Origin of the sequence: Gilliamella sp. (assembly GCF_024104075.1) — a bacterium.
In the GTDB taxonomy this organism is placed as follows: domain Bacteria; phylum Pseudomonadota; class Gammaproteobacteria; order Enterobacterales; family Orbaceae; genus Gilliamella; species Gilliamella bombi.
Genome location: NZ_JAGGHR010000002.1, coordinates 1 through 57,671, shown reverse-complemented (window position 1 = coordinate 57,671; position 57,671 = coordinate 1). Strand labels below are relative to the sequence as shown.

At 35.2% G+C, this 57,671-nt stretch carries 49 protein-coding genes and 5 pseudogenes (1 of these 54 running past the window's edge); 26 read left to right on the top strand and 28 right to left on the bottom strand.

Annotated elements, in window-relative coordinates:
• Window positions 1–603: the 3' portion of a cystathionine gamma-synthase gene (gene metB / locus J6569_RS01160; protein ID WP_174798671.1), read on the top strand. Its footprint begins 564 nt before the window's first position; only the last 603 of its 1,167 coding nucleotides appear in the window; its start codon lies off the left edge, out of view; its stop codon occupies window positions 601–603.
• A 77-nt stretch (window positions 604–680) separates the two neighbouring features.
• On the opposite strand, the gene citX is transcribed toward metB, so the two are convergent.
• The 7 genes and pseudogenes from citX to J6569_RS01125 form a co-directional block, all read right to left on the bottom strand.
• Complete coding sequence (citX, locus tag J6569_RS01155) at window positions 681–1,232, bottom strand: citrate lyase holo-[acyl-carrier protein] synthase (protein ID WP_065589422.1); 552 nt, start codon at window positions 1,230–1,232, stop codon at window positions 681–683.
• 76 nt (window positions 1,233–1,308) lie between these two features.
• Window positions 1,309–2,838, bottom strand: coding sequence for a citrate lyase subunit alpha (gene citF, locus J6569_RS01150; RefSeq protein ID WP_065589423.1), 1,530 nt, complete (start codon window positions 2,836–2,838; stop codon window positions 1,309–1,311).
• Between the two features lie 12 nt (window positions 2,839–2,850).
• On the bottom strand, window positions 2,851–3,738 hold the full coding sequence (citE, locus tag J6569_RS01145) for a citrate (pro-3S)-lyase subunit beta (RefSeq protein ID WP_034914409.1): 888 nt from the start codon (window positions 3,736–3,738) through the stop codon (window positions 2,851–2,853).
• A complete protein-coding gene (gene citD / locus J6569_RS01140; protein WP_065589424.1) occupies window positions 3,735–4,025 on the bottom strand; it encodes a citrate lyase acyl carrier protein in 291 nt (96 codons plus the stop codon). The genes citE and citD overlap by 4 nt, the downstream gene beginning before the upstream one ends.
• A 21-nt stretch (window positions 4,026–4,046) precedes the next feature.
• Window positions 4,047–5,081, bottom strand: a complete 1,035-nt coding sequence (gene citC, locus J6569_RS01135) for a [citrate (pro-3S)-lyase] ligase (RefSeq protein WP_065589425.1) — start codon at window positions 5,079–5,081, stop codon at window positions 4,047–4,049.
• A gap of 10 nt (window positions 5,082–5,091) precedes the next feature.
• On the bottom strand, window positions 5,092–5,931 hold the full coding sequence (locus J6569_RS01130) for a fumarylacetoacetate hydrolase family protein (protein ID WP_065589426.1): 840 nt from the start codon (window positions 5,929–5,931) through the stop codon (window positions 5,092–5,094).
• Between the two features lie 94 nt (window positions 5,932–6,025).
• Window positions 6,026–7,312, bottom strand: a pseudogene (locus J6569_RS01125) (2-hydroxycarboxylate transporter family protein); the annotation flags it as partial.
• A gap of 277 nt (window positions 7,313–7,589) precedes the next feature.
• Between J6569_RS01125 and J6569_RS01120 the strand changes: the two are divergent.
• From J6569_RS01120 to J6569_RS01100, 5 genes are all read left to right on the top strand, one after another.
• A complete protein-coding gene (locus J6569_RS01120) occupies window positions 7,590–9,179 on the top strand; it encodes a sensor histidine kinase (protein WP_174798669.1) in 1,590 nt (529 codons plus the stop codon).
• Between the two features lie 15 nt (window positions 9,180–9,194).
• Window positions 9,195–9,896, top strand: coding sequence for a response regulator (locus J6569_RS01115; RefSeq protein ID WP_034914423.1), 702 nt, complete (start codon window positions 9,195–9,197; stop codon window positions 9,894–9,896).
• A gap of 859 nt (window positions 9,897–10,755) precedes the next feature.
• Window positions 10,756–12,147, top strand: a complete 1,392-nt coding sequence (locus tag J6569_RS01110; RefSeq protein WP_296317235.1) for a hypothetical protein — start codon at window positions 10,756–10,758, stop codon at window positions 12,145–12,147.
• An 813-nt stretch (window positions 12,148–12,960) separates the two neighbouring features.
• Complete coding sequence (locus J6569_RS01105) at window positions 12,961–13,824, top strand: RNA ligase family protein (RefSeq protein ID WP_296317233.1); 864 nt, start codon at window positions 12,961–12,963, stop codon at window positions 13,822–13,824.
• On the top strand, window positions 13,821–14,963 hold the full coding sequence (locus tag J6569_RS01100) for an AAA family ATPase (RefSeq protein ID WP_296302533.1): 1,143 nt from the start codon (window positions 13,821–13,823) through the stop codon (window positions 14,961–14,963). The genes J6569_RS01105 and J6569_RS01100 overlap by 4 nt, the downstream gene beginning before the upstream one ends.
• 139 nt (window positions 14,964–15,102) lie before the next feature.
• On the opposite strand, the gene citG is transcribed toward J6569_RS01100, so the two are convergent.
• The 16 genes and pseudogenes from citG to J6569_RS01020 all read right to left on the bottom strand — a co-directional run bounded on the left by citG (window position 15,103) and on the right by J6569_RS01020 (window position 30,185).
• The gene (gene citG, locus J6569_RS01095) at window positions 15,103–15,996 is read right to left on the bottom strand and encodes a triphosphoribosyl-dephospho-CoA synthase CitG (RefSeq protein ID WP_296302532.1); all 894 of its coding nucleotides are present in this window, start codon (window positions 15,994–15,996) and stop codon (window positions 15,103–15,105) included.
• A 99-nt stretch (window positions 15,997–16,095) separates the two neighbouring features.
• Window positions 16,096–17,640: pseudogene (locus J6569_RS01090) on the bottom strand (DNA translocase FtsK); the annotation flags it as partial.
• Between the two features lie 942 nt (window positions 17,641–18,582).
• Window positions 18,583–19,077 (bottom strand): annotated as a pseudogene (locus tag J6569_RS01085) (DNA translocase FtsK 4TM domain-containing protein); the annotation flags it as partial.
• Between the two features lie 147 nt (window positions 19,078–19,224).
• Window positions 19,225–19,746, bottom strand: a complete 522-nt coding sequence (locus tag J6569_RS01080; protein WP_174798662.1) for a gamma carbonic anhydrase family protein — start codon at window positions 19,744–19,746, stop codon at window positions 19,225–19,227.
• A 5-nt stretch (window positions 19,747–19,751) separates the two neighbouring features.
• Window positions 19,752–20,993 (bottom strand): Bcr/CflA family multidrug efflux MFS transporter, encoded by a 1,242-nt coding sequence (locus J6569_RS01075; RefSeq protein ID WP_065589432.1) that lies wholly within the window; start codon window positions 20,991–20,993, stop codon window positions 19,752–19,754.
• A 127-nt stretch (window positions 20,994–21,120) separates the two neighbouring features.
• A complete protein-coding gene (rsuA, locus tag J6569_RS01070) occupies window positions 21,121–21,810 on the bottom strand; it encodes a 16S rRNA pseudouridine(516) synthase RsuA (RefSeq protein WP_174798661.1) in 690 nt (229 codons plus the stop codon).
• A 21-nt stretch (window positions 21,811–21,831) separates the two neighbouring features.
• On the bottom strand, window positions 21,832–22,563 hold the full coding sequence (locus J6569_RS01065; RefSeq protein WP_174798660.1) for a class I SAM-dependent methyltransferase: 732 nt from the start codon (window positions 22,561–22,563) through the stop codon (window positions 21,832–21,834).
• A complete protein-coding gene (prlC, locus tag J6569_RS01060; RefSeq protein ID WP_296317228.1) occupies window positions 22,550–24,577 on the bottom strand; it encodes an oligopeptidase A in 2,028 nt (675 codons plus the stop codon). Before prlC ends, J6569_RS01065 begins: the two co-directional genes overlap by 14 nt.
• Before the next feature lie 96 nt (window positions 24,578–24,673).
• Window positions 24,674–24,931: a BolA family protein gene (locus tag J6569_RS01055; RefSeq protein WP_065560910.1), complete on the bottom strand. Its 258-nt coding sequence runs from the start codon at window positions 24,929–24,931 to the stop codon at window positions 24,674–24,676.
• A gap of 92 nt (window positions 24,932–25,023) precedes the next feature.
• Window positions 25,024–25,296 carry an STAS domain-containing protein gene (locus tag J6569_RS01050; RefSeq protein WP_065607173.1) on the bottom strand — a complete coding sequence of 91 codons (273 nt, stop codon included), beginning with the start codon at window positions 25,294–25,296 and terminating at the stop codon, window positions 25,024–25,026.
• 5 nt (window positions 25,297–25,301) lie between these two features.
• Window positions 25,302–25,946 carry a phospholipid-binding protein MlaC gene (mlaC, locus tag J6569_RS01045; RefSeq protein ID WP_174798658.1) on the bottom strand — a complete coding sequence of 215 codons (645 nt, stop codon included), beginning with the start codon at window positions 25,944–25,946 and terminating at the stop codon, window positions 25,302–25,304.
• Window positions 25,947–25,960: 14 nt separating this feature from the next.
• Window positions 25,961–26,548, bottom strand: a complete 588-nt coding sequence (gene mlaD / locus J6569_RS01040; RefSeq protein WP_085164251.1) for an outer membrane lipid asymmetry maintenance protein MlaD — start codon at window positions 26,546–26,548, stop codon at window positions 25,961–25,963.
• An 11-nt stretch (window positions 26,549–26,559) separates the two neighbouring features.
• Entirely contained in the window at window positions 26,560–27,342 is a 783-nt protein-coding gene (gene mlaE / locus J6569_RS01035) for a lipid asymmetry maintenance ABC transporter permease subunit MlaE (RefSeq protein ID WP_085164249.1), read from the bottom strand.
• On the bottom strand, window positions 27,339–28,154 hold the full coding sequence (gene mlaF, locus J6569_RS01030; RefSeq protein WP_218057153.1) for a phospholipid ABC transporter ATP-binding protein MlaF: 816 nt from the start codon (window positions 28,152–28,154) through the stop codon (window positions 27,339–27,341). Before mlaF ends, mlaE begins: the two co-directional genes overlap by 4 nt.
• 287 nt (window positions 28,155–28,441) lie before the next feature.
• Window positions 28,442–29,140: a methionine ABC transporter permease gene (locus tag J6569_RS01025; RefSeq protein WP_296317224.1), complete on the bottom strand. Its 699-nt coding sequence runs from the start codon at window positions 29,138–29,140 to the stop codon at window positions 28,442–28,444.
• Window positions 29,127–30,185, bottom strand: a complete 1,059-nt coding sequence (locus J6569_RS01020) for an ATP-binding cassette domain-containing protein (protein ID WP_296317222.1) — start codon at window positions 30,183–30,185, stop codon at window positions 29,127–29,129. Before J6569_RS01020 ends, J6569_RS01025 begins: the two co-directional genes overlap by 14 nt.
• A 269-nt stretch (window positions 30,186–30,454) precedes the next feature.
• Between J6569_RS01020 and J6569_RS01015 the strand changes: the two genes are divergently transcribed.
• A complete protein-coding gene (locus J6569_RS01015; protein WP_141671398.1) occupies window positions 30,455–31,303 on the top strand; it encodes a MetQ/NlpA family ABC transporter substrate-binding protein in 849 nt (282 codons plus the stop codon).
• A gap of 49 nt (window positions 31,304–31,352) precedes the next feature.
• On the opposite strand, the gene J6569_RS01010 is transcribed toward J6569_RS01015, so the two are convergent.
• Window positions 31,353–31,682 carry a rhodanese-like domain-containing protein gene (locus tag J6569_RS01010; protein WP_296317220.1) on the bottom strand — a complete coding sequence of 110 codons (330 nt, stop codon included), beginning with the start codon at window positions 31,680–31,682 and terminating at the stop codon, window positions 31,353–31,355.
• A 129-nt stretch (window positions 31,683–31,811) separates the two neighbouring features.
• On the bottom strand, window positions 31,812–34,445 hold the full coding sequence (gene pepN / locus J6569_RS01005; RefSeq protein ID WP_296317218.1) for an aminopeptidase N: 2,634 nt from the start codon (window positions 34,443–34,445) through the stop codon (window positions 31,812–31,814).
• Window positions 34,446–34,603: 158 nt separating this feature from the next.
• Between pepN and pncB the strand changes: the two genes are divergently transcribed.
• From pncB to J6569_RS00980, 5 genes are all read left to right on the top strand, one after another.
• The gene (gene pncB / locus J6569_RS01000; protein WP_296317216.1) at window positions 34,604–35,797 is read left to right on the top strand and encodes a nicotinate phosphoribosyltransferase; all 1,194 of its coding nucleotides are present in this window, start codon (window positions 34,604–34,606) and stop codon (window positions 35,795–35,797) included.
• 161 nt (window positions 35,798–35,958) lie between these two features.
• Window positions 35,959–37,362 carry an asparagine--tRNA ligase gene (asnS, locus tag J6569_RS00995; RefSeq protein WP_065589445.1) on the top strand — a complete coding sequence of 468 codons (1,404 nt, stop codon included), beginning with the start codon at window positions 35,959–35,961 and terminating at the stop codon, window positions 37,360–37,362.
• A gap of 284 nt (window positions 37,363–37,646) precedes the next feature.
• Window positions 37,647–38,849, top strand: a complete 1,203-nt coding sequence (locus tag J6569_RS00990) for a porin (RefSeq protein WP_296317214.1) — start codon at window positions 37,647–37,649, stop codon at window positions 38,847–38,849.
• Between the two features lie 300 nt (window positions 38,850–39,149).
• On the top strand, window positions 39,150–40,292 hold the full coding sequence (locus J6569_RS00985; protein ID WP_296317213.1) for a porin: 1,143 nt from the start codon (window positions 39,150–39,152) through the stop codon (window positions 40,290–40,292).
• 133 nt (window positions 40,293–40,425) lie between these two features.
• Entirely contained in the window at window positions 40,426–40,884 is a 459-nt protein-coding gene (locus tag J6569_RS00980) for a methylglyoxal synthase (protein ID WP_065609144.1), read from the top strand.
• Between the two features lie 219 nt (window positions 40,885–41,103).
• Here J6569_RS00980 and J6569_RS00975 read toward each other — a convergent pair whose 3' ends face one another.
• Together J6569_RS00975 and lpcA are read right to left on the bottom strand one after the other, a co-directional pair.
• Window positions 41,104–41,883: a class II glutamine amidotransferase gene (locus J6569_RS00975; RefSeq protein WP_065574402.1), complete on the bottom strand. Its 780-nt coding sequence runs from the start codon at window positions 41,881–41,883 to the stop codon at window positions 41,104–41,106.
• 1 nt (window position 41,884) lies between these two features.
• The gene (gene lpcA / locus J6569_RS00970) at window positions 41,885–42,463 is read right to left on the bottom strand and encodes a D-sedoheptulose 7-phosphate isomerase (protein WP_085164231.1); all 579 of its coding nucleotides are present in this window, start codon (window positions 42,461–42,463) and stop codon (window positions 41,885–41,887) included.
• A 400-nt stretch (window positions 42,464–42,863) separates the two neighbouring features.
• On the opposite strand from lpcA, the gene ribE reads away from it, so the two are divergent.
• The 11 genes and pseudogenes from ribE to gorA all read left to right on the top strand — a co-directional run bounded on the left by ribE (window position 42,864) and on the right by gorA (window position 52,808).
• Entirely contained in the window at window positions 42,864–43,334 is a 471-nt protein-coding gene (ribE, locus tag J6569_RS00965) for a 6,7-dimethyl-8-ribityllumazine synthase (RefSeq protein ID WP_034911536.1), read from the top strand.
• Between the two features lie 4 nt (window positions 43,335–43,338).
• Entirely contained in the window at window positions 43,339–43,758 is a 420-nt protein-coding gene (gene nusB, locus J6569_RS00960; protein ID WP_034911540.1) for a transcription antitermination factor NusB, read from the top strand.
• 21 nt (window positions 43,759–43,779) lie between these two features.
• Complete coding sequence (locus J6569_RS00955) at window positions 43,780–44,835, top strand: TrmH family RNA methyltransferase (RefSeq protein ID WP_085164227.1); 1,056 nt, start codon at window positions 43,780–43,782, stop codon at window positions 44,833–44,835.
• Window positions 44,836–44,985: 150 nt separating this feature from the next.
• On the top strand, window positions 44,986–45,921 hold the full coding sequence (nadR, locus tag J6569_RS00950; protein ID WP_167370050.1) for a multifunctional transcriptional regulator/nicotinamide-nucleotide adenylyltransferase/ribosylnicotinamide kinase NadR: 936 nt from the start codon (window positions 44,986–44,988) through the stop codon (window positions 45,919–45,921).
• A gap of 62 nt (window positions 45,922–45,983) precedes the next feature.
• A complete protein-coding gene (gene ubiE, locus J6569_RS00945; protein ID WP_034911549.1) occupies window positions 45,984–46,760 on the top strand; it encodes a bifunctional demethylmenaquinone methyltransferase/2-methoxy-6-polyprenyl-1,4-benzoquinol methylase UbiE in 777 nt (258 codons plus the stop codon).
• A 14-nt stretch (window positions 46,761–46,774) separates the two neighbouring features.
• A complete protein-coding gene (gene ubiB / locus J6569_RS00940; RefSeq protein ID WP_174798645.1) occupies window positions 46,775–48,316 on the top strand; it encodes a ubiquinone biosynthesis regulatory protein kinase UbiB in 1,542 nt (513 codons plus the stop codon).
• Window positions 48,317–48,396: 80 nt separating this feature from the next.
• Window positions 48,397–48,573 (top strand): annotated as a pseudogene (gene tatA / locus J6569_RS00935) (twin-arginine translocase TatA/TatE family subunit); the annotation flags it as partial.
• Window positions 48,574–48,639: 66 nt separating this feature from the next.
• Window positions 48,640–48,918: pseudogene (gene tatB / locus J6569_RS00930) on the top strand (Sec-independent protein translocase protein TatB); the annotation flags it as partial.
• A gap of 59 nt (window positions 48,919–48,977) precedes the next feature.
• Window positions 48,978–49,748, top strand: coding sequence for a twin-arginine translocase subunit TatC (gene tatC / locus J6569_RS00925; protein WP_174798644.1), 771 nt, complete (start codon window positions 48,978–48,980; stop codon window positions 49,746–49,748).
• Between the two features lie 46 nt (window positions 49,749–49,794).
• On the top strand, window positions 49,795–51,225 hold the full coding sequence (gene hldE / locus J6569_RS00920; RefSeq protein WP_174798643.1) for a bifunctional D-glycero-beta-D-manno-heptose-7-phosphate kinase/D-glycero-beta-D-manno-heptose 1-phosphate adenylyltransferase HldE: 1,431 nt from the start codon (window positions 49,795–49,797) through the stop codon (window positions 51,223–51,225).
• Between the two features lie 227 nt (window positions 51,226–51,452).
• A complete protein-coding gene (gene gorA, locus J6569_RS00915; RefSeq protein WP_174798642.1) occupies window positions 51,453–52,808 on the top strand; it encodes a glutathione-disulfide reductase in 1,356 nt (451 codons plus the stop codon).
• Window positions 52,809–52,942: 134 nt separating this feature from the next.
• Here the strand turns inward: gorA and J6569_RS00910 are convergent, their stop codons facing one another.
• Complete coding sequence (locus J6569_RS00910; protein ID WP_174798641.1) at window positions 52,943–54,292, bottom strand: MFS transporter; 1,350 nt, start codon at window positions 54,290–54,292, stop codon at window positions 52,943–52,945.
• 233 nt (window positions 54,293–54,525) lie between these two features.
• On the opposite strand from J6569_RS00910, the gene J6569_RS00905 reads away from it, so the two are divergent.
• From J6569_RS00905 to mnmE, 3 genes are all read left to right on the top strand, one after another.
• Window positions 54,526–55,089: a DNA-3-methyladenine glycosylase I gene (locus J6569_RS00905; RefSeq protein ID WP_174798640.1), complete on the top strand. Its 564-nt coding sequence runs from the start codon at window positions 54,526–54,528 to the stop codon at window positions 55,087–55,089.
• A 12-nt stretch (window positions 55,090–55,101) separates the two neighbouring features.
• Window positions 55,102–55,725 (top strand): YdcF family protein, encoded by a 624-nt coding sequence (locus tag J6569_RS00900; RefSeq protein ID WP_174798639.1) that lies wholly within the window; start codon window positions 55,102–55,104, stop codon window positions 55,723–55,725.
• Between the two features lie 100 nt (window positions 55,726–55,825).
• Window positions 55,826–57,187, top strand: a complete 1,362-nt coding sequence (gene mnmE, locus J6569_RS00895) for a tRNA uridine-5-carboxymethylaminomethyl(34) synthesis GTPase MnmE (protein ID WP_296317207.1) — start codon at window positions 55,826–55,828, stop codon at window positions 57,185–57,187.
• Window positions 57,188–57,671: the final 484 nt, after the last annotated feature.

The following is a 57,671-nucleotide window of genomic DNA, read 5'->3' as shown; positions in this document are numbered from 1 at the left end:
CCGTTGGAGCTTGGTGCTGATATAGTCAGCCATTCTTGTACCAAATTTTTAAATGGGCATTCGGATTTATTAGCGGGAATTTTAGTCTTCAAAGACCAACAGCTTGCTACAGATGTTTTATGGTGGGCCAACAATATTGGTACGCTTACTTCATCATTTGATAGTTATCTTTTATTGCGTGGGTTACGAACTCTTGCTGCACGTGTTAATTTGCAACAAGAAAATGCCCAAAAAGTTGTTGAGTTTCTTGTTAATCACCCAAAAATAGCAAAAGTATTTCATCCCTCTTTACCATCTAATCTTGGGCATGATATTGCTAAAGAACAACAAAAAGGGTTTGGCTCGTTACTAAGTTTTGAACTGGTTGGAAATGCCGATGTAATGCCTAAGTTTTTAAAAGCGCTTAAAATTATTACATTAGCTCAATCACTTGGTGGCGTTGAGAGTCTTGTCTGCCACCCAGCAACAATGACACATTCAGGTATTAGTGCAGAAGCACGAAAAACAGCGGGTATTTCAGATCAGCTATTACGTATTTCAGTTGGTTTAGAAGATATTACTGATTTACTAGCTGATTTACAGCAGGCACTTGAAACAATCTAATTGAATTTTTAGATTAAAAAAGGATTGATGATATAATGCTGTAATGTTATTTCATCAACCTATTATTTGCACTTTTATTAAAGTGATGTTTTATTCTTTCTGAAATTTTCTATTTTCTTTTTTATCGCGGTAAAAATTTCATCAATTGAATGCCGTTTAGCTCTACCACAAATTTTTGCCTCTTCATTGCAGACCAAACATTGTCTTGGTTGATTTTCGAATTGAGAACGTGACAGGCTATTTTGTGTAACAATGTCAATAACATCAATATCCCACAAACGCCCTAAGGGATGATTATTTTCGACTTCAATACAATATTTTTTAAGGGTTTTAGCTGAACATTTAATTGCTATGATTGCTTCTGAACCAGTAATGTAATGGAAATGATCTTCATTGATTATTGTTATATCGTTTTGTAAAAAACAGAGATGTAAAGCTTTAATTGCTTCGTCAAAAAGATAACGGGCTCCGCTACTGTTTTTTATAGGACCAGGAATAACTATGCTTAATGATATGATTGGATATTTATAGCATGTCATTGCATGCTTTTGGTTTTCAACTCGCTTTTCCTTGGCTAGTAGCATTTGCTCAAGGGTAATAGGAGTGCCATCATCAAATTTAATTTGCATTTTTTTCATCAAATAGAAAAGTAATAGCATGACACTTTTACATGTCAGGCTATTACTATATTAATAAAGATTAAAATTAATCTTTAACTTGGCGTACGACATCAATAACAGAGCCATCACGGAAATGTACGATACCAACGATTTTATCATTAAATTCGATTGGTTTTGGTTCACCAGTTAAAGACACAGCACGTTGATAAAGCTCTTCAATGCTCATAATTGGTAAATTAGCTGCTTTTAAACGTTCAGCAATTTCTGGACGATTAGGGTTAACAGCAATACCATGGTCAGTGACTAGCACATCAACGCTCTCACCAGGAGTAACTAATGTTGTTACCTTTTTAATTACTGTTGGAATACGGCTACGAATGAGTGGCGCAACAACAATTGTTAAGTTTGCACCAGCAGCTGTATCACAGTGACCACCAGAAGCACCGCGCATTACACCGTCAGAACCAGTTAATACATTAACATTGTAATCAAGGTCGATTTCTAACGCACTTAAAATAACAATATCAAGCTCATCAACACTTGCACCTTTTGAGGCAGGATTTGCATAAACATTAGTTGAAACTTCGATATGATCTTTATTTTTACCTAAAGATTGCCCCGCAGTGCCGTCAAAACTTTGAGTATCTAATAAACGTTTAACTAATCCTTTTTCGTGAAGATCAACAATACTTGCTGTAATACCACCTAAAGCAAATGATGCAGTGATATTTTTAGCACGCATGCGATTTTCAAGGAAACGAGTTGCTGCAGTTGACGATGCACCAGAACCAGTTTGGATTGAAAAACCATCTTTAAAATAACCAGAGTGTTCAATAACATCAGCTGCATAACGAGCGATCATCAGTTCGCGTGGATTGCTAGTTATACGCGCTGCGCCCACACTAATTTTAGTTGGGTCACCCACTTCATCAACTTTAACAATATAATCAACTTGATCTTGGCGAATACTTGCTGGATGGTTAGGATATCCAACAATATCCTCAGTTAATAGTACAACTTTTTTAGCAAATTGCGCATCAACCATAGCATAACCTAGAGCACCACATTGTGATTTTCCTGATACACCATTAGCGTTACCTTGTTCATCAGCGGTTGATACAGCTAAAAATGCGATATCAATGTTAATTTCACCACTTTGGATTAGTTTTACACGTCCACCATGAGAATGGATATGGACTGGGTTTTCCATTAAACCGTGAGAAATCGCATCGGCTAATTTACCACGTAAACCAGAGGTATAAATTTTAGTAATTACACCAGATTCGATATGAGGAATTAACGCTGAGTTACAGCTTAATAAAGAACTTGAAGCTAGCGTCAAATTTTTAATGCCTAAATTACTGATAGTCTCAACAACTTTGTTGATAACCTTATCGCCTTCACGAAATGCATGGTGAAAAGAGATAGTCATTCCATCACGCAATTCACATTTTTTAATTGCTTGCTCAATAGAATCACACAATTTACGCGTGTATTTAGACTCATCTTTTAAATATGGAGTTGTTGCGTTAGCATCAACAAAAGGCTTAATATTCTTGAGATCAGGGTGCTGTTTAAGCAAATCATCAATTTTTTTGTTTATAGAAGTAGTCATTTTTCAATCCTATCAAATTTCTTTACGTACACCAGAATACTTAGCCAACTCGATAACTTTTCTAGCTCGAGCAATAATCGGTGCATCAATCATTTTGCCATTTAGAGAAATAACGCCAAGGCCTTTTCTTTCTCCTTCTTCTGCTGCTTCAACTACTTTTTGAGCATGTTCAACTTCAGCTGCTGTTGGAGCATAAGCATTGTGGAGCAGGTCAATTTGTCTAGGATTAATGAGCGATTTACCGTTGTAACCTAATTTTTTGATTAAGCTGACTTCTTTCAAGAAACCTTCATCATCATTAACATTAGAGTAAACAACGTCAAAAGCATCAATTTTAGCCACACGTGCTGCATGCAATACTGCACAGCGAGCATAGAATAATTCTGTACCATCGCCACGTTCAGTTTGCATATCAACAAGATAGTCAAATGCAGCTAGCGCAATACCGATTAAACGTGGAGAAGATTTAGCGATAGAAACGGCATTAACAACACCTTGAGCAGATTCGATTGCAGCCATTAATTTAGTGCTACCAACTTCACGCCCACACTCTTTTTCGATTCTTTCAACATGAGCTTCTAACTCATGAATATCTTCAGCACAGTTAGTCATAGGTAAACGTACTACATCAACACCCGCTCGTACAACTGCTTCAAGATCTTTTAAACCAAATGGAGTATCAAGTGCGTTGATTCGTACTACTGTTTCAATCCCGTGCTCTTTATAAACAGGAAGAAGTAAAGTTTGTGCAACTAATAAACGTGCTGAATCTTTTTCCTTAATTGAAACGGCATCTTCAAGATCGAACATGATTGAATCAGGCTTATAAACAAACGAAGTTGATAACATAGCGGCGTTTGCACCTGGAAGAAATAGCATACTTCGACGTAATTTTTTCATAGTAATTTACTCCAATCTAAGTTTTCTTCTTCTGCGCCACGTAAAACTGCACATTGAACTCTAGCTTTAATAGCGCAATCAAGTGCACCTTTATCATCAATAATGATTAAACCGTCGGTTACATTAAGCTCATTTAAAGTTTGATTAACAACCGCACGGATTTGATCGCCAAATTGTTTATTAACATCACTATTAATAACAATTTCAATTCCCGTGTTTGGCATGACTTTGACTAACAAATCGCTAGATTCAAGAGTCCCCGCCATGGCTTCTTTTTGTATTTTCATTTTTTTACCTTTTAAAACGTATTAAATTTTAAATTTATCCAAATTAGCTGAAAGGTAATCCCATGTAGTAGATGGAACTAGTTTTTTTACCTCTTCATACTGCCCTGATGCCAATAATTTTCTTACTAATGAAGCTGATACAATAGTATCACCTTCGGTTATTCGTTGAACTTCAACAAAGGTAATTGCGGAGTGATTACTAACTGCTTTATCTTCAAGCCAATAAGACATCGCTTCATTATAAGCCTTCGTTACTTCGTCATAGGGTTCAGTTCCAACAAATCGATAGTTAATATTAAGCGCTGGAGCAATATAATTTCGGAATATAAGCAGATCGATACCCATATAGGCCTGATCGATTTTTGTCTTATCTTTTAGAAAATAAGTTGGAAATGTTGCTCTTGAAATAATATAAGGAGAACTTGCATGTACCGTCACATTTTGTATCTGTTTAGTACCATCTTTAACTAACTTCAAACGTGTATCAAATGAAAATAGCGATGCATTTTCATTGACAACAAAAACATGCAACCAATCACATTGACTTGCAGCATATTGAATAAGATATTGATGGCCTTTAGTGAAAGGATTAGCATTCATAACAATGCTACCAATTTTGCTCCCTTCTTTTTGTTGCGTGCTTAGTTGTTTACAATATTGCCTTATTCCAACTGGATTGTTTTCCATTAGGACAACAAGATCTGTTATTTCAACAATAGGATAAAACCCACATCCCTTAAAAAAATCTATATTTTCGGGTTTTGTATATAGAAAAAGATGAAAATAGCCGTTTTCATTGGCATATTTTATTGCATGATCCATCAAGGTTAGATTTAGTTGATTGCCACGATAATTAGGATCAATAGCAACACATTTAATAATATTGCGATCAATACCTGCACAAGCAATAATTTGTTCATTGATTTTAGCTACCATAAAAACAGTAACTTGTGAATCCAGATCAAGATCAGAGCGAGATAGCAACTGTTTAACTTCTTTATAATCTTGTTCTGCTTTAGAAATATCAACAACGGCATAATCAACTAAATCGTACATAAATTTACCTCTATTCAGCTACTACATAATTAGTTAGTCGACCAATTCCTGTAATTTCGACTTCAATTGTATCGCCATCTTTCATAAATACTGGAGGATTACGTTTTTTACCAACTCCACCTGGTGATCCAGTAAGAATAACATCACCTGGAGATAAACGTGTAAAAGTACTAATATAAGAAATTAATTCAGGCACAGTATGCACAAGATTTTTAACTGAATCATGTTGCATTTGCTCGCCATTTAAATAAGTAGTTAAAGATAATACTTTTGGATCAGGAATTTCATCGCTTGTTGTAATACATGGACCGAAAGCACCAGTGCTAGGCCAGTTTTTACCTGCGGTAAACCAAGTATATTGCCAGTCGCGAATAGAACCATCCATATAACAGCTATAGCCAGCTACATATGATAACGCATCTTCTTGCTTAATGCGAAAACCAGCTTTACCTATAATAATAGCTAATTCTCCTTCATAATCCAACTCATTAGTAATAGCTGGTTTAATAATGTTGGTTTTATGACCTGTTTGAGAATCAGGGAAACGAACAAAAAGCGTTGGTGCTGAACTGGTTTCATTAAATTCTGCTCGTTTTTCGGCATAGTTCATACCAACACACAAGATTTTATTTGGATTTGGAATAACGGGTAAATAAGTAATGTCTTGTTCATCAATGTCACTTGGGGCATTAAGGTAGGTTTTGGCAATAGATAGTCCTTCTTTATCGGCAAGTAGTGATTTTAAATCGGCATATTTATCACCTAATTTTTGCTTTAAATCAACAATACCGTTGTGAGTAAGAAGACCAAAACTTGCTCTACCAGAGACAAGATAACTGACAAGCTTCATGAAAACTCCTTAAAAGCTATTTTGTTAATTGTAAATATTAAATAAAAATGAACAACCTTAGTATAAACCAAGGTTGTTATTTAATATGTAAAATCTATACTAAGAAATTGCCGAGAATAAGTAATGATACTGATACATTAATTGCACCACCAATACGAGTTGCAATTTGTGCAAACGGCATAAGTTCCATACGTTCTGCAGCAGTTAAGATTGCCACGTCACCAGTTCCGCCTTGACCACTTTGACAACAAGAAATAACAGCAGCATCAACAGGATACATACCAAGTTTTTTAGCAACAAAGAAACCAGTAGTAACCAAACTAACAACTGTACAAACAATAACAATTAGGTTTGTGATTGTGAATGCATCTACAATTTTTTCCCAAGGAGTGATAGCAACACCCACCGCAAATAAAATTGGGTAAGTAACAGACGTTTGGAAAAATTTATAAACAACTTGTGACCCACTTAATACTTTAGGTGAAACACCAGATACTAATTTAACAAAAACTGCTGCAAATAGCATTCCTACTGGTGCTGGAATACCAGTCACTTTGTGACCAATCATACCAACCATATAAAGAATAGCTGCTAATAATACACCTGAAGCGAATGTAGTTACATCAATAATCGATTCAGTTTTAGCTGCTTTTTTATCAGCAACTTCATCATCTGCTGGTAATAGTCGACCGTTACCAGTTAAGTGCGGATAAGCTTTACCAATACGATTTAAAATACCACCACAAATAATACCAGTTAAACCACCTAACATTACGATTGGTAAAACACGACCAAGCGCATCACCTTGTTCCATACCTAAGATTGAAGCGTACCCGATTGAAAGTGGAATTGCACCTTCACCAACACCACCAGCCATAATAGGTAATACTAAGAAGAAAAATGTTTCAAATGGTGTTAAACCAAGTAAATAACCAACGCCGACACCAACAAGCATACCAACGATTTCACCACATACCATTGGGCCGAAGATTTTTAAGAATCCTTGGATAAGTGTTTTCTTATCCATATTCATAATACTACCCACGATGATACAACAGATATATAAATAAAGAATATGTGTATCTTTATAGAATTTTTTTGTTGCAACAACGACTGGTTCAGGAAGAATACCATAATAAACTAATGCAGAAGGAATAAAGGTTGCACAAATTGCGGCAGCTCCCATTTTTCCAACGATCGGCAAACGTTTACCAATTTCGCCACATAGAAAACCAAAAAAAGCACAAGTAACTACCATTACAACGATTTCGCTAGGTAATTTACCTGTTACTAACACTTCAGCGAAAATAAGAATACCTGCGATAATAAATAATGGAAGTGGGATAACACCAATTTTGTAGTTATCCATCAGACGCCACCAATTATATGGCCAACCTGTTAGATTTTCTGTAACAGTCTTACCCGTTGATTCTTTTCCATTAATGTTTTTCTCAGATGAGTTAAAATTCACCATTAATTTTTTTCTCCAAAATAAGTTGATTTATTCAAAATTATTGGCGGGTATATTTACAAAAAATTAATGAAATTTTTGTGATATAAATCATAAATTAACTGTGGTTTTTATGGTTTTAAAGGATATATGTTTTTTTATGCTGTGATACACTTATTTGAACTTAATTTGAAAAGAAAATACAAAAATGCGAAGAAAAATCCACTTATCATTTACCACAAAACTTTTTTTATCGCTTTTGTTTTTTTCGTTGATTGTTCTTGCGCTATTACAAAGCTATATTTGGAACACAACTGAAACAAATTTGTATCGAAGTTTGGGCGAAAAAGCGCAAATTCAAGCAAAAGAGTTATCTGTTTTACCAAGTTTAATTGAATATGTCAAAGATAAAGACACAAATAAAATAGCTAATTTAATCACAGATATATTTAAACAAAGTGATGCAAGCTATATTGTTATTGGCGATGCTAATGCTAACCGTTTATTTCATACAGCTAATAGCCCTTTACATTCCCCCATGGTAGGAGGGGATAATCAAGAGGTTCTTAACGGTAATAGTAGCATCACTATTAGTGAGGGTTCTCTTGGTCTAGCATTAAGGGGGAAAGCTCCAATTATTGAAAACGGTAAGATTATTGGTATAGTCTCGGTCGGTTATATGATTGATGGTATTTATGCATTGCATATAAAACAGTTTATACCGTTTATCATTTTTTGTTCCTTGTTATTCTTAGCATTATTTATCTTTTCATACTGTTTTTCAAAAGCAATTAAAAAACAGATGTTCAATTTAGAGCCTAAAGCAATCGCACTACTGGTAAAAAGCCAAAAGTCGATCATGGAATCGATTTTTGAAGGTGTTATCGCCATTGATCTTAATTATAAAATTATCAATATTAATCAATCTGCTCGCACAATGTTAGATATTAAGATAAATGATGACGAGTTACATAAACATGATTTAAGCGAATTTATCACCTCAAGTGACTTTATCTACAAAAAAGAAAATCAAACTGAAGACATACACGATCATATATGCTATTTCAATAACATGATTGTTATTGCCAGCCGAGTTCGAGTGGTTATTGATGATAAAATTCAAGGCTGGGTAATTACTTTTCGTAATTTTGATGATATTAATGTATTAAGTATGCAATTAACGCAAGTAACACAATATGTCGATAATTTACGCGCATTAAGGCATGAACATCTTAACTGGTTAGCAACGCTATCAGGTTTAATATATATGAAACGGTATGATGAAGCGCAATCATTTATTGCATTGCATTCTGCCGATAACCAAAGTAATTTAGACTTTATTACCAAACATTTTAATGTGCCGGCTATATGTGGTTTATTAATTGGCAAATATTCAAAAGCACACGAAATTGGCTTAAATCTAGTATTTGATCCAGCATGCCAATTAAATGCATTACCTTCACTTATCACCGAAATAGAATTTATGTCAATTTTAGGAAATTTGCTTGATAATGCTTTTAATGCTAGCTTAAAAAATGATCGTGGTGATAAAACCATTTATCTCTATCTAAGCGACGCAACAAATGAAGTTGTATTAGAGGTAACTGATCAAGGCTGTGGCATTGATGAAAATATTCGCGATTCAATTTTCGAACCTGGCGTCACATCGCAAGAAGGTAAAGAACACGGTATTGGTTTACACCTTGTTTCGACCTATATAAAAAAGGCCAATGGTTATATTACATTTGAAGATAATACCCCTTATGGAACAATTTTTTCTGTATTTATACCTAAATAATAAAAAGGCAATTATATGAATCAATTTCAAGAAGATAATATCAAAGTGCTTATTGTTGAAGATGAGCCAATTTTAGCAGAACTAAATGCAGAGTTTATTCAAAAAGATACAAAGGTTAAAGTAATTGGAATAGCTTCAACACTAGAAGAAGCTAAAATAATGGTAGAAAAACTAAAACCGACCTTAATATTACTCGATAATTATTTACCTGACGGCAAAGGAATAGAATTATTTGAATACATCATAAATAATCATCTAGATTGCTATGTTATTTTTATTACAGCCGCAAGTGATATGGATACTTGTAGTAAAGCGATTCGTTATGGCGCTTTTGACTACTTAATAAAGCCCGTATCTTACCAAAGGCTAAAACACTCGCTTGAGCGTTTTGAACTATTTTTATACCGACAAAGCCTACAAAAACATGTCAATCAACGAAAAATAGACGAACTTTTCAATTTGCAAACTAAAGATTTTGTTGATATGAACCGCCACTCCAAAGGGATTGAAGAAATCACGCTACAAAAAGTCAAAGACTTATTTATGCAAACCGATAAAGCACTCACTGTTGACGAAATAGTCGAAAAAGCCAATATTAGCAAAACGACCGCTAGGCGATATTTAGAATATTGTGTACAAATCAAATTATTAACAGTCGAACTTAATCATGGAAAAATTGGACGACCAGAAAGGCTATATAAACGTTTAGGGAAATAGTATTTTATCTGTTTCAGATAAAATACTAGCTTTGAAAACATACCTATTTGAGTTTTTTTTAGTTATTGGTACTAGTAACAAAGGAAAAAACAGCTTATATAACAACCAAATACCTATATCTACCTTATTTTGGCGTTAGAATACGCAGCAACTGAGTAAGGTAGTACGCCAAACAAGGATGTTTGGATCGGATGTTACCACCGATACTACTCATTTCCCCAAAAGGGAAAAATATTTAAAACCACTACTTCAAACAATACCACTGTCCTCTATAACTGTCTGATTTAATTAAAAAAATGAAATAAAAAACTTCAATAAAATCAATGCTCTACCTGAACGTTTTTAGAGCAAAAAATCTAACAATACCACAAGATTAATATACTTGCTTTACCATGGGGTTTAAATATGCCAATAGCTAACCGAGGTTATTCCACTAAATAGGGTGAGCTGGAATGTAGGTGTAGATATTAATAATTTCACCAAATCTCAAAATGACGGAAACATAACACCCTATTTTAATTATAAAATTAACCTATCTATAAAACCGAATCGTTTTCATCTTTACATTTCTTTACAAAAAAGTCCGCTAAAAAACTAGCCAACTATTTTTTAAACGGCTATACTCTTATTGCTATAGGAAAATAAGCGAATAATTATAAAAAATCCAAATAAAACAAAATATTACTTGACACGAGGAACGTAATGCAGTATCATTTTTGGCACAAGGCACAAGCACTGGCTAACCTACGTCTTAAATTTATCAAATAACCCTATTCGACGAGTTTTTGCACGAAACTCATTTATATCTTCGAAATTATCCATAAAATTATTTTCAAAAGTTCCATTGGTATTAGCGCTATTGTTGTTATTGCCATACTCTTTTGAATCGCAGGCATTATCGGCCACGACTTCTGAGCGCATTCATGGTACTGCGCCTTATTTAACTTTTGATGGCGGTGTTACTAAAGTGACTAAAACAGATGACTTATTAACTATTAAATTATCAAATGGACGAACATTCACACCGCAAAATAATCCTTCATCATCGACAGTGCCAATCGAGTTACCTAATATAGGGGATACTTTGGCTAATATCGATATGATAGTCCAGCCAGCTGATTCAGTGAGCTTAAATGATTTGGTGACACAGGGTAAATGGGGCGATGATGATGGTGATAATCAGGTAACGGCAATGGGGAATATATCGGTATCATTTACGGATAAAAATGGTAATACCGTTAGTCGTCGTGATGCATTAGATATTTGTAAGGCACCTTATAAGATAACATTAAGTAGTACGGGAGGTAGTTTAGCAACGCAGTATGGCGTGCCCAAAAGTAGTACTTTCAGTGAAGGTACTGCGGTGTATTATATCACTCCGCCGCCACAACCAGTTATTTGTTCGGTCAGGCCGAATTTGCTATATGGTGGTACGACTGGTATCGATTCTAACGACAATCCTAAATTTGCTGGCCCATCTAGCATATGGAGTACTACTAAGGGTTTTCTAACTCAATCTACAAGTTCATCATCTTACGATTTAAATTTCCCAACTACAGGTGCGCATAATTTATATTTTGATTTACTCATAAGTGGAGTAGATATAAATGAATTGACATGGGCACCTGTCACGCATGAGGGAATTACTGCAACAGTGGCAAATGTTGTACCTAATGATAGGTGGATTCCTAATTGGGATAAGGGAAAAGCCGTAGCTCGTGTTAGGCTAACAGGTCCAGAGGCAAGAAATCAATGGAACAACCCTAATCCTAATCGAATAGCTAAGCCAAGGTTACCAAAAACCTTTGAGTTAGTGGGAAAGGATCGTAGTAATAATGTAGTGGTAAGGTATGGATTTAAGTTAAAGCAGTGGTTTGTTAACCGAGGAAGTAAATACGATACAGTTCCTGTTCAAACAACATGGTGTAGTCGTTTGGGGTATCGTCTTTCGCAGGTAAGAGATTTAACCAATGCAGTCAGAACAGCTAGTGTTCCTATTTCTGGCGCCACGCCTTCTTCAGTTTGGAATGGTTACCAGCGTCGAATTGGAGCTGGATTTTTCACGGAGTGGGGCTACATGTCTCATTATGCTGATGCGGACTTCGCCTACAGCACCCACTCCCACTATGGTTACTGGATGAGTGATGCCATATCTAACAGTCAGTTTTATGTCTACTCCGACACAGGCTATATCAATAGCAATAACATGGGTGCCACCTTCGGCTATTATGCTGTTTGCACCACACCTTAGTTTTTAGCGTTTAGTCCTTAATCCTTAGGGCGAAGGGGCGATTCTGGTACAAATAGAGGTAATCTAACAAAGAATCCAGCCCCCGCTCAGTTGGACGCTGAGCAGGTATGACTGCATTAATGACTGAAAGTCAAAAAATGCTCCCGACCGACTACGCATAGGCATGGTTGGCATTAAAAGGGTAAGTTTTAAATGTAATTTGTTCGGTAATGTTTCGGATGTTGACTCTAGCGTTATTTATTTTCCCAAAGGTTAAAACGTCCGAAACTTAACCTCATCCACATAGACTTTACTTAAATACAAAATCCCCAAAAACGGACTATAATTATTTAATTCCATTAAAAAATAACCAATAAAAATTTAATAAAATCAATTTAATATCTAAGCTGTTTTATAGAAAAATATTTCGATTTTTCACAACACCTAAAGGTTAATATAGTCATTAATCTAGCATTAGAATGAGCCCAGAGCTGATAAAGGCTGTAGCAAAAATAGTCAGTTAGAGTGTTGATTTTATTTGTATTTTTTGCAAAAACAAATAATTTATAATTAGTTATTTCCATAAATGATTATTTATTATAATTAAACTTGACAAAGCATGAGCAACTGTTGATAATAGCGCCGTTTTTTTAACCTGAATTTTTTGTTATAGCGAGGTGGCAAAATGCCTGTAGTTAACACTTTATCTTAATGCCGACTTGGTATCTTCTATCATATTGTCTTTTGCTTAGTATTATCTAAGCCCTTTCGTTGCAATTCAATCTATAGATTTTTGCCTTGTCGGTTTTCCCTTATTTTTTTGGAGGAAACATTATGACAATGGAATCTTATATTCAAAATTTAGAATTAATTAAATATCCACGAACACCGCACCTAGAAAGCTCACGCCTACAGGTTGGTGATAGTGAACATGGACAACGTCCTTATAAGCAATTAGCTGGTCAATATATTGTTATTGAAGAAAAACTTGATGGAGCAAACTGTGCTATCAGTTTTTCAGCTAGTGGTGAGCTGTTGCTTCAATCTCGAGGACATTACTTAATAGGTGGTTCACGAGAACGCCAATTTAACCTTTTAAAGCATTGGGCTTGCGTGCATGAATATTGGTTACTTGAGCGTTTAGAAGATCGCTATATTCTTTATGGTGAATGGTTACACAAAAAACATGCTATTTTTTATGATGCTTTACCGCACTATTTTTGCGAGTTTGATATTTGGGATAGACAACAAAACTGTTTTTTATCTACCCTAAAGCGACATCAATTATTAGCTGGTGGTCCTGTTTTATCGGTGCCTGTGTTGTTTGCAGGGATTGCACCTTCTAAATTGAGCGATTTATTGGCGTTAGTCAAACCATCTTTGGCTAAAACCGCTAATTGGCGTACTTGCTTTGAACAAATCGTGATGCGTGAAAAGCTTGACTTAAGCAAAGCTTGGCAACAATGCGATAACTCTGACTTGATGGAAGGGTTATATCTTAAAATCGAATCGGAAGAACAAACCATTGATCGATTAAAATGGGTTAGGCAGGATTTTGTTCAGGCGATTTTAGATGCAGGGCAACATCATAGTGAACAGCCTTTTATTCCAAACCAATTGGCTCAAGGTGTTGAGTTATATACACCTCAATTAACAGTGAATTGGAATAATGGATGCCTAAACGGGGGTAAATTATGAATTACCAAGTACTAAAACAACAAATAGCAAGTACGTTGGCAACTGATGATTTTAGCCCATGGTTAACCTGTATTCCTGAGTTGAATAGTTTGATAATAACGCCACAAGATCCCTCGCATCATGGAGAGGGGAACGTTTGGGTTCATACGCAAATGGTTGTGCGTGCATTATTAACGCAAGAAGAGTTTACCAACGCAACAGAAGATGAGCAGTTTGTATTATTTATGACTGCTTTATTACATGATATCGCTAAGCCAGAAACCACCGTCATAGATGAGTTGACAGGTAAAATTACACAACCAAGGCATTCCAAAAAAGGCGAGATCCGTAGTCGTATATTATTATGGCGAATGGGGGTGCCATTTGATTTGCGGGAACAAATCTGCCGAATTATTAGTGTACATCAAGTGCCTTTTTTTGCTTTAAGTGATGGCGTAAGAAATAAATCACCCGAATATTTAATTCACCGCTTATCGTGGCAATTGCCTATTTGGATGTTGTGTTTGCAAGCTAAAGCAGATATGGAAGGTCGTATTTGTGCTGATAAACGCCGAGCGCTTGATGAAGTTGAACTCTTTAGGCAATTGGCACTTGAAGAAGGGTGTTTATATCAACCTCGCCAATTTGTTGATGATTATACTCGTATCGAATATTTTCGAGGTAGTAATGTATTACCCGATTATGCATTATATCCTCAAGAAGGATCTAAGGTGATTATGCTAGCTGGTTTACCTGCATCGGGTAAAAATAGTTGGGTGAGTAAACATTATCCAACATGGGATGTTGCTTCTTATGATGATGCTAGATCTGAGCTAAAACTAAAGCACGGTGAAAACGAAGGGCTGGTTATTCAGTTTGTGTTAGCAAAGGTTAAACAGTGGTTAAGAACAAAACAACCTTTTATTTGGAATGCGACCCACTTATCGCAAGAAATGCGTCAAAAAGCACTCGATTTGCTTTATGCTTATCATGCGAATGTGGAAATTGTCTATCTTGAACAACCAGAAAAAGAGTTGTATCGCCGTAATTCGGCACGAGATACTACGTTGCCAAATAAAGCAATTCAGCGGTTATTAAATAAATGGGAAGTTCCATTACCGACTGAAGCACATAAGGTGAGTTATTTTATTAATCAATAATTATTACTCATCTTTGGTTATATTAATTGGGGCCGATATTAAAGCCCCAAAATTAATTGGAGAATAGTGTTAAATATTAAATTCTGTTATTTTTAATTACTTTTTATATCAATAAATCTTATCTTTTTATTGTCTTGTTTTATCCATTATATTGAGACAAAAACCAAGTAATCGCAATTAAATCCGCCGATCCGCCAGGGCTTAAATTACGTTTTATTAATTCACTGTCAAGATGATATAAATTTTCTCGTACTTTGGGATTGATTACCCCACCTTGTTTGATGAGTTTTTTCGATTGTTCTTGGACAAAGGTCAAGCCATCAAGTCCACCTCGTGAAACTACATTAGTGTCTTGATTAAAAGCAAGTAAATGTAACATCGCTTGTAATAAGCAAGTTTCTTCATCATAGCCGTTCTTTTGCATTTGTTGAAAGATAGGCAGTGAGATATTTCTAACTGTTGCATAACCTGATTCTGCTTCTCCTCTTGCTCCTGTAAGGTTATGGAGTTTAAATAGCTTTTCACCAACAGAATTTGTTAGATTATTTTGTTTTAGCTCGCTTTGAACAATGCCTTGGCAAATGGATGAAACTTCGTTACAAATGCTTTGTATATTGATTGGTAAGTTTAATTGCTCTAACTTGCCAATAGCGCCGAGCAGCAAACCAAAGGCAAATATCCCGCCTTTATGAGTATTAACTTGATTGGTGGCTTTAAACATCGCTTGTTCGCAATTAATACCAATTGGTCTAATGCCAGCTAAAAAAAGTTGATTTTTATGCAAAGCTGATGTTTTACCATATTGGTAAAAACGTTCAAACCAGACACAAATAGCACTAATACTTTGAATAAAGGTCTGGAAATCCATATCACGATGTGCTCCACTATTATTCATATCAACTAATCCGGGTTTTGGTGATAAGCAAATTTCTTTGATTAATGCTTTAGTTGCTAATTGCGCAGGTAAACATCGGTTAGGGTCATTATTGAGTTGTAATTCTAATAATGCTACTTGCTGAGAATAATCACTCATTACTATTGGTTACCTATAGGGATTCGATTTAATTAATTTGCATGATGCTATGATGTAAACACCAAGCCACTCTTTTAAATGGATTGGTGTGTGATAAAACTAATAATCGTTATGTGTTGATACAGCTAGTACTTCCCGATTTCCATTATGGCTTGGGGCGCTAATAATGCCTTCTACTTCCATTTGTTCGACAATTCGGGCTGCTCGGTTGTAGCCAATTCTAAATTTTCGTTGTACGCTAGAGATAGAAGCTCTTCGTGTTTCTATGACAAAAGCAACAACTTGGTCAAATAATGGATCGAGTTCTTCATCTGACGAGTTGGAATTGCCATTTTCGCTATCATCGGTCGCAACTGTGACATTTTCAACGTATTTTGGTGTGCCACGTGCTTTCCAATCTTGCACAACGGCGTGCACTTCTTCATCACGCACAAATGCACCGTGAACACGAATTGGAATGGAGCTATTAGGGGCTAAATAAAGCATATCTCCCATACCAAGTAATGATTCTGCTCCCATTTGATCTAAAATAGTGCGAGAATCAATTTTGCTTGATACTGTAAAAGCGATACGAGTTGGTATATTCGCTTTGATTAAGCCCGTAATGACATCCACCGATGGACGTTGTGTGGCTAAGACTAGATGAATACCTGCTGCTCGCGCTTTTTGAGCAAGCCGTGCAATTAGTTCTTCGACTTTTTTACCGACAGCCATAATCAAATCAGCAAACTCATCGACCATGACCACAATATAGGGTAATTTTTCGAGTGTCGGCATATTAAGATCCATACTATCAGTTGGTTTCCAAAGTGGATCGGGAATTGGTCTGCCCATTTGTTCTGCTAGTTTTATTTTTTCGTTATAACCAGCAATATTACGCACACCTAATGCTGACATTAGACGATAGCGTCGTTCCATTTCGTTAACACACCAATTTAATGCATTAGCGGCATCTTTCATATCAGTAACCACTTGTGTTAATAAATGTGGTATTCCTTCATAAATAGATAACTCTAGCATTTTGGGGTCAATCATAATAAACCTGACATCTTCAGGTTGCGATTTATATAAAATGCTTAAAATCATCGCATTAACACCAACTGATTTACCCGAGCCAGTAGTACCAGCAACAAGTAAATGAGGCATTTTAGCAAGATCAGCAACCACTGATTGCCCAGCAATATCTTTCCCTAATACGACAGTTAACGGCGATTGAGCATCTTTAAATTGAGGGCTGTCTAAGACTTCTCTAAAATAGACTGTTTGACGATTTTTATTGGGCAATTCAATACCTACATAAGGTTTTCCCGGAATAACTTCAACTACACGAACCGATGGCATTGATAATGATCGTGCTAAGTCACGATCTAGCGTTGAAATTCGTGCCGCTTTGATACCCGGTGCAAGTTCAATTTCAAATCGAGTAATCACAGGTCCCGGTAAATAATCAACCACTTTTGCCTTCACTCGATAATCCGATAAACTTTTTTCAATCAGTTCCGACATTGCGTTTAAGGCACCATGATCGACTTCGATTCGAGCTGTTGGTGGCGCAGTTAATAAGTTCAGTGACGGTAGTGGTGTAGTCGGTTTAGGTAACGGTTTATCATTACGTCTTAATAACGGATGAATTAAGCTATCTTCGTCATTTTCATTGAAATGATTATGTTGAATATCTTCAACACGATCTTCTTCAGGATAGATATCGTCAATAATTGGATTTGCTTTTTTTAGAGCTTCAGTGTCAACATATTCTAGTTGCTCTACGTCTGCTTTCACTTCTTTTATTTCAGTTTCAGTCTTTGTATCTGTTATGTTTTGTGTATCTTCTATAGATGCAGTGTCTTTTGTACTTGTAATAACCTGTGGTTCTTGAATAAATGGTTGTTTGGTTTCAGTTGTTTCTATAGCTGAAAGGTTGATGGATGATTCAAACGGTGTTTGTTCATTAGTAAAATTAATTTTGGGTTCGTTGTGTACTGATGTAAACAGTGGTTTACTTGGTGCATCTGAAATTGTGTATTTTTCTGGTTCATCGAATGGTAGTTTTTCTTCTGATTTTTGTGTTTGTATTACCTGTTTTATTTGTTCTATTGATGAAGACAAGGTTTGCTCTTGCTCTGGAGTAGCTTTGTTTCCATTCATGTTTTGAATAATTGATTCAAGGCGAGATAAAATCTCGTTAGGATCGAGCTCTTTATTTGGTGGATTATCACTTGTTAGGGGCGCTGTTGTTGACTGCGGTACTTGAGTATCTTTGTGGGATGAATTGATTAATTCATCGGTTGTTTTTATTGAGATTGTTTTATCGTCAGCCGATATGATGGTATTTGCAGTCTGATTTTGAGTTGTTTCAACACTAGAGATAGTATTTGATGTTGGAATGATATTGATATCATCATCTGATTTTTTATCTAGTTTTGTATCAAAAGGTATTGTAAATTGAGGATCTTTTATTTCCTCATCAGTCTGCGCTATTGGTTTTTCATTTTGTGGATCTGGTTGTTTAAGTTTATTGGCTGTGCGAGGCTTAATTAACCATCTGATCGGTAGTAGTAAAATCATGACAAAAGCACCTAATTTTTCAATTAGATTCAACCATGATAATCCAGTTAATAATGTGACACAGGCCAAGCAAGTTCCAAGAAGAATTAAGGATAAAGTAATGCTATCTATAATTGGTAAAAGGCTTTCGATGACTATCGCACCTAAATAACCGCCTGCTTCAAATTGTTCAGAATCAGCAATATTTAAAGTAAAAAATCCTGTAGCACTAAATATAAATGCTAACACACCAATAATCCGAAATGAAAGACTAAAGTAGTTTATAGGATCATTAGCATGTTTATAAAAATAAACGATTGACTGTAAACAAATAAAAATAGCGATAAAAGGTAGGCTATAAGCAATAAAGCCTAAAAATTGAAACAGAACGTCACAGATGTATGCACCAACATAACCACCAAAATTACTAATAGGATAGTGCCAAGCCGTACGAGACCAACCGGGATCGGATGGATCGTAACTGAACTGCGATAGAAATAAACAAACAGATAAAACTATTATTGTTAGTAGAATCAATTGAGTGATGATCTGTTTTTTTGTAATTTTGGGCTTTTTCAAACAAGTACCTAAAAACTATTGCTATTAAAATAGCTGGCATTTTATCATAAATTGTGCTTGCTCACAGAGCCAATACTGTTTAAAACGCAATTTATTGTTGGGTTATTATGCAACAGGAAGTAGGCTAGTTTTAAATCTTATACCATTTTTTACATATCGTTGTGCATTAGTGATATTTGCTGTAATTTCAGCTTTAGTTAATTTGCGGATAATTTTTGCGGGTGATCCCATAATTAAACAACCTTCTTCATAAGGTATGGTATGTGTTACTAACGAGTTGGCGCCAACAAGGCAATTTTTTGCAATTTTGGCATTGTTTAATATAGTACTACCCATACCAATTAATACATTATCTTCAATGGTGCAACTATGTAGGATAACATTATGCCCAATAGTGACATTCTCGCCAATAATGCAAGGGATATCTGTTTCAATATGGATGGTAGTGTTATCTTGCACATTGCTATTTTTACCAATATGTATGGGAGCAATATCACCGCGTAAAACAGCGTTGAACCAAATAGAAACACCCTCTTGTAAAACGACATCACCAATGATATCAGCAGATTTTGCGATAAAACAATTTTGATGAATTTGTGGATGTAAATCACCTAGTTGATAGATCATAATTATTACCTTTTATTATTTTTGACACTCAAAAATAAGCTCACAGAAATAAAATTACATAACACCATAGAGCCAACCATTAGCCACTCTGTTGTATTATTGACCGTTATGGATTGTGCAGTTGGAGTTGATACCAATAATGATAATAATATGCCTATTGCCCCAGCGATTGCAAAACGAATTGTACCGGCAAGAGATGAGGCTGTACCTGCAATATAGGGATAAAAGTCTAAAACGATTGCCATACTATTTCCACCAATGGTTGACATACAACCAATATATCCTGCAATGCAAATAACAAGATAGGCAAATCCGAGATTAAATAATGTTACGATAGTAAGGCCTATTGCCATAACAAATTGGACCAAAAGACCGAACTGCATCATTTTAATCGAGCCAACATGTTTAACAAAACGGCTATTTAATGTATTCATAAACACCATAACTATTATATTGAATGCAAAGTAGTAGCCAAAATTAGTTGATGCAACACCGTGTAGATTCATATATACAAAAGGTCCTAAGCTTAAAAATGAAAATAATCCAGCTCCAGAAAATGCACCTAACATCATATAAGTTAATACTTGGCGATGCCTGAACAGTGTAATAAAATTACTTAAAATACGAATTAAACTAAATTTATTGCGTTTTGTTTTTGTAAGTGTTTCAGGAATAAATGCGATCACTAGACCAAAGCAAGTCAAAGCAATTAGGCTAATAGTGTAGAAATTGGCTTGCCAATTAAACCAATATAAAATAAATCCACCAATAATTGGTGCGAGTAATGGTGCTACGTTGGATATCAGCATGACAAATGACATCATTTTAGAAAATTCGTCACGATCACGATAAATATCTTTCATTAACGCATTAATGACTATTGCTGTAGCCGCTGCCGCAATGCCATGGAAAAAGCGAGCTGTAATTAATTGATTAATATTGTTGGCAATACCACAGCTTAACGCCGCAACTATAAAAATAATTAGACCCAAAATGAGAACATTACGACGCCCATAACTATCTGTGAGTGGTCCAAATAAAAGTTGTCCAACAGAAAATCCTAATAAATAGCAACTAATTGTTAGCTGTACCGTGCCATCGGTTACATTAAAGTCGCGTGCAATCGTTGGCATACTAGGTAAATACATATCTATGGATAAAGGCATCAACATAGAAAGTAATCCAAGGATAAAAATAAGCGCTTGTTTGGAAATTTTAATATCACTTAAACAATCTTGAGTTGGCACGTCATACTTCCTTCAAATTTTTTAAAATGCACCTAAAATATGTCATATAAATGAGATAAAATTATTTAAAAAATATTTATTTATCTAAATGGAAAGTTGCTATTAAGATTAATGTAAATTATATGTGTCAATTAAACGAGTCGATTTCATCTTGTGAAAGTGGTCGATATTCACCTTCAGGTATATCAAGAATTACCTTACCTATTTGTTTGCGATGCAATTCAACAACATGGTTATTGACTGCTGCAAACATGCGTTTAACTTGATGATATCGTCCTTCACTAATAGTTAATTCAGCGTGAAAGTCATCAATAATATTTAATTTCGCTGGTTTGGTAAGTGATTTCTCATTTTTTAATTGGATACCATTTTTAAATATATCAATCAGTTCAATACATAATGGCTGTTCAACCGTGACGGCATAGACTTTTTCGCAATGATGTTTGGGTGATGTAATACGGTGTGACCACTTACCATCATCAGTAAGTAGAACAAGTCCTGTAGTATCAAGATCAAGTCTACCTGCTGCATGCAATTTTTCAGGCATTGGTTCATCAATAAAATAAAGTATAGTAGGGTGGTCAGGATCATCAGTTGAACAGACATAACCTTGAGGTTTATTAAGCATAAAGTAACGATTATTGGTTACGGGTATGATTTCATAACCATCATACTCAACCACTTGCTCGGGTAATAACTGGTAAGCACCTGATTTTATAATTTCACCATCGACAGTCACTTTTTTAGCTTTGAGTTCTTTGGTTACAATAGTGCGGCTAGCGCCTAAGTGATGAGTGAGAAATTTATCTAATCGCATAATTTAAACAATATCCTTGTATTACTCTAGAGGTGTATATATATCAAAACGGTGATTTTTAGTTTTAATTTCGGCCGTTGGTTTTTGATTGGCTAAAAACGGTGCATAATCGGGCCTTTTTACAACTACACGTTTTTTGGCAAGTTGCCTTGCGGGTTCTAATAAGCTGTCAGCATCGTTGTCACTACCAACTAATAGTTGAAAAATACGCATCTCTTTTTTGACAAGCGCACTTTTTTGACGATGCGGAAACATTGGATCGAGATAAATAACATCAGGTTTTTCAGGGTAAGTGCTCAATCCCTCAATGCTTGAATGATAAATTAAACGTAAATGTTGCTCAAGCCAACTACCGATTTGGGGATCTTGGTAGGCACGCTGCAAGCCATCTTCTAGCAATGCAGCAACAACAGGATGCCTTTCAAACATAGTGACATGGCAACCGATTGATGCTAAAACAAATGCATCTCGACCAAGCCCTGCTGTGGTATCAAGAACTGTAGGTAAATACTCACCTTTGATACCTACTGCTTTAGCAATTGCTTCGCCACGTCCACCACCAAATTGGCGACGATGAGCCATTGTTCCAGAAACAAAGTTTACGCATATTGCCCCTAGTTTTGGTTCGTCAGTTTTTTGTAACTCAAGTTGATTGTTTTGGGTAACAAGAGCGAATGGAAGATCAGCATGTGTGGATAACCACTGCTCAGCTAATAATTTTAGCTGAGCAAAGTTAGAATTAGTGGATACCATAATGACGAAGTAATGCTTCAAGTTGAGGTTCACGCCCTCGGAAGTTTTTAAATAATGTCATAGGCTCATCGCTACCACCCTGTGACAAGATATTATCAAGAAATGCATTGCCTGTTTTAGCGTTGAAAATACCTTCTTCTTCAAAACGTGAAAATGCATCAGCGGATAATACTTCTGCCCATAAATAGCTATAATAACCTGCAGCATAACCACCAGCAAAGATATGGCTAAATGCGTGTGGAAATCTTCCCCATTCAACGGTAGGAACAACGGCAACTTGCTTTCTTATTTCAGCCAATGTATTTAAAATATCAGGATCTTTTTGTGTATGTAATTTAAAGTCAAAAAGACCAAATTCCAATTGGCGTAAAATAAATAGTGCTGCTTGATAGTTTTTAGCATCTAGCATCTTTTCTAACATATCAGTTGGTAACGGTTCACCAGTTTGATAATGCCCAGATATGAATGCAAGCGCTTCAGGCTGCCAACACCAGTTTTCTAAAAATTGACTTGGTAATTCAACAGCATCCCATGGCACCCCATTAATACCAGAAACTGATGAAGTATCAATTTCGGTTAACATGTGGTGTAAACCATGACCAAATTCATGGAAAAGGGTTGTGACTTCGTCGTGTGTAAATAGTGCTGGTTTATCACCAACTGGGCGATTGAAGTTACAAGTTAAATAGGCAACGGGTTTTTGTACATGACCATCAGCAAAACGCATACGACCAATACAATCATCCATCCAAGCACCGCCACGCTTATGTTCACGTGCATATAAATCAAGATAGAAACTACCTTTTAACTCACCATTTGCGGCAAATAGATCATAAAATTTAACTTCAGGATCCCAAACTTCAACGCCTTGTCGCTCTTTGGCTGTAATACCAAAAATGCGATGCACTACTTCAAATAGACCATTAATCACTCGTTGTTGAGGGAAATAAGGACGCAATTCTTCATCGTTGATAGCGTACAAATGCTGTTTTTGCTTTTCACTATAATAAGCTATATCCCATGGTTTGATGTCACTTGCGCCAAAAAACTCATAAGCATAACGTTTAAGATCTGCTAACTCTTTTTCACCTTGAGGTTTAGCTTTAGTTGCTAAATTGTTCAAAAACTCAATGACTTGAGCGGTTGAGCTTGCCATTTTTGTTGCTAATGATTTATTAGCATAATTATCGAAGCCTAGTAATAGTGCAAGCTCATTACGAAGCGTTAAGATTTGTTTGATAATTTCAGTGTTATCCCACTTACCTGCGTTTGGTCCTTGATCTGACGCACGAGTATTATAGGCTTGGTAAAGTTCAAATCGTAAATCACGATTATCACAGTAGGTCATGACGGGAAGATAACTTGGTATATCTAAGGTTAGTAACCAGCCCTCTTTATCTTTTAATTTAGCCTGTTCTTTTGCGGCAGAAAGCGCACTTTCAGGCATGCCAGATAGTTCTTTGATATCGGTAATTAATTTTGACCATCCCATGGTGGCATCGAGCACATTGTTACTATATTTTGAGGATAATTCTGATAATTTTGCAACAATTTCACCGTAACGTTTCTGTTTGTCATCGGGTAAGCCAATTCCAGATAATTCAAAATCACGTAGTGCATTATCAACCACTTTTTTCTGTGCTTTGGTTAAAGTAGCATATTGTTCGCTTTCTTTAAGTTGCTTATAAGCTTGATATAAAGGTCTATGTTGCCCAACCCATGTGCTGTACTCAGATAGTAATGGCAGACAAGCTTCATAAGCTTCACGTAATTCAGGGCTATTTTTAACTGAGTTAAGATGACTAACTGGAGACCAAGCTCGTCCAAATTTTTCGTCTGCTTCATCAATTGGTTGAATTAAGTTATCCCAAGTATATTGGCTATTTTGCTTTAATACTGCTTCAATGGTATTTCTGCAGTTTTTTAAAGTTTCTTGTATAGCAGGCAAAACATGTTCGGGTTTAATTTGTGAAAAAAGGGGTAATGGTGCATCTGTTAATAATGGATTAGTCATGTAGCGATACCTTTATACAAATGGTGTTGTCTATTGATACAACATAATATGGTGGCGAAAACAATTAATTCAAGGGATTATCATGCTAAGAAATGGTTATAATCCCATAAGTTTGCGTTCACGTTGCCATTCAGTGGGGGTATAAGTCTTTATAGAAAGCGCATGAATACGGTTATCATTAATAAATTCAGCCAAAGGGGCATAGATTGCTTGTTGTTTTTTCACTCGATTTAAATCGGCAAATAATTCTCCTACAGCAATAACTTGGAAATGGCTTCCATCATCGGTTAGGACATGTACATCATCAAGTTCAAGCGAATTTTTTAATTTGTTTATAATTTCTTGTTTATCCATTATTCATACTCATCATTAATGTAAATTATGGGGGAATGTTTTGTTAAAAAGTTTCAGGTAACTATGTGTTTCAGTATAAAACTTAACATTTTTTAAATATTAATTACAGGTTGTAGATCATACAATGTAATTAATGTTTGTAGCTGAGGATTAATACCTTTGAGCTTTACATGATATTTATTGCAAAAATAAATTAAAGTTGCGAGCCCTGAAGAATCAACCCGAGTAAGTTGCGCAACATCAATGCATTTTACACCATTTAAAATAGTATTTTGTGTTGACCACAAATCGTTTAAAGAGTGAACATCAAGTTCACCCTGTAAAGATAATATTTCTTGTTGTTTTTCTGTTTTTATTCGCGACATTATGGCTAGCCCTTTGGTTTAGCGTTTGGGTCAATATTGCGATTTGAAAGATCAGTTAATTGTTTAGTTAATGCGTCAATACCATCTTGGCGTAAAATTGTTGACCACTCATTTTGCTTGGTGGTGATCATGCTGACGCCTTCTGCAACTAAATCATAAGCTTTCCATTCGCCAGTGACAGAGTTTTTACGCCATTGGAAATCAATTCGCAATGGTTGTTGGTTTTTATTAGGTTGGTTTAATAAAACACGAATAGAGATAAGCGTTTTGCCTGTTAAATCTTTTGGCGATTCAACCTGATAAGTTTGGCCATTATACATAGATAATGCTTGAGCAAAAGTTTGTACCAAATAGTTTTCAAAAGCAGCGAAATAGGCTTTACGTTGCGCATCTGTAGCACTTTTATAATAATTACCTAAAATTAATGCGCCAGCATACTTTACTTGTACATAAGGTAATAAATCTGTTCTTACGATCTCTTTTAGTTTGTTAGGGTTTGATTTTAGTGCCGCAGATTGTGCATTCATAGTGCTAAAAAGCTTATCAGCAGAAACTTGCATTTCTTTATAAGGATCATTTTCAGCAAACGCATTAGCACTAAATATTAAAGCTAATGCAAAAAAAATAGTGTGTTTAAATTTGGTTAACATAGTAACAAAACTCCTTAATTTTCATTTATATCTTGTGTATCTTGTTTCTTATCTTTATCATCGGTCGAACCTCCAGTACTATAAAGGAATTGACCAATTAAGTCTTCAATAACCATTGCTGGTTTAGTGTTGTATATTACAAAACCATCATGAAAATAAGCTGGTTCATGATTATTTGTTGGCAAATTGTTGCTTGTGCCTTCGCTATCCAATGAATCAAGTTCTAATTCGGTACTTTTATCAAGTCCAAAGTTAATATCAATAAATTGTTCACCTAATAAACCTGATGTTTTAATTGAAAGCGAACTTGAAACTGGAATTTGATTGTATTGTGCATCAATATCTATTGTTACATAGGGTTTATATACATCAAGATCTGATGATTTTAGTGTTATATTACTGACTCGACCAATCACAACGCCACCGATTTTGATTGGAGAGCGTGCTTTTAATCCGCCAATATTATCAAATACAGCATAAACTCGATATGAATTATGACTAGCAAATGATGTTGGATCCGTTACACGGAAACATAAAAAAAGTACCGAGCAAATGACCAGTACCATAAATAATCCTACAGTGATTTCAACTTTACGACTCATGTTTAATGACCTCAATGACTAAACATTAATGCGGTTAAAATAAAATCTAACCCCAAAATTACTAATGATGAATAAACAACAGTGCTTGTTGTTGCTCGACTAATTCCTTCTGATGTTGGTACACAATCATAACCATTGAAAAGTGCAATCCAAGTGCTGGCAATGGCAAATGCAAAGCTTTTTACAAAACAGTTACCTAGATCATGCCACCAATCAACATTACTTTGAATAGATGACCAAAAAAAGCCTGCATCAATACCTTTCCAATCAACACCTACAATAACACCACCTAAAATACCAACGGTAACAAAAATTGCAGTTAAAAATGGCATACTGAAAAAACCAGCCCAAAAACGAGGTGCAATAATACGTCGTAATGGATCAATTGCCATCATTTCCATACTTGATAGCTGCTCAGTTGCTTTCATTAAGCCGATTTCAGCCGTTAATGCAGAGCCAGCACGACCTGCAAACAGCAAACCAGCAACAACAGGACCTAACTCACGAAGTAGGGCAAGGGCTACCATCATTCCAAGGCTGGCTTCAGCACCAAAAGTGGTCAGAATAAAATAACCTTGCAAGGCCAAAACCATGCCAATAAAAAGACCAGAAACAATAATAATAGTGAGTGATTGTACTCCAACAAAATAAAATTGCTTAATGAGTAATGGGAATTGTTTATTAAATTGTGGCTTACCAATTAATGCCCTAAAGAGCATCACACCAGAACGACCAATCATTGCAATGACATCAATAAACCATTGTCCTAATTTTGCCAGTATATTTAACATTATTTTGTACCTCTGCTTAGGTCTAATTTGTAATCTTCAGCAGGATAATGAAAAGGTACTGGACCATCAGCCAACCCGTCAAGGAATTGTTTTACTCGTAAATCATCATTATCACGTAATTGCTGTGATGTACCACCTGCAATAATATGTTGTTCGGCTACAATATAAGCATAATCTGCAATACTAAGCACTTCGGTCACGTCATGGCTAACAACGATACAGGTTAATCCTAATGATTGGTTGATTTCAGATATCAGTTTAACAATAACACCCATAGATATAGGATCTTGCCCAGCAAAAGGTTCATCAAACATAATTAAGTCGGGATCAAGCGCAATGGCTCTAGCTAATGCTGCTCGTCTTGCCATACCACCAGATAGTTCCGATGGCATCATTTGAGCTGCACCACGTAAACCAACAGCTTGTAATTTCATTAAGACTAAATTATGCAATATAGGTTCAGGTAATTTGAAGTGCTCACGTAGTGGGTAAGCAACATTATCAAACACAGTTAGATCGGTAAATAAAGCTCCCGATTGGAATAACATGCTCATGCGTTTGCGTACTTCATAAAGTCGGGAGCGAGACATGCTTGGAATGTCTTCACCATCGAATAAAATTTTTCCTGACTGCGGTTTTAATTGACCACCAATGAGCCTTAGTAGTGTGGTTTTACCAATTCCTGAAGGTCCCATGATTGCTGTCACTTTTCCTTTAGGGACATTCAAACTCATATTTTTATAAATAGGCCTTGTTCCACGATAAAAAGACATATCGTGAATTTCAACCAAATTTTGTTGTAATGCGTTTGTCACATTGATTTCCTAGATTTCTAGAATGGTAAAATTTTGCTTATTTTACTTGATATTTGTAAATAAAGAAATCAATTAAACGTTTTGCCTATTTGTGTATAACTGCTCAATAAATAGTTTTTATACTCGATGGCTGATTTTTATAGGCAAACAGAGGTTTTACGTAAAATATCTTATTAGAGAGATAAAAGATAATTAAGGCTATTTTTCTAAATAATAAATGGGGAAAGTTATATTTTAGCTCCCCCCATTTTTTACTGATCATGCATAACTAAAAGTGATTATGTGTTTTATTCATGTCGTGCTTTACGAGCTAAATAATTACCAGTGCTTTGAATAAATTGTATAGAGATAACTAATATCACCACGCAGATATAAGTAACAGTATTATCAAAACGTTGATAACCGTATGACACAGCTAAATCGCCAATACCGCCAGCACCAATAGCACCAGCCATCGCTGTAGCACCAATTAAACCTATAGTAGCAGTTGTAAGCGTTAAAATTAAAGAGCTAAATGCCTCTGGTAACATAAAATACCAAATAATTTGTATTGGCGTCGCTCCCATTGATTGAGCCGCTTCAATAATACCACTATTCACGTCAAGTAATGAATTTTCAACTAATCTAGCAATGTAAGGAGCAACATAAAATGTTAATGGAACAATCGCTGCTATAGTGCCAATAGAGCTATTTACAATGACCTTTGTTAAAGGTTGGATAGCAACTAATAAAATAATAAAAGGCAATGAGCGAACTATATTAATAATCGAATTGATAATACGAAACACTCGACGATTTTCTAATAGTCCATAAGGTCTTGTTGTAACTAAGCAAATACCAAGTGGAATTCCGATTAATGAACCTAAAATTAAGGAGAAAACTACCATAATTAGGGTGTCATAGGATGCTTGAACAAATTGTTCAGTGGTTACTGATGTTGCAAAGCAAGAGGCCAAATAGTCAATTATAGTATTAAATATTTCCATTTTTACTCATCTCCCAATGTTTAATTTCAGTGACTTGCACACCGCGCTCACGTAAGTAATGTACTGATTCTTTGATATTACTATCGTTACCTTTTAGTTGAACAAACATACTACCTAAAACCGTTTTTTCGATTTCTGACATATGGGCAAACAAAATATTGACGATAACTTTTTGTTGCAGTATAAGTGAATTCATCACGGGTTCTGACGCAGATCGTCCTAAGAATTCGAGCTTAAATAATTTGATATTGTCTTTTTTACCTTCTATTTCTAACAAATTTTCCACAACACCATTTGGAATTTGATCGTTGATCACTGAGCTAACAAAATTTTGAGTAGTTTGGTGTTTTGGTTGTCCAAATACGTCAAGTACGTTACCTTGTTCTATAATCTTGCCTTTTTCCATTACTGCAACTTTATGGCAAATTTGTTCAATTACATGCATTTCGTGAGTGATTAACACGACTGTTATTTTATATTCTTCATTGATTTTTTTGATTAAATCTAAAATAGCTTGAGTGGTTTGTGGATCAAGTGCTGAAGTTGCTTCATCACATAGTAAAATATCAGGATCGTTGGCTAATGCTCGGGCGATACCAATGCGCTGTTTTTGCCCACCAGAAAGCTCTTTGGGATAGCTGTTAGCTTTATCACTTAATCCAACAAATTCCAAAAGTTCATAGACTTTTTGTTTAATCGAATGTTTATCTTTTTTGATTAAAATTAAAGGAATAGCAATATTTTCAAATACGGTTTTTGATTCAAGCAAATTAAAATGCTGAAAAATCATACCAATTTTTTGACGGGTTTGACGTAATTCATTACTAGATAATTGATTTAATAGTTTATTTTGAATAATGACATTGCCTTGTGTTGGTTTTTCAAGAAAGTTAATTAAGCGCACTAAGGTACTTTTACCTGCGCCGCTGTAACCAATAATGCCGTAAATATCACCTCTACTGATGGTTAAATTAATATCGTTTAAAGCTTGTGTTGTGACGCCATTTCTTTCATATTGTTTTGAGACATGTTCAAATTTAATCATTGTTCATCACCTATTTATTTTGTTCTAGTTGAATAAGTGCTTGCTTAGGCAATTTGGCTGAATCATTTATTGCAGGTGTTTATATGGCATATTCAACGATTGACAATAATTGATATATCTAACGGTATCACAGGTTAAATTGTTGCTCTAATAATCGTTTTTTATATCTTATTCCATATAGTTATAAGATAGAATTACTTGGAATAAATGAATGCTTTTTTCTGTGTTAGAGTGTATTTAATGCTTATAGCTTATAGAGGATAGCTGAAATGAAAAATGCGTTTATCAAACAAAAAATATTTAAATACATATCAGTCGTTTTAGTTGCTAGTTCAGTGTTTTTGACTATTGGTTGTGATAATTCGTCTAAACCAGTCGATAATCAGACAAAAAAAGAAATTAGCATGGGCGTATCACCAGGTCCATATAACGATCTTTTTAATGATGCTGTTAAACCCATACTTGAATCAGAGGGTTATAAGGTTAAATTAGTGAATTTTCCGCATTTACTTGAATCAGATGTAGCTTTAAGTGAAGGTAGTATTGATTTAACCGTTGCACAGCACACAGCTTATATGAATGTGTTTAATGCCCAGCGTAAAGCAAATTTAAAATCGGTTGTGCATGTACCATCGGTACCTGCGGCAATATTTTCAAATAAGTTCACCTCACTAACGCAAGTTTTTTCAGGAGCAAAAGTTGCTATTCCACAAGATGCTTCTAATGCAGCTCGTTCATATAATCTACTAGAAAAAGCTGGTTGGATAAAATTAAAAAATAATACAAATCCTATTATTGTTAGTAAAAATGATATTGCTCAAAATATTGCAGGGATTGAAATTATTGAAATGGATTCGGCCAATATTCCTAGAGTGCTTAATGAATTAGATTTTGCGGTAATTCCAGGTAGCATTGTTTATTCTGCTAATATTGACTCGAACAAAGCATTACTTTCTGAAACCATCATTCCTGATTTGGAAATTATGGTTGTAGTGAATGAAGGAAACGAAAATAGTCGATGGGCTCAAGATGTGAAGCGTATTTATCAATCTCAACAATTTAAAGATTATATGAAAACACATAACCAAAATGGTTATTGGGTGATGCCTCAAGAATAAGCATAGCAAGGTAAAGTGATGAAGAAAAGCCCGTTTTATAACGGGCATTTTAGTATCGTGCCATCTGTTTATCAATTGTTAGCGCCCAAGCATCAATCCCTCCTGTAAGATTATAGAGAAAGTTAGGATCAAAACCGTTTTCTGCTAAATAATGAGCAACAGTTAGGCTACGTCTTCCGTGATGACAATAAATAACAATATCGATTTCATCTGGGATTTTATCTAGATATAAAGGGATCATATTCATTGGAATATGAGTTGCGTTGCCAATACTGCAAATGGCTATTTCATTGGGTTCTCGTACATCGAGTAGAAATAGATTATCTTGCTGATTTAATTTTTGTGCAAGTTCTGTGGAAGTGATTTCTTTTATTGTCATTATTTAAAACTTATTAAAGTGCTTGTAAAAAAGTTTCAGGAAACTATACGTTTAAGTATAAAATTTCAACTTCAATTTTAAATTTATTAATAGCATCCTACAACGATATTGCAGAATGCTATTTCCTACTTAGGCTTCTAGTGCCTTGTTAATTTTCTCAAATAAATCTTTAGATAAATTTTCAATTTTTAGCAATGCCTCAAGTGCTTTTCGCATCTGCTGTTGACGCTTTTTGTCATAACGTTTTAATCGAATTAGAGGATCGATAAGCCTTGCTGCAACTTGCGGATTTTTTTTGTTTAACTCAGTGAGAATTTCAACTAAAAATTGATAACCACTGCCATCTTCAGCGTGAAATGCCACAGGGTTATTATTTACAAATGCTCCAATTAATGCACGAATCCGATTTGGGTTACTGAGTGTAAATGAGCGGTGAGTTAATAATTTTTTCACGGTAGCAAGAACATTCTTTTCTGGGCTTGTTGCGTTTAGTGCTAACCATTTGTCCATAACAAGTCCATCTTGATGCCATTTGTCATCAAAGTTAGCCAATAACTCAGTTCGACAATCAAGTTCAGCTTTTACAGCAACACTCAAGGCGGCTAAACAATCAGTCATATTATTTGCTTGATAATATTGTTGGTTAACCAATGTATTGGCGTGCGAATTATCATCGGCATGAGCTAATAAAGTTAAACAACAGTTTTTAAGTGACCGCTTAGCAATGTCATTATGTTTAATTTGATATTGTGACGTTTTATTGTGGTGATAAACGGCTAATAATTCATCATAAAGTTCGTTTGCAAAATGCGTTAACAAAAATAGACGCACTTGATGAATTGCGATTGGATCAACCACAGTAAATAAATTCGCCAACTCGTTTTCAGATGGCAAGGTTAATATTTGTGCAATAAGGAAAGGGTCAGTTTTTTCTGATAACAATACGGCTCTAAATGCATCTAATACTGAATCAGGCAACATTAAATTTTGATTTTCTTGATAATTTTTTACATTCAAGCGAACATATTTTGCTAATAACATTTGAGCTGCATCGTAACGGCTAAATGCGTTAGTAGCGTGTTGCATTAAGAAAATAAGATCATTATCTTGATAATCATAAGTTAACTTAACAGGTGCTGAAAAATCACGTAATACTGAAATAATCGGTTTTTGAGTTACGTTATCAAAGATAAATTGTTGTTTGTTTTGTGTTAAATTTAAAACATGGTGAACAGATTTGCCTTGGTATTGCAGTGGAATTATTTCACCATTATGTTGATATAACTCGATATCAAGTGGGATATGCAAAGCCTGTTTTTGTGCTTGATCTTGAGTAGCTGGCGTATATTGTTCTACTGTTAAAGTATATTGTTGATTTTTCTCGTCATAATTATCGGTAACGGTTAATTCAGGTGTTCCTGATTGGCTATACCATAATTTAAATTGAGTTAAATCGATACCTGAGGCATCTTGCATGGCTGCAACAAAATCATCACAAGTTGCGGCACTACCATCATGGCGTTTAAAATAAAGTTTCATCCCTGCTTGGAATTTATCTTCTCCTAATAAAGTATGCATCATTCGAATAACTTCAGCGCCTTTTTCGTACACGGTGACTGTGTAAAAGTTATTCATTTCTATTACTTGTTCAGGCCGAATAGGGTGAGACATTGGGCTAGCATCTTCGGCAAATTGAACGGTGCGCAAAAGTTTGACATCCTCAATGCGTTTTACTGCACGAGATCCCATATCAGCGCTAAATTCCTGATCTCGAAATACAGTTAATCCTTCTTTTAAACTAAGTTGGAACCAGTCGCGACAGGTTACCCGATTACCAGTCCAGTTGTGAAAATATTCATGACCAATTACACCTTCAATACCTAGATAGTCATCATCTGTTGCTGTTTGTGGTTTGGCAAGCACATATTTTGAATTAAAGATATTTAATCCTTTGTTTTCCATTGCTCCCATATTGAAAAAATCAACCGCTACAATCATAAAGATATCTAAGTCGTATTCAAGCCCAAAGCGTGTTTCGTCCCAACGCATGGCATTTTTTAAGCTTGTCATAGCCCACTGCGAACGATCTAAATTACCTTTATCAACGTAAATTTCTAAATCAACTTTCCGCTTTGATTGCGTGATAAACTGATCTTTTAAAATATCAAAATCACCAGCAACTAATGCAAATAAGTAAGCCGGTTTCGGAAAAGGATCTTGCCATTGTACCCAATGACGTCCATCTGCAAGCTCGCCTTGCGCTATGCGATTACCGTTCGAAAGTAGATAAGGATAATGTTGTTTATTCGCGGTAATACGTGTTGAAAAGCGAGCAAGAACGTCAGGTCTGTCAAGATAATAGGTAATATGGCGGAATCCTTCTGCTTCACATTGAGTACAGAGCGCTTCGCCTGATACATATAATCCTTCAAGTGCTGTATTGTCAATTGGTTTAATTTCGTTAACAATCGTTAATGTAAATTCTGCTGGAACACGCTGAATGATTAAACCAGCTTTTGTGAGCTGATAATCATGCCATGGTTGTTCGTCAATATTAACAGAAATCAATTTAAGATCTTCACCATCTAAAATTAAATTGTCCGCTTTATTATTTTTCTTAACAACATGGCTACGAGCTGTGACGGTTGTTATTTCGGGAGCTAAATCAAAATCAAGATCAATGTCGGTAATGGTAAAATCGGGTGATTTATAATCAAGACGATTTTTGGCAATAGGCAGCGATTCAGGTGTTTTTGTATTCATGTTGTTATGACCTTTTGGTTTGAAATCAATTTATATTTTATATTGGTTGATATTATAGCTGATTAAAAACAATCTTATTACATAATTAATCTATATCTTCATTATTATTCTGCTATAATCTTTGAAATTTTTATTTAAAGCAATAGCACTAAATTTACATGTTACCAGCAATAATTACATCAATATTAGATACTGATGCTTATAAGTTGCATATGCAGCAGGCTGTATTTCATTACTACCCAGAGGTAACTGTCGTTGCGCAGTTTCGTTGTCGTAGTGATGATTTATTGGGACAATATGTTGATGAAATAATACATCAAGTGAAATTAATGGAATCATTAGCGCTGTCTGATGATGAATTTAACTATTTATCAAATATTTCCTTTTTTAAATCTGACTATTTAAATTGGCTTAAAAAATGGCGTTTCAATAGTGATTTGCTCACTATAAAAAATGAAGATGGAGTGCTTTCTATTACAATTGAAGGTAAATGGCTAGATGTTATTCTATGGGAAGTGCCATTACTTGCCGTTATCAGTGAAATTGTTCATAAAGATCGTTCACCTAATATTGGAGTTTCTGAGGCACTAGCTCGGCTAAAAGATAAATTGGCGTTGTTTAATGAAAAAACAGCTAATATGGATATGTCGGGCTTTAATTTAATGGATTTTGGTACACGTAGGCGTTATTCGTTTGCGGTGCAAGAGGCAGTTGTCAGTTATTTGAAAACACACTTTCATAACTTTCATAGTACTAGCAATTATTTACTGGCTTATCGTTTAGGGCTTACTCCTGTTGGAACCCAAGCACACGAGTGGTTTCAAGCTCACCAACGTTTAAGTGCTAATCTTCAAGATTGCCAAAGAAATGCTCTTCAAGTTTGGTTAGATGAATATCCTCATGACTTAGGAATAGCATTAACAGATTGTATTACAATGGATGCATTTTTACGTGATTTTGATTTGCATTTTGCTTCTCATTATCAAGGGCTTCGTCATGATTCAGGTGATTCAATTCAATGGGGTGAAAAAGCAATTGCTCATTATCAGCAATTGGGCATAGATCCACAAACTAAACTTTTGGTTTTTTCTGATAGCTTAAATTTTGATAAGGCGATTAAAATCTATCAACATTTTAATCATCGCGTAAAATTATCTTTTGGCGTTGGTGGTTTTTTAGCTTGTGATATTCCATCTAAAGAGGTCAATACCAAAGCATTGAACATTGTGCTTAAATTAACGGAATGTAATAATCAATCAGTGGCTAAACTATCAGATAGTCCAGGTAAAACGATATCTCAGGATTTAGATTTTATTGATGAATTAAAACGAACTTTTAGTGTTAAACAATGATAATAATTCATGTTTAACTTATTATTAATATTAGAAACTAAAAATTAGTAATAAGAAACAAGTTATTCAAGAATTCCATTTCGTTATGGGATAGTCTTTAGAATATATCTGTATTACTTTAAATATTACTTAAACAAATTAATGTAGAGATGGATAATTAAATGACTTCAGTTGCACCTATTGTTGATGTGTTACAAGGCAAAATTGCTGTTGGTAGCACTATTTCAGTTCAAGGCTGGGTAAGAACTCGCCGTGATTCTAAAGCAGGTATTTCATTTTTAGCTGTTTACGATGGTTCCTGCTTTGACCCTATTCAAGCTGTTATTGAAAATAATTTACCTAATTATGAACAAGAAATCTTGCGTCTAACAGCTGGTTGTTCCGTTAAAGTCACTGGTAAAGTAGTGGAGTCACCAGGTCAAGGTCAAAAATATGAATTACAAGCAACGCAAGTTGAAGTGTATGGCTTTGTTGACGATCCCGAAACTTACCCAATGGCAGCAAAGCGCCATTCAATTGAATATCTTCGTGAAGTGGCTCACTTGCGTGCAAGAACCAATATTGTTGGTGCGATAACGCGTGTACGTCATACGCTTGCGCAAGCAATTCATCAGTTTTTTAATGATCGTGGCTTTTATTGGCTATCAACTCCTATTATTACCGCATCAGATACTGAAGGGGCGGGCGAAATGTTCCGCGTTTCAACACTTGATATGCTAAATCTGCCTAAATCTGATAATGGTAAAGTTGATTTTGATAAAGATTTCTTTGGTAAAGAAGCTTTTTTAACCGTTTCAGGACAATTAAACGCTGAAACTTATGCTTGTGCACTTTCTAAAGTTTATACTTTTGGTCCAACATTTAGAGCAGAGAACTCAAATACTACTCGCCATTTAGCTGAGTTTTGGATGATGGAGCCTGAAGTAGCGTTTGCTGATCTAGATGATAACGCTAAGCTTGCTGAGGATATGTTGAAATATGTGTTTAAAGAAGTGCTAGAAAAACGTGCTGATGATATGCAATTTTTTGCTCAGCATGTCGATAAAGAAGCAATCAATCGTCTTGAAAACTTTATTAATGCTGATTTTGCTCAAGTGGATTACACTGATGCTATCACTATATTACAAAATTGTGATGCTAAATTTGAAAACCCAGTCAGCTGGGGAATTGATTTAGCTTCAGAACATGAACGTTATTTAGCTGAACAACATTTTAAAGCACCAGTGGTAGTAAAAAACTATCCGAAAGATATTAAAGCGTTTTATATGCGTATGAATGATGACGGTAAAACGGTAGCGGCAATGGATGTTTTAGCGCCAGGAATTGGTGAAATCATTGGTGGATCTCAGCGTGAGGAGCGTTTAGATATGTTGGATAAGCGCATGGAAGAATTGGGACTCAAAAAAGAAGATTATTGGTGGTATCGTGATTTACGTCGATACGGTACTGTGCCGCATTCTGGTTTTGGTCTTGGTTTTGAACGTTTAATTGTTTATGTAACAGGTGTTCAAAATGTGCGCGATGTTATCCCATTTCCAAGAACGCCGCGTAATGCAAACTTTTAAGTTGATTAAAATCCCTAACAAGAATTTATTGAGAGTTACAGTAGGTAGATATTAATCTGTTTTAGTTTAAAAAACAATCAAACAGGCTTAAATTTAGACTTAGACACTACATTTAATGAAAAGTTCGCTTGATTTTAAAAAAAATTTATACATAATTTACACTACTGTAAAAAGTAGAAAAATAATAGATAAAAATATTATTTTTTGGATGAATAATTATTGTACGAAAATTGACACTAAACTTATGGAAGTGTCTTTTTAAAAAATAACCATGAGGGTAAAAAATGAAACGTAATCTATTAGCAATCGCTATCCCTGCGCTTTTAGTCGCAGCTGGTGCAAATGCATCTATCGAAGTTTGGAACAAAGATGGCAATAAGGTTGACTTTTACGGCCGAGTAAAAGCAGCTAACAACATCACTGACCGTGGTCAAAAAGGCGAAGGTGACGATACTTCAGCTCGTTTAGGTATGTCAGGCCAAACTCAAATCACTGATAGCGTAACTGGTTATGGTCGTTGGGAATATGAAGCTAAAGCGGGTAAAAGTAAAGACGGCAGTAGTGAAGTACGTTATGCATTCGCTGGTTTAAACTTTGGTGATGCTGGTTCATTCGACTATGGTCGTAATGACGGTGTGTTAAAAGCAATTACTGCTTATACTGACGTATTACCACAATTTGGTGGCGATGCAGCAAACAATGAATGGCATGTTCTTTCAGAACGTACTAAAGCTGTTGCAACTTACCGTAACAATAACTTCTTCGGTTTAACTGATGATATCAGCTTTGCATTACAATATGCCGATAATGGTGATGCAGTTAAAGATTTTGAGAATAAAAAATGGCTAGATCCTGTATCTGGTACTACTAAAGATCGTATTAACCATAAATCGAAAGAAGCTTGGGGTGCAAATGTTCAATGGAATATTTTTGACACTGGTTTAACAGCTGGTGCAGGTTACGCTCAAACTTCAAAAAGTGATAGCCGTCAAAGTACTTGGGCAACTGGTCTTAAATATGATAACTATAATTTATATTTAGGTGCTAACTATTTCCAAAGTAAACATAAGAATGCGGTTGGTACTTATGGATTAATTGGTGATTACGTTTATCATATAAGAGATACAGATTTAAAAGTCAGAGGATTTGAATTAGTTGCTCAATATGGTATCGATCTTGAAGTTGGTCGTTTAACTCCTTCTCTAGCTTATGTTCAACACAAAGTTAAATCTTCTGATTATGATAATTTTTCAAAATATGGTTACCGTTGGAAGTATAGAGGTTTCAATTCACCAGAAGCTAAGTATGTATCTGTAGGTGCAACTTACGATTTAAACAAAAACTTTAGTACGATTGTTGAATATAAATTCAATCTTCTTGATCGTAAAGATTTTGGTGCAGCTTCAAATACTGAAAATCCACGTGGTCACGATACTAAACCAGGTACTAAAGATGTGTTAGGTGTTGGTTTAATTTACCAATTCTAATCGCTTAATATCTTATAAAAAGGCACTTAGGTGCCTTTTTTTTCATCTTTTGAATTCATTCCCACCTAAAAAAACATTTTATGCCTAAAAAAATTTATAATAAGTATTAAAATATTCGAAAATTCGCAGAATAAATCTAAATTCCATTGTTAAATAGGCAATGTGGCATTAGAGCCATGTTTATTAGGCAAAATGGCTATCACAGTAATAATATAATTGCTGATTATTAGCAGTTATTTGTTAAACCAGAGCAAAGCAATTTGCATCTTTAATAATATAAAATACCTTTGAGGGTAAAAAATGAAACGTAATCTATTAGCAATCGCTATTCCTGCACTTTTAATTGCAGGTACAGCAAACTCTTCTATTGAAGTGTGGAATAAAGACGGTAATAAAGTTGACTTTTATGGTCGTGTTTACGCATTAAACTATATTACTGATCGCAATAACCAAACAGGTGAAGGTGACAAGACCACTGCACGTTTAGGTATGTCAGGTCAAACACAAGTGACCGACAGCGTAACTGGCTATGGTCGTTGGGAATATGAAGCAAAAACAGGTAAAAATGCTGATAATGAAACTCGTTATGCATTTGCTGGTTTAAACTTTGGTGATTTTGGTTCATTCGACTATGGTCGCAATGATGGTGTATTAAAAACATTAACATCTTACACTGACGTTTTACCAGAATTTGGTGGTGATGCTTCTGATAATGATCTTTATGCATTAACAGCTCGTACTAAAGCCGTTGCAACCTACCGTAATTCAGATTTCTTTGGCTTAGTGAATGGTTTACGCTTTGCCGTTCAATATGCGGATAACGGAGATAACAGCTCAACACGTCATTTCGGTAATTATACTCTTAATGATAAACGCAATAGTGCTGAAGCATGGGGTTCAGTTGTTGATTGGGATGTGCTTGATACTGGTTTATCTGTTGGTGCTGGTTATGCACAAACTGGTGGTCATAAAGATGCTAAAGCATGGTCAGCTGGTATTAAATATGACAACGACAACCTTTATTTAGCTGCGTTATATATTCAAGGTAAACAAAAATATGGCTGGGATAATGCCTCAACTACTCGTAGCGCTGATGATTTAAAAACCAAAGGCTATGAATTAGTTGCTCAATATGGTATTGACTTTGAAGTAGGACGTTTAACGCCATCTGTTGCTTATATCCAACATAAAGTTAAAGACGCATCTAGTTATTCAAGTGATGCAGGGCTTAAAGGTAATGATTTAGCTAAATATGTTGATGTTGGTTTAACTTATGACTTTAACAAAAACCTACAAGCTATTATCGATTATAAAATTAACTTGTTAGATAAAGATGATATCGGTGCACGCCGTGCTTTATATGAAGATGGTTCATTTACTAAATCACAAATCAAGGGCACAACAAAAGACACAGTAGCACTTGGTTTAATTTACCAATTCTAATTGATTGTATCTTTGTTTTTAAAAGGCACTTCGGTGCCTTTTTTATTATCTATTATCAATTAAATAAACCTTGCGCTTTGATTAATACTCTGTTAAAAATTAAAAAAATATAATAATGAATTAGGATACAATGATGCTATATACCACACGTAAATTACTAGCTAAAAAAAATATTGCTTTAGTTGCTCACGATCATCTGAAAGATTCTTTATTAAGTTGGTGTAAAAAAAATCGTGAAGAGCTTTCTCGTCATAATTTATGTGGCACGGGCACTACTGGAACATTAATAAAGCAAGAAACAGGATTAAATATCACGCCAATGTTAAGTGGTCCGATGGGGGGAGATCAGCAGATAGGTGCATTAATTGCAGAAGGTAAAATTGATATCTTAATCTTTTTTTGGGATCCACTTAATGCTGTACCTCATGATCCAGATGTGAAAGCGTTGTTACGATTATCTACTGTTTGGAATATTCCAGTTGCCACTAATCAATCCACAGCTAATGCATTAATTCAGTCCTCTATTTTTACGCAAGAAGTTGATATTGAAATTCCTGATTATCAAAACTATTTAACTCAAAGAGTTAAATAAATGCCAATACCATCTCAAATTCGTAAAACAGGTCGGCAAATACTTTTACTTGATAATCTGTTTATTGTCTTGCGTTAGGATTTCGGCAATTTGTTCACAAGGTTTTGGTATATTATTGGCAATAGTATTGCTGATTGCTCTAGCTAAAAACCTATAATGTTATGGATAACTTTAAGTTATCTGCATTATCAATTTAAAAATGAGTCACCAAGCACCCTATTAAAATGCGGAAGATTGGCTAATTTTGCCATCTTTAAATAAAATCGCTTCGCCAGTATTAAGTTTTTGCCATATCTCATTTGAAGTTAATGGTAAGGTTGAAATGATAGTAACAATATCATTGGGTGTTGTATGTTTTTGAAAATCAATTTCTACATCTTCGTCCAATAATTTTGCTTTGCCAAATGGTGCTTTACGGGTTATCCAATGCAAATTTGTTGTGCAATAGGCAAACACATATTGCCCATCAGAAAGTAGCATATTGAATATGCCTAGTTGGCTTAATTGGTTGGCACATTGCTTAATAAAATTAAATAGCTCAAGATCATCGACAGGTTTTTGTAAATATTTTTGCTGTAATTGATTAATTAAATAGCAAAAGGCAAATTCGCTATCGGTTTCTCCAACAGGTTGAAAAAGCCCTGTATCTAAATTTTGGTAATTGGTTAATTGTCCATTGTGGGCAAAAGTCCAATTTTTACCCCAGAGTTCGCGGGTGAATGGGTGGGTATTTTCTAGTGCGACACCTCCTCGATTTGCTTGTCGAATATGAGCAATCACAGCTTTAGATTTGATGGGATATTCTTTCACCATTTTAGCAATAGGCGAATAGCTACAAGGCTCAGGATCTTTAAATGTTCGGCAGCCTTTTCCTTCATAGAAAGTAATTCCCCAACCATCTTTGTGAGGACCTTTGTCCCCACCTCGTTTAATTAAACTAGTAAAACTAAAGCAGATATCGGTTGGCACATTAGCACTCATACCCAATAATTCACACATATTATTTTGCCATCTCTTTTTCAATTAACAGAATAAGAATATGAATAACTTTGATATGGATTTCTTGCACACGATCGGCATAACCAAAATGTGGAACACGAATATCAACATCGGCAAGTCCATTCATCTTACCACCATCTTTACCAGTTAACGTAATAATTTTCATCCCTTTTTGTTTTGCTGCTTCAATTGCCTTAAGCACGTTAGCTGAATTTCCTGAAGTTGAGATACCTAAAAGTACATCACCTTTCTGACCTACACCTTCAACATAACGTGAAAAGATAGAATCAAATCCAAAATCATTACCTACACACGAAATGTGGCTTACATCTGATATGGCTATCGCAGGATAAGCAGGGCGATTATCACGATAGCGACCAGTTAATTCTTCAGCAAAATGCATAGCATCACAATGAGAGCCACCATTACCACATGATAAAACTTTACCACCATGTTTAAACGAATCAGCAATTAAAATAGCAGCTTTTTGGATTTGTTGGAGATTTTTATCATCTGAAACAAAATTAGTTAATACGTTAATAGCTTGGTTTAATTCATCACGAATATTGTCAATATACACAGGTATTTCTCCATCAATAATAAATAAATTTATAGACTATTGTAATTTGTTCAAAATAGCTTGCAAGCAATAAAAACAAAATTTCTTATTTTGGTAAGAACATTTTAGGAACTATGCCATTAAGTGCAAAAATAAACATTGAAATAGAAATAAATTAAGGTTATTTCTAATAATGATGGTTGAAATAAGGACAAAATTTAAATTAATTTTAAATTTAACAAATAATACATTTGCAAATAGTTAAATTCTTTGCATTTATTTTAAATAATATATTGGATAGAACTTGGTCGTAACGCTATTTGCCGATAGGATAAGTCTTTAATTCGTGATACAATTTATTAAGTAATTTTCACTCAAAACAGAGTGAAATGGCATAAAATAGAATTAATAAGGAATTTATATGCAAACGATTGAAGGTAAAGTTGCTGCACCAAAAGCTAAAGTTGCAATTGTAGTGGCGCGTTTTAATCATTTTATTAATGATAGCCTAGTAAATGGTGCAATTGATGCATTGACACGTATAGGACAAGTTGATGATAAAAATATCACTGTTATTTGGGTTCCTGGTGCTTATGAAATTCCTCTTGCCGTTAAAGTTGCCGCACAGTCAAAAAAATATGATGCCGTTGTGGCGTTAGGTACCGTAATTCGTGGTAGTACAGCGCATTTTGATTTTGTTGCTGGTGAATCAAGCTCTGGATTATTAAGTACAAGTTTAGATAACACTATTCCAGTAGGATTTGGTATTTTAACCACCGAAAGTATAGAACAAGCAATTGAACGTGCAGGCACTAAGGCAGGCAATAAAGGGGCTGAAGCTGCATTAACTGCGCTGGAAATGCTAAATATTATTAAAGCAATTAAGGAGTAATTTTGTGGCATTAGTTAATCCTCGTCGTCGAGCAAGAGAATGTGCGGTACAAGCCATTTACTCTTGGCAAGTTTCCAGAAACGATCTTGCTGATGTTGAGACAAGTTTTATTGCAGAACAAGATATGAAAGGCGTCGATTCTAAGTATTTTCGTGAATTATTAAATGGTGTAGCAAAAAATACTGCCGAATTAGATGATAAAATGACGCCTTATCTCACTGAACGATCTGTTGATGAATTAGGACAAATTGAATTAGCGATACTTAGAATCGCACTGTATGAATTAATGAAACGTCAAGATGTGCCCTATAAAGTGGTAATTAATGAAGCCATTGATTTAACAAAAACCTTCGGTGCTGCTGACAGCCATAAATTTGTTAATGGCGTATTAGATAAAATAGCCCCAACCATCCGTACGCGATAACCGATTAATTGTGAGATTGATATGAACGACAATACCGAAAAAAATAAACCATCTATTTTTTACGCCAAAAATAGTGAATCTAAAAAACATTCTCGCTCTGCTATTGAAAAGCCCTCTCGATGGAAAGAGAAGCGTAAAGATGATTCATTTCAGTTGAAATCTAAACGAGATCGTCATGATCGTATTGAAACATTCAAACCTCGAAATGATAAATCTGAGTTTGCAAAAAAGCGGTTTAATGTTGAACTTAATCAATCTCAATCATCTATCGATAATGATTCACCATGGCAAAAAAAGGTTCGCGCTAATGATCAAGTACCGACCTTTGGTTATGATGGCTATCGCCAACGTAAAGAAGAAACTTTAGTTTATAGTGAAAATAGCTGTAAAGCAGTTTTCAAACATCGACGCACAGCTATTGTTAAACTATTTATTACCCAAGAGATGACTTATCAGTTTAAAGATCTAATAGACTGGTTAGTCAAACAACGGTTAGGTTATGATGTTATCTCTAGTGAGCAAATTAGTAAAATAACTCAAACTCAGCACCATGGCGGTGTCTGCCTAATTGTAAAAAAACGTGTCCCACTTACCTTATTGGATTATTTAGAAAATAATAGTAATAAAGATCATGATTGTATTTTAGCTATTGACGATGTTCATAATCCCCATAATTTAGGTGGCTTAATTCGTAGTGCTGCTTTTTATGGTGTTAATGGCGTTATATTACGTCAAACAAATTTACTCGATAGTGGCGCTGCCATGCGTGTGGCAGAAGGTGGTATTGAGGCTGTTGAATCAATTAAAAGTGATGATTTTGTTGCTTCACTTGATATGCTTAAACAGCGTGGTTACCAAGTTGTTGCGTTATTACCGTGTCAGGCAAAATCCATTGCATCAACTCAATTGCATAAAATCAAGTTTGATAAAAAAGTTGCGTTAGTTATATTTCAACAAATTAATATAAAACTTATTAATTGTGCTAATGTTGTTGTTCATTTAAAGGGAAATGATAACATGCCTGCGTTAAATATTTCGGTTGCAACGGGTATTTTATTATCTAATTTACAAAAATAATAAAGTATTATTTTATCTTTATTATCAACTATTTGTATGGTAAAAGTTATTTTACTAATTGGTAAAATATATCAAATAGCATGATTTGATTAGAAATTGCTTTTTTTTTCTGTAAATTGTTATTAGTTATTGTGTATTTTGGTAATGGTTATGGCTTTAAAGCATAAAGTTGGTTTAATTTTTGGGAAGTTTTATCCTTTACATTGTGGTCATATTTATTTGATTGAAAAAGCAATGAGCCAAGTTGATGTGTTACATATCATATTGGGCTGTGAGGCATCACGTGATAAGCAGCTATTTGATAAAAGCCGCTTACCCAAACAACCACAAGTTAGCGACCGCTTTTCATGGTTAAAAGAGACGTTTAAAGATCGCCACAATATTCATATCCATGTACTTGATGAAGCTGGTATTGAATTTTATCCCAATGGATGGCAAGATTGGAGTTGTCGCGTTAAGCAAATTCTTTCCGAACATAAAATTAAGCCTAACGTAGTATTTACTAGTGAACCGCAAGATGTCAAAAATCATGAACTCTATTTTGGCTGTCCGGTAATCATTGTTGATGCCAATCGAGATTTTATAAGCATCAGCGCAACCCAAATCCGTGAAAATCCTTATAAAAACTGGTCTTATATCGCACAAGCAGCAAAACCTTTTTTTGTTAAAAAAGTAGCTATTGTTGGTCAAAATAGATTTCGTGATTTACCTATTCAATTTGCTAATATTTATAATACTCAATATGTACCTAACGGTTATATTAATTATATTGAGCGAGAAATCTTAACTCAGCATAACAAACGCTATTTGAGTGAATCTGATTTTATGAAAATTGCGATGTTACATGTAGAACGGATTTCAAAAGCTGTTGAAAGCGCCAATAAGGTTGTTTTTACCTCAATTGATTTTGAAACATTAGCACAGTACTACAATCAATTATTTCAAAAAAATAATGAAATTTTAAAAGCTTTTAAAGACAGTTATCATTTTGATTTAGTCATTCACGAAAAAGATTTAAATCCAAAATCCTCACGGCTGGAACATTTTGAAACAATCACAAAAGAGGTTGAAGCATTATTGATTTAGTTCATCACATTTATTGTGGCTTATGTTAAAATAAGTCAATTATTTGTGATAGGTAAATTTTTATGTCTCAATCTTCTGACAAACAAGACGATACAAATCAAGAAAAAATTGATTTTGGTTACAAACAAGTTCCCAAACAAGAAAAAGTAAAACGTGTTGCTGAAGTATTTCATTCTGTTGCTGATAAATATGATGTTATGAATGATCTAATGTCATTTGGCATACATCGTATTTGGAAAAAAATTACCATTGAATATAGTAGCGTGCGTAAAGGTCAAAAAGTTTTAGATTTGGCAGGAGGCACTGGTGATTTAACGGCAAAATTCTCGCAACTTGTTGGTGATGATGGATTGGTTGTGTTAGCTGATATTAACGAATCGATGTTAAAAGTGGGACGAGATAAGCTACGTGACAAAGGCTTATTTAAAAACATTGAATATGTACAAGCTAATGCCGAGGAATTACCTTTTGCAGATAACTATTTCGATTGTATTACTATTTCATTTGGATTACGTAATGTCACCGACAAAGAAAAAGCATTACGATCCATGTGGCGAGTATTAAAACCTGGCGGGCGTTTATTAATTCTTGAATTCTCTAAACCGCAATATCAAATTCTGAATAAAGCGTATGATCTATACTCATTTACCATGTTACCATTGATGGGGAAAATAGTGGCAAATGATTCTGAAAGTTACCGTTATTTAGCTGAATCTATCCGTATGCATCCTGATCAAAATACATTGAAAAAAATGATGGAAGATGCAGGATTTGTCGATGTGAAATATCACAATATGACTGGTGGTATAGTTGCGTTACATACTGGCTTTAAATTTTGATGCGATGAATAATAATGACATTTTTTAGACTGTTTAAAATATTAACTGTATTCCGAGCTTATCAATTAAATGAATTGTTGCCAAAACATCGTTCATCAAAATGGTTGCGTACTTTATTATTTTGTATGTTTTGGGTTAGAGCTAAAGCAAAACATCAAGAAATCGGTGAACGTTTACAACTAGCGTTACAAGAACTAGGTCCAGTTTGGGTGAAAATTGGACAAATGATCTCAACTCGACGAGATATTTTACCAAAACACATAGCCGATGCTTTGGCAAAATTACAAGACCAAGTTAACCCTTTTGACGGTAAAATTGCCAAACAAATAATTGAGTCAGCTTTAGAGCAGCCAATTGATTATTATTTTGCAGATTTTGACGAAAAACCAATAGCATCAGCATCAATAGCACAAGTTCATAAGGCGATATTAAAACGTAGTCAAGCCGAAGTAGTTATCAAAGTATTGCGTCCTAACATTTTACACGTTATCCAAGCCGATATTAGTTTGATGTATTGGGTGGCTAAACAATTAACTAAGCGGATTGAATCAGGCGAAAAATTACGAGCGGTTGAAATAGTGCATGATTATGAAATGACACTATTAAAAGAGTTAGATTTACAAAAAGAAGCTTACAACACGGCTAGATTACGCGATAATTTTATCAATAGCGACATTTTATATATCCCTTATGTTTACCAAGATTTATGTCGAAAAAATGTGATGGTTGAAGAGCGCATTAAAGGGATCCCCATTGCAGATATCGATCAGTTAAAGCAAAATAATGTTGATATGAAATTACTTGCAGAACGAGGAGTACAAGCTTTTTTTACCCAAGTGTTTCGTGATAACTTTTTTCATGCTGACATGCATCCAGGCAACATTTTTGTTGATATTACAGAACCACAAAATCCACGTTATATTGGTATTGATTGTGCGATTGTTGGTATATTAAGTGCTGATGATCAACGCTATCTTGCAGAAAATTTCTTAGCATTTTTCAATCGAGATTATCGAAAAATAGCCGAAACCTATATTGCATCAGGCTGGGTACCAGCAACAACAGATGTTATTGCACTTGAAATGGCAATGCGCAATGTATGTGAGCCCGCATTTTCAAAACCACTTTCTGAAATCTCATTTTCACAGATTTTACTGCAATTATTTCAAGTTGCACGCCAATTTGACATGGATATCCAACCCCAACTAACCTTACTTGAAAAAACGCTATTTTATATTGAAGGACTTGGTCGTCAGCTTTATCCAGAACTTGATTTGTGGCAAACAGCAAAGCCGTTTTTAGAAAAGTGGTATCGAGATAAATATAGTGCTAAAAAGATACTACAACAAGCTTGGGAATCGTTGCCTCAGTGGCGGGTCATGTTGCCACAGTTACCAGAAAAATTAAATGATTATGAACGAATTTCCAAACAAATGAATGTTCAATTACAGCAAATCAATCAAGAACTTCAGCGTAGTAAAAAGCGTGAACGAAATTTATATACAGCGATTGCACTATTTTGTGCATTATGTATTATTATACTAATTGTGCATTAAGAATTGAGCACAAAACTAGTTATTTGGGAAAATTGTAGTTTGTGTGTATAATTTAGGTATTAACCTTACTGGAGATAATTATCATGATGCCAAGCTTGCCTCAACTCCTCATATTAGTTGCTGTTGTTGTTTTGTTATTTGGAACAAAAAAATTACGAACATTAGGGTCCGATCTTGGCGCATCAATTAAAGGCTTTAAAAAAGCGATGAATGATGATGACGGCCACGACCAAAAAGAGCAAGACAATTTACAAAAAGTCGAGAATATTGACTCATCAGATACTAACAATACAGATACTAACAATAGCAAAAAAGAGTAACCCGTGTTCGACATCAGCTTTGGTCAGTTACTATTGGTATTAATTATTGGTCTAGTGGTTTTAGGGCCAGAAAGGTTACCTATTGCCATAAAAACAGTTGCAGGATGGATAAAAGTACTCCGCCGAATGTCTGCTACTGTACAGTTAGAATTAAATAAAGAACTTAAACTGCAAGAGTTACAAGACAGTCTAAAAAAGGCTGAACAAAGTGGTTTAACAACACTTACGCCAGAGATTCAAGAATCAATTGATGATTTAAAGCGCGTAACAGAATCATTACAAAACGAGATCGACTCTGCAACGCTGATCGATTCTCACTCTCACTCAGATAAAAATAAATCATGACCGACGACGCTACACAACCATTAATTGGACATCTTGTTGAACTTAGAACACGGCTTCTACGCTCTATTATCTGTATTTTGCTAGTATTAGCTTGCTTACTCTATTTTTCCAATGATATTTATCATATCGTGGCAAATCCACTTATCAGCCAATTACCTCAAGGTAGTAGCATGATAGCAACAGATATTGCAGCGCCATTTTTTACTCCAATTAAGCTAACTGCTGTGGTGGCAATATTTATCTCAATTCCTTACATACTGTATCAAGTTTGGGGATTTATCGCACCAGCACTATATCAACATGAAAAACGTCTAGTAATGCCGTTAATTGTATCAAGCACAATTCTCTTTTATCTTGGTATCGCATTTGCTTACTTTGTGGTGTTTCCACTAGCATTTTACTTTTTTATTCACACTGCACCTATTGATGTAGCTATCAATACAGATATTACAAAATACCTTGATTTTGTAATGACACTCTTTATTGTTTTTGGGTTTGCTTTCGAAGTGCCCGTTGCCATTATACTACTTTGTTGGACAGGGATAACTACGCCTAAAAGTCTACGAAAAAAGCGCCCTTATATAATTGTTGGAGTGTTTGCCGTTGCAATGTTTGTTACACCTCCCGATGTATTTTCACAAATATTACTAGCTGTACCTATCTGTTTACTGTTTGAAATCGGCACTTTTTTTGCCCGTTTTTATCAACCACGAAAAAATGACAAAACAGAAGATAACGACAATTATGAATCTGATAAAGATAGTTAACAGATAAAAGATGAATTAACTGAATAATTAAGGATAACAAGTCATAATGAAGACCTCATTACCTGATTTTAATTGTGCCAATGTATTAGTTGTAGGCGATATTATGTTAGATCGCTATTGGTATGGAGGAACTAATCGGATATCCCCCGAAGCGCCAGTACCTGTAGTTAAAATTGACTCTTTAGAAGAGCGACCAGGTGGTGCGGCTAATGTTGCTATGAATATTACATCGCTTTGTGGTAACGCGAGACTAATCGGATTAACAGGTATTGATGAACCAGCCAAAATTCTTGATGAACAGCTAAGTAAACACAAAGTTCAATGTGATTTTGTCTCTGTTTCAACACACCCAACCATAACTAAACTACGAGTCCTATCACGTAATCAACAATTGATCCGTATTGATTTTGAAGAAGGATTTGGCAATATTGATGCAACTCCTATTCTTGAGCGTATTCAAACAGCATTGGCGACGCATAAAGTATTGGTTTTGTCGGACTATGCTAAAGGAGCATTATCAGCAGTTCAAGCAATAATTAAGCTTGCTAATCAAGCAAATGTACCAATTCTAGTTGATCCTAAAGGGACTGATTTTAAACGTTACCGCGGTGCAACAATCTTAACCCCTAATATGTCAGAGTTTGAGGCGGTAGTTGGTCATTGTCAAAGTGAAGATGAAATCATAGAAAAAGGCCACCAACTGATTAAACAGTACCAACTAAAAGCGCTATTGGTTACACGAAGCGAAAAAGGCATGACATTGCTTCAATTAGATAAACCAACTTATCATCTACCGACTCAAGCTAAAGAAGTATTTGATGTAACAGGTGCTGGCGATACTGTAATTGCCACATTAGCTGCAGCTTTAGCCGCAGGGCAATCTTTAGAGGAAAGCTGTTTCTTAGCCAATGCGGCAGCGGGTGTTGTTGTTGGTAAACTTGGCACTTCAACAGTATCACAAGTAGAGTTAAGTAATGCCATTCGAGCACGTGCCGATGACGGATTTGGTGTAATGACAGAAGAAGAACTTAAAGAAGAAGTTCAAAAAGCACGGATGCGTGGTGAAAAAATTGTCATGACCAATGGTTGCTTTGATATTTTACACGCAGGACATGTTTCTTACCTTGCTAATGCGCGTAAACTTGGTGATCGTCTAATAGTTGCTGTGAACAGCGATGCCTCGGTTAAGCAGTTAAAAGGTGAATCAAGACCAATAAACCCACTTATGCAACGAATGATTGTATTAGGTGCACTTGATTCAGTTGATTGGGTCGTATCATTTGAGGAAGAAACACCACAGCGATTAATAGCCACTATTTTACCCGATGTATTAGTCAAAGGTGGTGATTATAAACCTGAAGATATCGCTGGCGGTAAAGAAGTTATTGCTGCTGGTGGAACTGTTAAAGTGCTCAATTTTGAAGATGGATGTTCAACAACCAACATTATTAATGCAATAAAAAAAACGCTAAGCTAAATAATCACAAATAAAATTGGCTACTTGGAAATAAGTAGCCAATTGGCTTTTCAGCTCTTAATAACCTTAGTTAATTCTTGTTTAAGATAAAAATCAGTAAAAAAAATTAATACACTTTAATCAATCGTTAATAACTATTGTTAAATTTCAAAATTAATACTTTTTTTATTGTGATCTTTATGCAAAGCTAATAAGCAAATAACGAAAAAGAGTATTAAGGATATTTTATGACCAAACATTATGATTACATTGCCATTGGTGGTGGTAGTGGAGGGATAGCATCAATTAATCGAGCTGCGTCCTATGGAAAGAAATGTGCCATTATTGAAGCCAAATTATTAGGTGGAACCTGTGTTAATGTTGGTTGTGTACCCAAAAAAGTAATGTGGTATGGTGCTCAAATTGCAGAAGCTATAAAACATTATGGTCCCGATTACGGTTTTGATACCACTATTAATCAATTCAATTGGGATAAATTAATTGCTAGTCGAACTGCTTATATTGATCGCATTCATCAGTCTTATGATCGGGTACTTACTAATAATAAAGTTGACGTCATTCATGGCTATGCAAAATTTGTTGACTCTCATACCGTTGAGGTAAATGGCGAACACTATAGTGCTGATCATATTCTAATTGCTGTTGGCGGAAAACCAAGCATTCCCAATATTCCAGGTGCGCAATATGGCATTACTTCAGATGGCTTTTTTGCTCTAAAAGCCTTGCCAAAACGTGTGGCAGTTGTTGGCGCAGGTTATATTGCTTGCGAAATAGCAAGTGTATTACACGCTTTGGGCGCACAAACACATCAATTTGTTCGCAATGCTACACCACTACGATCTTTTGATCCGCTTATTATTGAAACCTTAATGGAAGTTATTGCTACTGAAGGTCAACAATTACATACTTTTGCGGTTCCAAAATCGGTAATTAAAAATAGTGATAATTCACTAACATTAAACCTCGAAAATGGCGAAAGTTACACAGTTGATTGTTTAATTTGGGCGATTGGACGTGATCCAGCAACAAATGACATGAATTTACAGGCGGCAGGAATTGCGGTTGATAATAAAGGTTTTGTTATCGTCGACAAATACCAAAACACCAATGTTCCGGGCATCTATTCTGTCGGTGATGATATTACAGGCGCTATAGCATTAACACCTGTTGCAGTTGCCGCAGGGCGCCGCTTATCAGAAAGGTTATTTAACAATAAATCTGATGAACATTTAGATTACAGTAATATTCCGACCGTCGTATTTACTCATCCTGCAATTGGTACAGTAGGATTGACTGAACCAGAAGCAATACAGCAGTATGGTGAAGAAAACGTAAAAGTGTATAAATCAACATTTACAGCAATGTACACCGCAGTAACACAGCATCGACAACCTTGTCGAATGAAATTAGTATGTGTGGGGAGAGATGAAAAAATTGTTGGTATTCATGGCATTGGTTACGGAATGGACGAAATGTTACAAGGCTTTGCAGTAGCGCTTAAAATGGGAGCAACTAAAAAAGACTTTGATAATACGGTGGCTATTCACCCAACTGCTGCCGAAGAGTTTGTTACCATGCGTTAAAAACGACCGATAGTAGTAATAAAAAAGCAGGCTATTAGTCCTGCTGTTTTGTTAATATTTTTATATATTAGGGCGTGTTGATCTTTCGTGATTATTTTTATAATTAATGTTTTTATTATTTAGGCTTTTATCGATTAATGATTTGCATCACTTTGCCAGCCATTTTTAGCTAAAGGAAAGAAACCGACCCCAACCGCAATTAACGCTACAAAAGAGATGTAAATACCAGCACCAAGATAACTATATTGACCTAATAAATGTTCAGGGCTTAATAGATAAATGGTTAATGTTGGTGTAAATGCACTAAATAGCGCATAGGCTAAATTATACGAAAATGACAAACCCGAATAACGGATCGCAGGAGGGAAAGCTCTTGTACCAACTATTGCTGTCATTGCAACAGAACCAATAAATAGCCCAAATACAGCCCAAAGCGAATAAAGTTTAGTTAAGGACATATCTGGCGACAAAGAGCTATAAAATACAATGCTCATAATAGCAAGTCCGCCCCAGTTAATTAGCATAGTTTTGGTTGTACCTATTTTATCTTCTAACCAACCAAAAATAACGCAACCGATAGTCAAAGTTAGTGCAGCAATACAACCACCAATACGCCAATCAAGATTAGCAAAATGGTACATACCACCTACAATACGACCCGGTGTAATCAAAATACCCACCATAATTGCCGTCGACAACGACCAAGTCAAAAGAGCCACAATTAGGCAAGCTGTTTTATGTTTTTGAAGCACGGTAACGACAGGAATATTCTTTTCAATTGCTTTGCGTGCCGCTAACTCTTTAAAGATAGGTGTTTCAGATAAAAATCGACGTAAATAAACCGAAATAACGCCAAAAATACCACCAATAATAAACGGAATACGCCAAGCATAATCTAAAATATTTACGGTGGTAAAACAAAGATCAATAACGATAGTCACAATAAAGCCAAGTAAAATACCGCCAGTAATACCTGAAGTTAACGTACCGATACCTAAACCATAACGTTGCTTTGGCACATGCTCAGCAATGAACACCCAAGCTCCTGGCATTTCACCACCAATAGCAGCACCTTGAAGCATACGCATTACTAATAATAACAGAGGTGCAAAAATACCAATCACTTCATAAGTTGGTAAAACACCAATGATAAATGTAGGTAATGCCATCATAGCCACGCTTAAGGTAAACATTCGCTTACGTCCCACTTTATCACCAAAGTGCGCCATAATTATGCCACCAACAGGACGAACCAAATAACCAGCAGCAAAAATGCCCCATGCAAATAAATCTAACGTTAATGGCGATAAAAAATGCGGTAAAAATAGTGGTTTTACAATGGTATCGATGTAAAGCGCATAAATAACAAAATCATAAAATTCTAATGTACCACCCAAAGAGGACAAAACTAACGTTTTAAAATCCTGCCGATTTAATGGTCGAGCACTAGGCTGCCATTCCGCGTTGATTACAGACTGACTCATGGAAAAACCTTATTATTAAATTAAGTTAGAAAATAAAAAATCTATCTTTTATTGATTTAAGTTAAAAACGTGAGATTCATTCTGCCACAAAAAAAAGGCTTTTTTTTCATCATAAAAAAATTTAATGTATGTAACAAAACTACTTATTTGATTTATAATTCAACTAATCGAAGCTTAAAAAATATAAATCACGATAAAGCATAATCAATAATGGATAAATTGGATAAAATTTGATGACAAATAGCAACAAAGTACGCTGTAGTTGGGTTTTGGATGACCCAATATACATTCATTACCACGATAACGAATGGGGCAACCCCCAATATGATAGCCTTAAACTATTTGAAAAAATTTGCCTTGAAGGGCAACAAGCGGGATTATCGTGGATCACTGTTCTGAAAAAACGAGATGAATATCGACGTTGCTTTTTTAATTTTGACCCACACAAAATTATTCAGCTAACGCCTGAAGATATTGAACATCTTTTAAAAAATAAAGGACTAATTCGTAATCGTTTAAAGCTAAATAGCATTGTAAAAAATGCTCATGCTTATTTAAACATGCAAAAAAATGGTGAAGATTTCTCGCAATTTATCTGGTCGTTTGTTGATAATAAACCAATTATTAACCATTTTAATGATAAAAGCGAAGTTCCCGTAAGTACTGATATATCAGAAAAAATGTCAAAAGCGCTAAAAAACAAAGGTTTTACATTTGTTGGTTCTACCATCTGTTATGCTTTTATGCAGTCCATGGGATTAATTAACGATCATTTTGAAAATTGTTATAAAAAATAAAGGAAAAAATGGATGATAGCAAAATCAATAAAGTATGGTATAGCCTTAATATTAGCCTATTTCATTATTGCTAACATTGCGATTTATATATCTTCGTTGCAAAAACCAATAAAAAATGCCGATACCTTGGTCGTATTGGGAGCCCAAGTGATTAACACACCAGCCATAGCTTCTTCAACCTTAGCCGAGCGTTTAAATATTGCCATAAATTATTTACAAAATAACCCACAAACCAAAGTTGTTGTTTGTGGCGGACAGGGCAAAAACGAATCTGCAACTGAAGCTAGTGTAATGGCTCAATATTTAATTGAAAAAGGGATCGATGCTAATCGAATTTATCAAGAAGACAAATCAACCCGAACAGCCCAACAATTTATCTATGCAAATCGTATATTACCTTTAGGCAAAACGGTTGTGGTAACCAATGATTTTCATTTATTGAGATCGCTAATGCTTGCTAAACGTTCAGGAATTAACGAAGTATCAGGCTTAGCGGCGCCATTAGATTTGACTAAAAGAGATAAATATATCGCATTAATAAGAGAACCCCTAGCACTAGCAAATTCTTGGTTATTCGACCATCCAAGCGATAGTAATCCCCCTGAAAACCAATTACCCAGTCAACCATCTAGCTAGAATTATCGGCGCATCACGGCAAAAGCACGGGTAACTACTGTTTTTGCCCTGCGTCCATGATATCATTAATTATTGAAATTTAAATCAGCTACAGATAAATATGAAATCAGACACAATTGTTGCACAAGCAACACCACCAGGTCGTGGTGGCGTAGGTATATTGCGCATTTCTGGACCCCAAGCCCAAGCCGTGGCTCAGGCAGTATTAGGGCAAATACCCAAACCAAGGTATGCGCATTATCTTCCTTTTTTAGCTACTGATGGTTCAATCTTAGATGAAGGTATTGCGCTGTTTTTCCCAAATCCACACTCTTTTACAGGCGAAGATGTACTTGAATTACAAGGGCACGGTGGTCCAGTTATTTTGGATCTACTTTTAAAGCGTATATTAGAACTTCCTAACATCCGCATTGCAAAGCCGGGAGAGTTTTCAGAGCGTGCATTTTTAAATGACAAGCTAGATCTGGCTCAAGCCGAAGCTATTGCTGATTTGATTGATGCTAGCTCAGAACAAGCGGCAAAATCGGCAATATCATCTTTGCAAGGAGTATTTTCTAAAAAAGTGAATGCCTTGGTTGAATCCTTAATTCATTTACGCATATTTACCGAGGCAGCAATCGATTTTCCTGAAGAAGAAATTGACTTTTTATCTGACGGCAAAATAGAAGCACAGCTTAACCAAGTAATAACTCGTTTAAGCGAAGTTCGCCAAGAAGCTAAACAAGGAACACTGTTACGAGAAGGCATGAAAGTAGTCATAGCAGGGCGTCCTAATGCAGGAAAATCAAGCTTACTTAATGCGTTAGCTGGGCGTGAAGCTGCCATTGTGACCGATATCGCAGGCACCACGCGTGATGTACTGCGTGAACATATCCATATTGATGGCATGCCACTACACATTATTGATACCGCAGGTTTACGAGAAGCTAGTGACGAAGTGGAACGAATTGGTATAGAACGTGCTTGGCAAGAAATTGAGCAAGCTGATCGTGTATTATTTATGGTTGACAGCACAACCACAACAGAAACCAACCCAGAAAAGCTATGGCCTGAATTTATTGAACGCTTACCTAAAAATATGCCAGTAACCGTAATTCGTAATAAAGCCGATTTAACAGGCGAAAAGCTAGGATATAGCGAAGTAAACGGCTACTCACTCATTCAACTTTCGGCACGAACAGGCGAAGGCGTTACCTTATTGCGCGAACACCTAAAACAGGCCATGGGCTTTACTAGCAGCACTGAAGGTGGATTCTTAGCCCGACGCCGCCACCTTCAAGCACTTGAAAAGGCAGCCGAGCACTTAAATAATGGTAAACACCAACTAGTCACCTTCCATGCTGGTGAATTGCTTGCGGAAGAGCTAAGATTAGCGCAAGAATCCTTAAGCGAAATCACAGGAGAATTTACTTCTGATGATTTATTAGGCCGTATATTCAGTTCGTTTTGTATTGGTAAATAGGTCAAACATTAATTCTACGCTAAATAGAGTCTATAAAGCAGAACATTGCCTAGTTGTTGGTACATTCCAATATCAAAATGTGCTGACAACTAAGAAAATCAGCATCTCAAGTAAGAATTTTTTATCATGAACAAATTAAAGCTAGCATGTAATATTTAAATGCATTCAAATAGGCTTAAACAAAATATAAAATTCCCAAAGATACTTTATAGCGAATTAATTTCACTAAAACAAAAAATCAAATAAAATCAATATCCTACCTAAGCGATTTTAAAGCAAAAAACACATCGATAGCACCACAATATTAATAAGTTTGCCTTATCAGAGCGCCAAAATATACCGATAACGAAATAAAGCTAGCACGTCAAACTGGGTTGTTGGGCGTGTTTGTGTTTTAGATGTTATCAGCAATATTAATTATTCCGCAAAAATCAAAAAGTCCTAAAGCTAATACCCTATTTTAATTATAAAATTCACCTATCTC

Excerpts from the sequence above, each read along its gene's own strand:
- citX (WP_065589422.1), bottom strand. The coding sequence starts at position 1,232 with ATGCAAATTAAATTTGATGATGGCACTCCTATTACCCTTGAGCAAATG.
- citF (WP_065589423.1), bottom strand. The coding sequence starts at position 2,838 with ATGACTACTTCTATAAACAAAAAAATTGATGATTTGCTTAAACAGCAC.
- citE (WP_034914409.1), bottom strand. The coding sequence starts at position 3,738 with ATGAAAAAATTACGTCGAAGTATGCTATTTCTTCCAGGTGCAAACGCC.
- citD (WP_065589424.1), bottom strand. The coding sequence starts at position 4,025 with ATGAAAATACAAAAAGAAGCCATGGCGGGGACTCTTGAATCTAGCGAT.
- citC (WP_065589425.1), bottom strand. The coding sequence starts at position 5,081 with ATGTACGATTTAGTTGATTATGCCGTTGTTGATATTTCTAAAGCAGAA.
- J6569_RS01130 (WP_065589426.1), bottom strand. The coding sequence starts at position 5,931 with ATGAAGCTTGTCAGTTATCTTGTCTCTGGTAGAGCAAGTTTTGGTCTT.
- J6569_RS01120 (WP_174798669.1), top strand. The coding sequence starts at position 7,590 with ATGCGAAGAAAAATCCACTTATCATTTACCACAAAACTTTTTTTATCG.
- J6569_RS01115 (WP_034914423.1), top strand. The coding sequence starts at position 9,195 with ATGAATCAATTTCAAGAAGATAATATCAAAGTGCTTATTGTTGAAGAT.
- J6569_RS01105 (WP_296317233.1), top strand. The coding sequence starts at position 12,961 with ATGACAATGGAATCTTATATTCAAAATTTAGAATTAATTAAATATCCA.
- J6569_RS01100 (WP_296302533.1), top strand. The coding sequence starts at position 13,821 with ATGAATTACCAAGTACTAAAACAACAAATAGCAAGTACGTTGGCAACT.
- citG (WP_296302532.1), bottom strand. The coding sequence starts at position 15,996 with ATGAGTGATTATTCTCAGCAAGTAGCATTATTAGAATTACAACTCAAT.
- J6569_RS01080 (WP_174798662.1), bottom strand. The coding sequence starts at position 19,746 with ATGATCTATCAACTAGGTGATTTACATCCACAAATTCATCAAAATTGT.
- rsuA (WP_174798661.1), bottom strand. The coding sequence starts at position 21,810 with ATGCGATTAGATAAATTTCTCACTCATCACTTAGGCGCTAGCCGCACT.
- J6569_RS01065 (WP_174798660.1), bottom strand. The coding sequence starts at position 22,563 with ATGGTATCCACTAATTCTAACTTTGCTCAGCTAAAATTATTAGCTGAG.
- prlC (WP_296317228.1), bottom strand. The coding sequence starts at position 24,577 with ATGACTAATCCATTATTAACAGATGCACCATTACCCCTTTTTTCACAA.
- J6569_RS01055 (WP_065560910.1), bottom strand. The coding sequence starts at position 24,931 with ATGGATAAACAAGAAATTATAAACAAATTAAAAAATTCGCTTGAACTT.
- J6569_RS01050 (WP_065607173.1), bottom strand. The coding sequence starts at position 25,296 with ATGTCGCGAATAAAAACAGAAAAACAACAAGAAATATTATCTTTACAG.
- mlaC (WP_174798658.1), bottom strand. The coding sequence starts at position 25,946 with ATGTTAACCAAATTTAAACACACTATTTTTTTTGCATTAGCTTTAATA.
- mlaD (WP_085164251.1), bottom strand. The coding sequence starts at position 26,548 with ATGAGTCGTAAAGTTGAAATCACTGTAGGATTATTTATGGTACTGGTC.
- J6569_RS01025 (WP_296317224.1), bottom strand. The coding sequence starts at position 29,140 with ATGGAAATATTTAATACTATAATTGACTATTTGGCCTCTTGCTTTGCA.
- J6569_RS01020 (WP_296317222.1), bottom strand. The coding sequence starts at position 30,185 with ATGATTAAATTTGAACATGTCTCAAAACAATATGAAAGAAATGGCGTC.
- J6569_RS01015 (WP_141671398.1), top strand. The coding sequence starts at position 30,455 with ATGAAAAATGCGTTTATCAAACAAAAAATATTTAAATACATATCAGTC.
- J6569_RS01010 (WP_296317220.1), bottom strand. The coding sequence starts at position 31,682 with ATGACAATAAAAGAAATCACTTCCACAGAACTTGCACAAAAATTAAAT.
- pepN (WP_296317218.1), bottom strand. The coding sequence starts at position 34,445 with ATGAATACAAAAACACCTGAATCGCTGCCTATTGCCAAAAATCGTCTT.
- pncB (WP_296317216.1), top strand. The coding sequence starts at position 34,604 with ATGTTACCAGCAATAATTACATCAATATTAGATACTGATGCTTATAAG.
- asnS (WP_065589445.1), top strand. The coding sequence starts at position 35,959 with ATGACTTCAGTTGCACCTATTGTTGATGTGTTACAAGGCAAAATTGCT.
- J6569_RS00990 (WP_296317214.1), top strand. The coding sequence starts at position 37,647 with ATGAAACGTAATCTATTAGCAATCGCTATCCCTGCGCTTTTAGTCGCA.
- J6569_RS00985 (WP_296317213.1), top strand. The coding sequence starts at position 39,150 with ATGAAACGTAATCTATTAGCAATCGCTATTCCTGCACTTTTAATTGCA.
- J6569_RS00980 (WP_065609144.1), top strand. The coding sequence starts at position 40,426 with ATGCTATATACCACACGTAAATTACTAGCTAAAAAAAATATTGCTTTA.
- J6569_RS00975 (WP_065574402.1), bottom strand. The coding sequence starts at position 41,883 with ATGTGTGAATTATTGGGTATGAGTGCTAATGTGCCAACCGATATCTGC.
- ribE (WP_034911536.1), top strand. The coding sequence starts at position 42,864 with ATGCAAACGATTGAAGGTAAAGTTGCTGCACCAAAAGCTAAAGTTGCA.
- J6569_RS00955 (WP_085164227.1), top strand. The coding sequence starts at position 43,780 with ATGAACGACAATACCGAAAAAAATAAACCATCTATTTTTTACGCCAAA.
- nadR (WP_167370050.1), top strand. The coding sequence starts at position 44,986 with ATGGCTTTAAAGCATAAAGTTGGTTTAATTTTTGGGAAGTTTTATCCT.
- ubiE (WP_034911549.1), top strand. The coding sequence starts at position 45,984 with ATGTCTCAATCTTCTGACAAACAAGACGATACAAATCAAGAAAAAATT.
- ubiB (WP_174798645.1), top strand. The coding sequence starts at position 46,775 with ATGACATTTTTTAGACTGTTTAAAATATTAACTGTATTCCGAGCTTAT.
- tatC (WP_174798644.1), top strand. The coding sequence starts at position 48,978 with ATGACCGACGACGCTACACAACCATTAATTGGACATCTTGTTGAACTT.
- hldE (WP_174798643.1), top strand. The coding sequence starts at position 49,795 with ATGAAGACCTCATTACCTGATTTTAATTGTGCCAATGTATTAGTTGTA.
- gorA (WP_174798642.1), top strand. The coding sequence starts at position 51,453 with ATGACCAAACATTATGATTACATTGCCATTGGTGGTGGTAGTGGAGGG.
- J6569_RS00910 (WP_174798641.1), bottom strand. The coding sequence starts at position 54,292 with ATGAGTCAGTCTGTAATCAACGCGGAATGGCAGCCTAGTGCTCGACCA.
- J6569_RS00905 (WP_174798640.1), top strand. The coding sequence starts at position 54,526 with ATGACAAATAGCAACAAAGTACGCTGTAGTTGGGTTTTGGATGACCCA.
- J6569_RS00900 (WP_174798639.1), top strand. The coding sequence starts at position 55,102 with ATGATAGCAAAATCAATAAAGTATGGTATAGCCTTAATATTAGCCTAT.
- mnmE (WP_296317207.1), top strand. The coding sequence starts at position 55,826 with ATGAAATCAGACACAATTGTTGCACAAGCAACACCACCAGGTCGTGGT.